General features: G+C 45.9%; 39 protein-coding genes, 2 pseudogenes and 2 other annotated features. Of the genes and pseudogenes, 8 read left to right on the top strand and 33 right to left on the bottom strand.

All coding sequences use genetic code 11. The annotated features are described in order from the left end of the window. Positions 1-31: 31 nt before the first annotated feature. The 5 genes from VQ00_RS17290 to VQ00_RS17270 all read right to left on the bottom strand — a co-directional run bounded on the left by VQ00_RS17290 (position 32) and on the right by VQ00_RS17270 (position 5,066). Positions 32-391 carry a replication termination protein gene (locus tag VQ00_RS17290; RefSeq protein WP_156154115.1) on the bottom strand — a complete coding sequence of 120 codons (360 nt, stop codon included), beginning with the start codon at positions 389-391 and terminating at the stop codon, positions 32-34. 110 nt (positions 392-501) lie between these two features. Then, entirely contained in the window at positions 502-1,941 is a 1,440-nt protein-coding gene (locus VQ00_RS17285; RefSeq protein WP_046181370.1) for a phospholipase D family protein, read from the bottom strand. 74 nt (positions 1,942-2,015) lie between these two features. Further along, the gene (locus VQ00_RS17280; protein WP_046181369.1) at positions 2,016-3,080 is read right to left on the bottom strand and encodes an acetyl-CoA C-acyltransferase; all 1,065 of its coding nucleotides are present in this window, start codon (positions 3,078-3,080) and stop codon (positions 2,016-2,018) included. Next, positions 3,077-4,480 carry an AMP-binding protein gene (locus tag VQ00_RS17275; protein ID WP_052728646.1) on the bottom strand — a complete coding sequence of 468 codons (1,404 nt, stop codon included), beginning with the start codon at positions 4,478-4,480 and terminating at the stop codon, positions 3,077-3,079. The genes VQ00_RS17280 and VQ00_RS17275 overlap by 4 nt, the downstream gene beginning before the upstream one ends. Positions 4,481-4,511: 31 nt before the next feature. Next, positions 4,512-5,066, bottom strand: a complete 555-nt coding sequence (locus VQ00_RS17270) for a biotin transporter BioY (RefSeq protein ID WP_046181368.1) — start codon at positions 5,064-5,066, stop codon at positions 4,512-4,514. A gap of 164 nt (positions 5,067-5,230) precedes the next feature. Between VQ00_RS17270 and VQ00_RS17265 the strand changes: the two genes are divergently transcribed. Together VQ00_RS17265 and VQ00_RS17260 are read left to right on the top strand one after the other, a co-directional pair. Next, positions 5,231-6,394, top strand: a complete 1,164-nt coding sequence (locus VQ00_RS17265) for an aminotransferase class I/II-fold pyridoxal phosphate-dependent enzyme (RefSeq protein WP_046181367.1) — start codon at positions 5,231-5,233, stop codon at positions 6,392-6,394. A gap of 25 nt (positions 6,395-6,419) precedes the next feature. Beyond that, positions 6,420-7,766: a TrkH family potassium uptake protein gene (locus VQ00_RS17260; protein WP_046181376.1), complete on the top strand. Its 1,347-nt coding sequence runs from the start codon at positions 6,420-6,422 to the stop codon at positions 7,764-7,766. Between the two features lie 17 nt (positions 7,767-7,783). On the opposite strand, the gene VQ00_RS17255 is transcribed toward VQ00_RS17260, so the two are convergent. From VQ00_RS17255 to bioB, 6 genes are all read right to left on the bottom strand, one after another. Continuing rightward, a complete protein-coding gene (locus VQ00_RS17255; RefSeq protein WP_046181366.1) occupies positions 7,784-8,623 on the bottom strand; it encodes a formate/nitrite transporter family protein in 840 nt (279 codons plus the stop codon). 194 nt (positions 8,624-8,817) lie between these two features. Next, positions 8,818-9,489 carry an LrgB family protein gene (locus VQ00_RS17250; protein WP_046181365.1) on the bottom strand — a complete coding sequence of 224 codons (672 nt, stop codon included), beginning with the start codon at positions 9,487-9,489 and terminating at the stop codon, positions 8,818-8,820. Next, entirely contained in the window at positions 9,486-9,854 is a 369-nt protein-coding gene (locus VQ00_RS17245) for a CidA/LrgA family protein (RefSeq protein ID WP_046181364.1), read from the bottom strand. The genes VQ00_RS17250 and VQ00_RS17245 overlap by 4 nt, the downstream gene beginning before the upstream one ends. A 5-nt stretch (positions 9,855-9,859) precedes the next feature. Next, the gene (locus VQ00_RS17240; protein WP_046181363.1) at positions 9,860-10,213 is read right to left on the bottom strand and encodes a MaoC family dehydratase; all 354 of its coding nucleotides are present in this window, start codon (positions 10,211-10,213) and stop codon (positions 9,860-9,862) included. Beyond that, on the bottom strand, positions 10,206-10,601 hold the full coding sequence (locus tag VQ00_RS17235; protein ID WP_052728644.1) for an FAS1-like dehydratase domain-containing protein: 396 nt from the start codon (positions 10,599-10,601) through the stop codon (positions 10,206-10,208). The genes VQ00_RS17240 and VQ00_RS17235 overlap by 8 nt, the downstream gene beginning before the upstream one ends. A gap of 74 nt (positions 10,602-10,675) precedes the next feature. After that, complete coding sequence (gene bioB / locus VQ00_RS17230; RefSeq protein ID WP_046181362.1) at positions 10,676-11,671, bottom strand: biotin synthase BioB; 996 nt, start codon at positions 11,669-11,671, stop codon at positions 10,676-10,678. 170 nt (positions 11,672-11,841) lie between these two features. On the opposite strand from bioB, the gene yidC reads away from it, so the two are divergent. The 3 genes from yidC to VQ00_RS17215 all read left to right on the top strand — a co-directional run bounded on the left by yidC (position 11,842) and on the right by VQ00_RS17215 (position 14,583). After that, positions 11,842-12,606 (top strand): membrane protein insertase YidC, encoded by a 765-nt coding sequence (gene yidC, locus VQ00_RS17225; protein WP_046181361.1) that lies wholly within the window; start codon positions 11,842-11,844, stop codon positions 12,604-12,606. Between the two features lie 149 nt (positions 12,607-12,755). Further along, positions 12,756-13,451, top strand: a complete 696-nt coding sequence (locus VQ00_RS17220; protein ID WP_046181360.1) for a 5-bromo-4-chloroindolyl phosphate hydrolysis family protein — start codon at positions 12,756-12,758, stop codon at positions 13,449-13,451. Continuing rightward, positions 13,399-14,583: a toxic anion resistance protein gene (locus VQ00_RS17215; RefSeq protein WP_046181359.1), complete on the top strand. Its 1,185-nt coding sequence runs from the start codon at positions 13,399-13,401 to the stop codon at positions 14,581-14,583. The genes VQ00_RS17220 and VQ00_RS17215 overlap by 53 nt, the downstream gene beginning before the upstream one ends. Positions 14,584-14,711: 128 nt before the next feature. Here the strand turns inward: VQ00_RS17215 and VQ00_RS17210 are convergent, their stop codons facing one another. The 6 genes from VQ00_RS17210 to VQ00_RS17185 form a co-directional block, all read right to left on the bottom strand. Next, a complete protein-coding gene (locus tag VQ00_RS17210) occupies positions 14,712-16,598 on the bottom strand; it encodes a VWA domain-containing protein (protein ID WP_046181358.1) in 1,887 nt (628 codons plus the stop codon). Position 16,599: 1 nt separating this feature from the next. Further along, positions 16,600-17,469 carry an ATP-binding protein gene (locus VQ00_RS17205; protein ID WP_245618147.1) on the bottom strand — a complete coding sequence of 290 codons (870 nt, stop codon included), beginning with the start codon at positions 17,467-17,469 and terminating at the stop codon, positions 16,600-16,602. Positions 17,470-17,564: 95 nt separating this feature from the next. Then, a complete protein-coding gene (locus VQ00_RS17200) occupies positions 17,565-17,978 on the bottom strand; it encodes a Rok-like winged helix domain-containing protein (protein ID WP_052728642.1) in 414 nt (137 codons plus the stop codon). Positions 17,979-18,008: 30 nt separating this feature from the next. Continuing rightward, positions 18,009-18,218: a DUF6501 family protein gene (locus tag VQ00_RS17195; protein WP_046181356.1), complete on the bottom strand. Its 210-nt coding sequence runs from the start codon at positions 18,216-18,218 to the stop codon at positions 18,009-18,011. After that, a complete protein-coding gene (locus VQ00_RS17190) occupies positions 18,215-19,033 on the bottom strand; it encodes an NAD(P)H-hydrate dehydratase (protein WP_046181355.1) in 819 nt (272 codons plus the stop codon). Before VQ00_RS17190 ends, VQ00_RS17195 begins: the two co-directional genes overlap by 4 nt. A 45-nt stretch (positions 19,034-19,078) precedes the next feature. Next, complete coding sequence (locus tag VQ00_RS17185) at positions 19,079-19,663, bottom strand: NAD(P)H-hydrate epimerase (protein WP_082091648.1); 585 nt, start codon at positions 19,661-19,663, stop codon at positions 19,079-19,081. A 192-nt stretch (positions 19,664-19,855) separates the two neighbouring features. Between VQ00_RS17185 and sda the strand changes: the two genes are divergently transcribed. Beyond that, positions 19,856-19,984: a sporulation histidine kinase inhibitor Sda gene (sda, locus tag VQ00_RS17180; RefSeq protein ID WP_256519779.1), complete on the top strand. Its 129-nt coding sequence runs from the start codon at positions 19,856-19,858 to the stop codon at positions 19,982-19,984. 36 nt (positions 19,985-20,020) lie between these two features. Here the strand turns inward: sda and odhB are convergent, their stop codons facing one another. Continuing rightward, complete coding sequence (gene odhB / locus VQ00_RS17175; RefSeq protein WP_046181352.1) at positions 20,021-21,280, bottom strand: 2-oxoglutarate dehydrogenase complex dihydrolipoyllysine-residue succinyltransferase; 1,260 nt, start codon at positions 21,278-21,280, stop codon at positions 20,021-20,023. Between the two features lie 82 nt (positions 21,281-21,362). Next, entirely contained in the window at positions 21,363-24,182 is a 2,820-nt protein-coding gene (locus tag VQ00_RS17170; protein WP_046181351.1) for a 2-oxoglutarate dehydrogenase E1 component, read from the bottom strand. Positions 24,183-24,831: 649 nt separating this feature from the next. On the opposite strand from VQ00_RS17170, the gene VQ00_RS17165 reads away from it, so the two are divergent. Next, on the top strand, positions 24,832-25,620 hold the full coding sequence (locus tag VQ00_RS17165) for an ABC transporter ATP-binding protein (RefSeq protein WP_046181350.1): 789 nt from the start codon (positions 24,832-24,834) through the stop codon (positions 25,618-25,620). A gap of 69 nt (positions 25,621-25,689) precedes the next feature. Here the strand turns inward: VQ00_RS17165 and trpA are convergent, their stop codons facing one another. The 14 genes and pseudogenes from trpA to VQ00_RS17100 all read right to left on the bottom strand — a co-directional run bounded on the left by trpA (position 25,690) and on the right by VQ00_RS17100 (position 40,142). After that, positions 25,690-26,454: a tryptophan synthase subunit alpha gene (gene trpA / locus VQ00_RS17160; RefSeq protein WP_046181349.1), complete on the bottom strand. Its 765-nt coding sequence runs from the start codon at positions 26,452-26,454 to the stop codon at positions 25,690-25,692. Further along, complete coding sequence (gene trpB / locus VQ00_RS17155; protein WP_046181348.1) at positions 26,451-27,662, bottom strand: tryptophan synthase subunit beta; 1,212 nt, start codon at positions 27,660-27,662, stop codon at positions 26,451-26,453. The genes trpA and trpB overlap by 4 nt, the downstream gene beginning before the upstream one ends. Beyond that, the gene (locus tag VQ00_RS17150; RefSeq protein WP_046181347.1) at positions 27,659-28,273 is read right to left on the bottom strand and encodes a phosphoribosylanthranilate isomerase; all 615 of its coding nucleotides are present in this window, start codon (positions 28,271-28,273) and stop codon (positions 27,659-27,661) included. The genes trpB and VQ00_RS17150 overlap by 4 nt, the downstream gene beginning before the upstream one ends. Beyond that, complete coding sequence (gene trpC / locus VQ00_RS17145) at positions 28,274-29,044, bottom strand: indole-3-glycerol phosphate synthase TrpC (protein WP_046181346.1); 771 nt, start codon at positions 29,042-29,044, stop codon at positions 28,274-28,276. Next, on the bottom strand, positions 29,041-30,072 hold the full coding sequence (gene trpD, locus VQ00_RS19280; RefSeq protein ID WP_046181373.1) for an anthranilate phosphoribosyltransferase: 1,032 nt from the start codon (positions 30,070-30,072) through the stop codon (positions 29,041-29,043). The genes trpC and trpD overlap by 4 nt, the downstream gene beginning before the upstream one ends. Positions 30,073-30,153: 81 nt before the next feature. Next, positions 30,154-30,654, bottom strand: a pseudogene (locus VQ00_RS19275) (anthranilate synthase component II); the annotation flags it as partial. Further along, a complete protein-coding gene (trpE, locus tag VQ00_RS17135) occupies positions 30,651-32,045 on the bottom strand; it encodes an anthranilate synthase component I (protein ID WP_046181372.1) in 1,395 nt (464 codons plus the stop codon). The gene trpE and the pseudogene VQ00_RS19275, both read right to left, overlap by 4 nt. A 51-nt stretch (positions 32,046-32,096) precedes the next feature. Continuing rightward, positions 32,097-32,304, bottom strand: a binding site (T-box leader). 26 nt (positions 32,305-32,330) lie between these two features. Continuing rightward, positions 32,331-32,563 (bottom strand) — a binding site (T-box leader). Positions 32,564-32,603: 40 nt separating this feature from the next. After that, positions 32,604-33,272 carry a GNAT family N-acetyltransferase gene (locus tag VQ00_RS17130; RefSeq protein ID WP_046181345.1) on the bottom strand — a complete coding sequence of 223 codons (669 nt, stop codon included), beginning with the start codon at positions 33,270-33,272 and terminating at the stop codon, positions 32,604-32,606. Continuing rightward, positions 33,269-34,138, bottom strand: a complete 870-nt coding sequence (locus tag VQ00_RS17125; protein WP_046181344.1) for a carbon-nitrogen hydrolase family protein — start codon at positions 34,136-34,138, stop codon at positions 33,269-33,271. Before VQ00_RS17125 ends, VQ00_RS17130 begins: the two co-directional genes overlap by 4 nt. Before the next feature lie 291 nt (positions 34,139-34,429). Beyond that, on the bottom strand, positions 34,430-35,320 hold the full coding sequence (gene thrB / locus VQ00_RS17120; RefSeq protein ID WP_046181343.1) for a homoserine kinase: 891 nt from the start codon (positions 35,318-35,320) through the stop codon (positions 34,430-34,432). After that, complete coding sequence (gene thrC / locus VQ00_RS17115) at positions 35,317-36,381, bottom strand: threonine synthase (protein ID WP_046181342.1); 1,065 nt, start codon at positions 36,379-36,381, stop codon at positions 35,317-35,319. Before thrC ends, thrB begins: the two co-directional genes overlap by 4 nt. Positions 36,382-36,383: 2 nt before the next feature. Then, positions 36,384-37,682, bottom strand: coding sequence for a homoserine dehydrogenase (locus VQ00_RS17110; RefSeq protein WP_046181341.1), 1,299 nt, complete (start codon positions 37,680-37,682; stop codon positions 36,384-36,386). A 177-nt stretch (positions 37,683-37,859) separates the two neighbouring features. Continuing rightward, positions 37,860-39,350, bottom strand: a complete 1,491-nt coding sequence (locus tag VQ00_RS17105; RefSeq protein WP_046181340.1) for a glycosyl hydrolase family 28-related protein — start codon at positions 39,348-39,350, stop codon at positions 37,860-37,862. A gap of 42 nt (positions 39,351-39,392) precedes the next feature. Next, complete coding sequence (locus VQ00_RS17100) at positions 39,393-40,142, bottom strand: NRDE family protein (RefSeq protein ID WP_046181339.1); 750 nt, start codon at positions 40,140-40,142, stop codon at positions 39,393-39,395. Between the two features lie 85 nt (positions 40,143-40,227). Here VQ00_RS17100 and VQ00_RS18325 point away from each other — a divergent pair. After that, positions 40,228-40,907, top strand: a pseudogene (locus tag VQ00_RS18325) (iron-containing alcohol dehydrogenase); the annotation flags it as partial.

Here is a 40,907-nt window from a genome sequence, read left to right as displayed (position 1 = left end):
CAGAAGCCTTTTTTGTGGGTCTAAAAAGAGCTCAATAAACGTCTTCCAGCGCTTTTCGCAATAGCGACATACTGCGGTCAAGATCTGTTTTCACTTGTTTCTTATAGAGTTTCGCTTTTTCATAGTCAGCGAATTGGTAAATAACAATTTCTTTATATTTTGCGCCTTCCTGCACTTTTTTCTGGCGCATTAAAATCCCATCATCAATTAATTCATGAAGTGACCGGTATATTTCAGAATGATTCGGCTCGTATCCGAAAGGTTTAAAGTTTGCTTTTAATTCGTCCATCGCCTGCATTCCATACATTTTATGTTCTTCAACAAAACGGATCATATAAAGCTTTAAAAAAGCACGCTGTTTAATTAAAAATTTCCCTTCACCTCTAGGCATTTTTTCCATCACTCCTTTCTTTTTAGTTTAATAGCTTGTTTTAAAATTGTCAAATTTGAATTTTGCACATATTGTATTTTAAAAAATAAAAACGGCCGAAGCCGTTTTCGTTAAAATGTTGTAAAATGAAATATTTTTTGGAATGCATAGATGATTCGTTTGCCAAGCGACATGTTGTCGTCGTGTTCCTCGTACGCATCTGTATAAATCGCTCCTTGGTTTTCCCACAACATTTGGAAATAGCCATCCACTTCACTTATAATTTCACTATCGTTGGCTGCTCTTATTTTGACGTCTGTTTCCGGGTTGTAGTTATTCAGATTTCGCGACGTATGATTGGCTGAACCGCTTATAATAACGGTCTCCTTTTTATGTTTCACATAGATCATTTTCGGATGGAATTGCTCCGGCGACTGAGCAAACCAGCGCACTTCTACTTTGTTGTCTGTGTCTTCCCGCAATTCAGCTGCCATTGGGATATTCGGCAAGCCTGTTTTTTTACGTCCGAATGAATTTTTGTTTGTATCAAGAATGAGCTTCACGTTCACCCCGCGATTTGCCGCATCAGTCAGTCCTTCAATAACAGTACGGTCGGCTAAATAAAACATTGCCAGCCAAATTTCATCTCCTTTTTTTGCTGCATCAATTTCATCGTGGACCGCTTCCTGAATTTTTCCTTCTGTTAGGAGCTGCACACGAACATCCCCTTCGTTTTGATGCGGATCAATGGAATCCGGAAAATTGATTTCACGCCGGGTGTCCGCAGCCGCTTTTTCACTTTTAAGCATGTCTCCAACGAGCGCTCCTTTTACTTCAAACGCCACGTTGGCAAAATAATAGCTTGCATCATGCGGATTTGCTGAACTGATCAGTGTCGTTTGTTCTGTCGTAATCGTTTTCCTGTGATTGGCTTTGACGTTAAAAAGTTTTAAATAGGAACGAATCGTCATATCCGGTGCCGTGTCGGAAAAAGCATTTGGCAGCCAGCCGTTTTGGCTGTCACCCCACCACGTAAACAGCATCCGATAAAATCCGCTGTAAATTGGGGTCGGATCACGAAAGGCATCCATGTTTGTTTCCACGACCTTGATGCCAGCCTTTTTCATTTGCACAAATTCCGGCACTGAATGAGAGCGGTATGATGAGTTTACTTCGTCTGTGACGAAAATGATAGGCATATCGGGGTTCGCTTCTTTTTTAGCGATTAGTGCATTTGTCATTCTCTGAACATTCGCTGGATATTCTTTCTTTTTTTCATGATAAGAATTGAATAAAAAATAATCAAGGACGATAAACTGTTCCGCTTCGTTTATAATTTCGAGCGTTCTTGTGAAAATTTCTTCCTTAAAAAATGTCTCGCTGTTTTTTTCACCAGATAAATTGTAGAAAAAATCGACATCTTCTTCATGTACTGTGTATTCTTTGCTTTTGTACGAAATATTGTCTGGCAGCGGCCGATAGACATTGTACATCATAATAATCACATATAAAGACAAAAAAAGAATGGCGAATAAGCGCCGCTTTCCCCATTTATCCAGCCTTATTTTCATAACGGCTCCCCCGTTCTCTCTGTTTCTTTTATCATACCCATGCCTGTACGGGGAAAAACCGGCTGAAAGATTTTTTAAACACGTTCAAACAGCATCGCAACACCAATTCCACCCGCACTTCCAACTGCGGCAACCCCATACGTTTCATTACGATGCTGCATGCCGTAAAAAAGCCGCAGTACAAGCATCGCTCCTGACGCCCCATACGGATGCCCAAGTACAAGCCCGCCTCCGTTCGGATTTAGTTTTTGGAGCGGAATGTCCAGTTTTCGAGCGGCATATACGAGTTTTACCGCAAAGGCTTCATTTATTTCCCACACGTCAATGTCTAAAACAGTTAAGCCTGTTTTTTGAAGCAGTTTTTCAATCGCCGGGACAGGTGTTGCAGCTGGAAAGTTTGGATCGGCACCAGCGACGGCACTTGCGATCACTTTTAAACCAGGTGCTCTCACAGACGTCATCGACACAGCACACGCCGCATCGTTAAAGGCAGATGCATTCAATGCCGTCACGGTGCCGCCTGATTTAAAAGCAGCTTTCGCCCGCGGCGCAATTTTTTCAACTGGGCGTTTTTTCATGGCGGCTTCATCTTGCTTATAGCCGCCAACCGGAACGATTTCTTCGCTAAACCGCTTTTTCTTTATCGATTCCTCATATCGCTTATAGCTTAAAATCGCATAGTCGTCCTGCTCTTTTCTAGAAATATGTTCCCGTTCAGCGAGCCATTCTGCCGCGATCCCCATTTCAGGATCGCCAATCGATGCAGGGGAAAAGACGGCTTTTTCCGGACGAGGTGATGTGCTGGAGCTTTCACATCCGCCCGCGATGATGAATTGTGCCCCGTCGGATTGAATAATGGCGGCACCGAGCCGGATCGCTTCTAAACCAGATGAACATTGCCGGTCAACCGTCAAGCCGGGTACGGTTTGGGGAAGCCCGGCCAAGAGCGAAGACAAGCGCGCAATGTTTCCACCTGGTCCGGTCACATTGCCAAGAATCACCTCGTCAGGTGGAACGTTCACTGATTTTGTTAAAGACGTGATAACAGGCGCAGCAAGCTCAGCCGCCCCAATGTGCGCAAAAATGCCGTCTTTTACGCCAACCGGTGTCCGTCGCGCATCCGTGATGTAAACCGTCATAGAAACGCCTCCCTTGCTTTCTTTTGCAAGTCTTTACGGGCGATTTTCCCGTTTGATGTAAGCGGCAACTCGTTCAGTTGAATCCAGCGTCTCGGCAGTTTTTGAACCGATAAGGCTTGTTTGGCAAACGCTCGGACCACGGTGGCAGCGGCTTGTCCTGTATAAAAGCAGATAATCCTTTCGCCTAGCCGCGGATCTGGAATGGAGGTTACGGCGGCCATCTCAACTCCCGGACATTTCACAATGATGCGTTCTATTTCTTCCGGATACACGTTGACCCCGCCGGTAATGATCATAAACTGTTCCCGGCCAACGATGTATAAATAGCCTTCTTCATCTAAATAGCCGGCGTCCCCAACTGTATAAAATCCGTCTTCTCTAACATCCAGCTGATAGGAGCCCTGCTCCACATAACCGCTGAACAGCATCGGGCTTTTCACAAAGACTGTGCCAATTTGATTAGCAGAAAGGCTTTTTCCATCCGATCGAATCTCAATCGTCACGCCTGTGCTTGGCTTTCCGGAAGAAGCAGGCCGCTCTTTGTAATCATCCGGCGTCATGTAAGAAACGAAGCTCAGCTCGGATGCGCCGTAAAACTCGTAAAGAGGCGCTTTTGGATACGAATTCATCCACTGCTGCTTTCTTTCAGCTGTCCAGCCGGCACCGGATAGGAAAACGAGCCCCGCAGAAGCAAGCCCTCCTTGCTGATCGATGGCTTCAAGCATCGTCGGCACCGCATAAAAAACGAACGATTCGGTTGTATTTAATGCTTCGATCACACTTTGCGGCAAAAATTTATCCATCAATACAATCGGCTGTCCGCTAAAAAGCGCAAAAGCCGTGCCATATAAAAAAAGAGAATGATGAATAGGACCGGCAATGACCGCCGTTTCCTGACCGGTCAATGGAAAATCAGCCAATCCCGCTTCAAAGCTTTTCAGCCAGGAAAACTGGTTTCGGGCAAATTGCTTTGGCGTGCCGCTTGACCCAGAAGTAAAGCCGGAATAAAACAACGCTTCGGAATCCGGATGGCAATAGGAAGAAGGCGCTGTTTTTTGAATAAGCCCGCCGATTTGACTTAGATCGTCTTCCCCAATAAACAGCGCCGGTTTTGCCAGGTGAAGCCGCTCGGCTCGTTCCGCATGGGTCATTCGTGGATCAAGCGGCATAAAAGTAAAACCGGCCCGGACTGCGCCGCAAAACAAAGCAAGTGTTTCCCACCGATTTTGTGCTGTTAGCGCAACGATATCGCCAGGCTGGCCCTGTAAAAGAAGCCACGCTGCTGCCCGCTTCGTTATGTCTTCCCATCTGCTGCATGTAAAAACCTCATTTTTTGTTTGTACACAAATAGACTCCGGGCACGTTTGTGCCCGGAGCGATTGTGTGGATGTCATGTTCATTATCGATCCCCCCACAGTACTATATCAAATTTTAGGCAGCGCGGCGAAAAGATGGCACGGCCTGCAGTGCTGTCCGCAGTTTCGGGACAAGAACAGCGGCAGCAGCCGACTTTAAAACGTCTCCCGGAATAAACGCCATGCTTGCAATCGTCACTTCTTTTAATCCAACACCTGTAACAAAGGATTGAACCGGTATGCCGATTGCGTATAGAACTGCGACACCGCCCACAAGATTGGCAGCGAACGTCCGGCGTGCTGTCAGCTTAGCGGCACGTTCGGTTAACAAGCCAATAACAAAAGCTCCTGCAATCCAAGAAATCAAAAAGCCGGCACTCGGTCCCGCAAACACAGCAAGACCGCCGCGCCCTCCGGCAAGAAGCGGTGCCCCTGCTGCGACTGTAAGGAGAAAGATAATTTGGCTGAGTGCCCCGAGACGCGCGCCGAGTACACCGCCGGCAATCATGACCCCAATCGTTTGAAAGGAAATCGGCACCGGTGTAAAAGAGAGCGGAATAGGCGGCAAGAAGCCTAAAACGCCCATAATAGCCGCAAACATGGCTGCCTGCATCCAGTGAATTGTTTTCATATATGTATTCCTCCAATAAATCGTTTTTTTTATTGTAAAGGTCTTTTCGCTTTATTGTCAACTGAATTTAATTTAAGTTAACAAATAACACAACATACTTTTTTCGGCCGGTATGGTAAAATAGTGCCCATACATATATATTTCCACGCAATGAGGTGCTTGTTTTGACGATTGAACCTTCTATAAAAATGGCTGCGTTCGATTCATCCATTTTTAGTGATTTAAAAACGTATACGGATGAAAAAAAACAAAAAGGAAAAACACTGATTGATTTAAGCCTCGGCAGTCCGGACTTGCCTCCGGACGAGCGAATCCGGGCTATATTAGCTAATGAAAGTGCGAAATCGGAAGCATACGGCTATACACTCGGTGGAACAGAACTTTTTTATAAATCCGTTGCCGACTACTATAAAAGACGTTCTGGAATAAACCTAAATCCAAAGACAGAAATCGTTCAGACGATGGGCTCTCAGGAAGGGCTCGTTCATCTTCCGCTTGCATTTTGCAACCCCGGTGATATTGTTCTGACGACCAATCCGGCTTACGTGGCTTATGAAGCGGGTATTACGCTTGCCGGAGTTGTCCCGTATTACATGCCGCTTCTGCCTGAAAATCGATTTTTGCCGGAGTTGTCCCTCATCCCGGACGATGTGGCGAAAAAAGCGAAATTGATGCTCTTAAATTTACCAGGCAATCCGGTACCAGCGATGCCGGATGACGCGTTTTTTGAACAGGTCATCGCATTCGCCAAAAAGCATCAAATTATTGTGCTTCACGATGCAGCGTATTCGGAATTTTATTTTACGGGTGAAAAGCCGTTTAGTTTTCTTGCTATCCCCGGGGCGATGGACGTCGGAATGGAAATAAACTCTCTATCGAAAAGTTTCAGCCTTGCTGGTGCACGAGTTGCCTACATCGCCGGGAATGCCGGCATGATCGCTGTTTTAAAACAATTGAAATCAAACCTCGACTATGGGGTATTTGACCCGATACAAAAAGCGGCGGCTTTTGCTCTTGATCAGGCGGAAGAAATTACAGACAAGCTTCGCGCTGAATTTCGTGCACGTGCCGAGGCCCTCTCGACAGGGCTTCAGAATATTGGCTGGCCTGTTGAGCGTCCAAACGGCGGGATGTTTTTATGGGCGAAAATTCCGCGCGGAGAAGATGATCGGGCGTTTGTGTTTCAAGCCATTGACGAGTCTGGTGTCGTGATGGTTCCCGGCAGTGCGTTTGGCACAGCGGGCAAAGGCTATGTGCGGATTGCGCTTGTTCAGCCTGTTCCCATACTAAAGCAAGCGGCAAAAGAGCTGAAAAAGGTGATTTCATGAATGGGATATGGCAATAATGGAGAAAATGAAATTAAAACGAACACTCCGGCTGTCTCCCTTTCAAGTTATCGTGCTTCTTTATTTGATAGGCGCTGTTTTTTCAAGCATTTTATTGCTGCTGCCAGTTGCCCATAAGCCAGGTGTTGAAATTGCGTTTATTGATGCAGTTTTTGTCGCTGTCAGTGCTCTTAGTGTCACTGGGCTCACCCCTGTCAGCACGGTTGACACCTTTAGCACGACCGGCTATTTTTTTATTTTGCTGATTTTGCAGGTCGGCGGTGTTGGTATTATGACATTTAGTTCGATGGTTTGGCTGCTGTTCGGCAAACGAATCGGCATGCGGGAACGGCAGCTCATTATGGCCGATCAAAATCGGACGGATTTAAATGGGCTTGTCAGGTTAATGCGTGAAATTTTCCTGCTTATATTGGCGATTGAAGCCGTCGGTGCCATTGTACTCGGCATTTATTTCACACAATATTATCCGACACTTGGCGAAGCATTTCTGCATGGCCTGTTTGCATCAGTCAGTGCGACCACTAATGGCGGGTTTGATATTACCGGTGCCTCGCTTATTCCATATGCGAACGATTATTTCGTCCAGTTTGTTCACATGGTGCTGATTATTCTTGGAGCAATCGGATTTCCTGTGCTGATTGAAGTAAAAGATTTTCTTACTTATCGCGGTTCACGCAAGTTTTCATTCAGCTTATTCACAAAATTAACGGTGACGATGTACGTTCTTTTAGCCGCAGTTGGTACAGCAGGGCTGCTTTTGTTTGAACGGCATAACTTTTTAATGGATAAAACGTGGCATGAATCGTTTTTTTATGCTGCTTTTCAGTCGATTGCATCCAGAAGCGGGGGGTTAACGACACTGGATTTAAATGATTTTTCATCGCCATCGCTTCTTCTGCTGTCGATGCTTATGTTTATCGGCGCTTCCCCGTCCAGTGTCGGGGGCGGCTTACGGACGACAACCGTTGCCATTGCGGCATTGAGTGTGTTTACATTTGCACGCGGAAAAAATACGATTAAAGTGTTTCAGCGGGAAGTGCACCCGATTGATGTACACCGGTCATTTGTCGTTGTCGCCACCGGGTCATTTATTTGGTGTATCTCGATTATGATGCTTTCTTATCTAGAGCCTGAGGTGGCACTGCTGCCGATCATTTATGAAGCATCTTCTGCATTTGGAACGACTGGATCTTCTTTGGGCATTACTAGCGTTATTGGGGCGCCGGCGAAAATCATTTTAATCGGGCTTATGTTTATCGGCCGTGTCGGCTTATTCTCCCTTTTGTTCCTTATTCGCGGCAAAGAAATAAAAGATTCCTACCATTACCCGAAAGAAAGAATTTTAATTGGCTAAAAAAGTAAAAGCCGTCTTTATCGACGGCTTTTACTCATCTCCAGTAATTTTATTGAAATTCTTTCTTTTGCTGCCCGCTCAGGTTTGGCGGCTGGTTTGGCCAAATACATGTAAACCATACCGACAAATACACTGCCGCCAATGATATTTCCAATTGTGACCGGAATTAAGTTATGGATCGCACTTGCAATAGAGATCGCTTCCGGATGCGGTACAACGAGCGTCAGGCTGAAAAGCACCATATTGGCAACGCTATGCTCAAAGCCGGCTACCACAAAGGTCATGACGAACAAAAGCATCGTCACAATTTTTTCCATATCGCCCTTCATCTGCATCGGAATCCAAACCGCGAGACAGACAATCCAGTTACATAAAATCGCTTTAAAAAATAATTCAGATGCCGGGTAATGCATTTTGTGTGAAACGACATCCATTAAATATTGAGAGTTGGCCGGATCGTTATAAATGCCGGCTGCGCCAATAAATAAAGCAAAGAATACCGCACCTAATAAATTTCCTGTATAGCAGACGGCTAACACAGCCAGCGAATCTTTCCATGTTGTTTTGCCGCTCATTGTACTCATCGTAAAATACATCGTATTGCCAGTAAACAGCTCTGCACTTCCGTATATAATCAAGACGAGTGCAATGCCAAAAAAGGCGCCAAGCATAAGCACTGTTGCAGGGGATCCCGCATCGAAAAAGGGTTCAGCAAGTTTAAAAGAAAGCATAATAGCAAAACCGATGAAAAAGCTGGCCAGCATCGCTTTGACGATGTACTGTATTGGATTGTTTTTTAAGATGGCTGATTTTTTAACCGCCCACGCATTTATTTCTTCGTACGCCTCTTTTTTCATTTTATTCACTCGCTCTTCTTGTTAGTTTGTGAAATAAATCACAATTTATTTACACTTTTATTATACGCCCTCTTTTCCCAAAGTCTACAGAAAAGTTGTCACAACTTTTTGTCCTTTTTTAAAGCGTTATCAATAATTTTCCCTAAAGAAAAAAGAGATGGTCTGAGTAAGCGCCATCTCTTTTTCAAAATCTTTTAAAGCAGCGGAAAAAACCACGGCAAAACGAGCGATGTAATAATCGAGGCGACCCCCATCGCTGCGCTTGAAACCGCACCTTGGACCGGTCCTTCGAGCACGGCCTGACTTGTGCCGATCCCGTGAGAAACGGTTCCGATGCCAAGTCCTCTCGAAAACGGATCTTTTATGTGAAAGACATTCAGCAAAAACGGTCCGAATACGGCACCAAATATGCCTGCTGTCATGACAAACGCTGCAGCGAGCGACGGGTCGCCGCCAATAATAAGCGCGGCTTCAATCGCGACAGGCGTGGTTACTGCTTTCACCGCGGCGGTTGCTTGAATTGTTTCCGACAAGCCGAATGCAGCCGACAGCCCGACAGCAGACGCAATTGTAGACATTGTTCCGACCACAAGGCCTACTACAGCAGGCACAAGCCGTTCTAGAAGAACTTCCCGATTATGATAAAGCGGCACAGCAAGCGCGACCGTTGCGGGACCAAGCAAAAATGTCATCATGTCTTTTGCCGGTGTATAGGCTTCGTAGGAAACATTAAACGCAAGAAGAATGGCAATCACAACCGCCGTTGACGTAAAAACGGGTGTTGTAAAGGGAGACGGAAACCGCATTGAAATAACTCTGGCTCCCAAGTAAACCGCAACGGTCAACGCAATATAAAGGATCGTCACTGTTTTGACCTCCTTTTAGCCGATAAGATCATTGACAGCCCGGCCGTTATCAAAAGCCCAATGATTGAACTGCCTGCAATCATAAGGAAAAGAGCCAGCCCGTCTGACCGGATTAAGTCTCCATACGCCATTAAACCAACTGCGATTGGAATAAAAAAGAACGCTAAATGCTTGTTTAAAAACGCCGCACCTGACCCAATAAAGCGGTCCGGCACGACCCCCGTTAACAGTAACAAAAGTAAAGTGAGCATACCGAATACACTTGCCGGGATGGGAATGTGGAGCACAGAAACAGTCCAAACCGATAGCTGGTAAAGAGCGGTTAAGCATGCAATTTGAATAAAGAAAAGGATCAATTTTTTCATTGGGCCTACCGCTTAACCGTAAAGAAACCTTTCATTTTCACTTCACCGGCTTCATTTTCGATTGTTACACTGCCTTTTCCCGCTTCTTCATCTATCCAGCTTCCTTTTATAGCAAGAGGCTCATCAGGGTATGTCATCGCCTGGAATCGGGCGTCATAGGACGTGAGCGGCTCGGCACACCATTCATCGATCGCCCGGCTGCCGAGCGCCATAACAAGCATGCCGTGTGCAATACAGCCCGGCAGCCCGGCTTTTTTAGCATATTCGGCATCGGTATGAATCGGATTATGATCTCCTGATGCGTGTGCATAGGATTCTATGTCTTCTTGTTTGATCGTCCATTGAATCAGATTAAACATGACGGTCTCCTTTCTGCTCGATAAGGACAGAACGGGAAATAATAGCTGTTTCATTCTCTTTTATGTAGGTTGTTTCAAGCTTCGCGAACGTCATGTTTTTTTTCATTGTTTTTCCGGTTATGTAAACAATGGCTTCAATTTGATCCCCAGGGTAAACAGGTTTTATGTATTCGTATGATTGGCTGCCATGCAGTACACAAGCGGGATCATACTGAAGCAGCTCAGTTAATTTATAAAATGACATGCCCCCCTGAAAATCCATGACTGTCGCAAAAGTTGGCGGGATCTCTTGAATGGAATCGCTTGCAAAAACAGCTTGTTTAAAAGCATTCACTTCTTTTTCTTCAATTTTGTAAACATAACGGTACAATTCTGTTTTCTCTTTCATTGTCTCACCCTTTCTTTTGATGATTTTACCATACAACCAACAAAAAAGGGCCCCTTAAAAAGAGACCGTTTTTGTTAACAAACAGGTTCCTGTTCGTGCGCGTGTTCCACAATAAATCCCATATCTTCAATCATTTTATGATCAGCTGTCGTTTCCTGGCCGGCTGTTGTTAAATAGTTGCCGAGAAAAATCGAATTGGCGGCGTATAAGCCGAGCGGCTGCACCGCACGCAAATTCACTTCCCGTCCGCCGGAAATACGGATTTCTTTCGATGGGTTAATAAACCGGAACAAAGCCAGTACCTTTAAGCAAAAAGAAGGTGTGAGCGGTTTTGCATGCTCAAGTTTCGTACCGGGAATCGCATGTAAAAAATTAACCGGGATCGAATCAGCATCCAGTTCGCGCAGGCTGAAGGCCATATTGACAATATCTTCATTTGTTTCGCCCATTCCGATAATGACACCGGAACATGGTGACATGCCGCTTTCTTTGACGCGCCCGACCGTTTCAGTCCGGTCATTGTATGTATGTGTCGTTGTAATTTCACTATGGTGCTCTTTTGACGTATTAATATTATGATTATACCGGTCCACCCCGGCTTCCTTCAGCTGTGCGGCTTGTTCTGGCTTTAAGATGCCAAGACACGCACAAATGCGCATTTGATATTTTTCTTTAATTTCTTTCACGGCACCTGTGACTGTTTCAATTTCTTTTTTAGACGGACCTCTTCCGCTTGCGACGATACAATATGTATTCGCTCCAAGCGAATGCGCTTTTTCGGCGCCTGCCACGATTTGTTCCCGGTCCATCATCCGGTATTTTTCGATTGGGGCAGTTGATTTAGATGATTGAGAGCAATAGCCGCAATCTTCGGGGCATAGCCCTGATTTTGTGTTGATGATCATATTAAGCTTCACTTTTTTGCCGTAATAATGGCGGCGGATCTGAAAAGCGCCATCGAGCAGCTGCAGCAAATCATCCTCCGGGCATTCTAGTATCTGGATGGCTTCCGCTTCCGATAGTTTGTATCCATTTAAAACCTGCCCAGCTAATTGAGTCCATGTTGACATAGGTCATCTCTCCTTTTTTCCAGATTAAAGGGTAACTAATTCTTTTGTCAACCTATTTTTATTTCAAGTTGACAATAATCCTCTCGTACATTCGTTGTTTTCATAGAGAAAAAGGAGTATACTTTTTGTGTCTAAAGGAACTAGCCTGCTAGCAGGCGCAGGAGGAACGAATGTTGAAAAAACAATTATTACTGGCGCTCACTTTATTATCCGCAGTCGTGCTTTCCGGCTGTCAGAGCGCCCAAACAGAAGGTCATTTTTTTCACGATTATTTGGTGAATCCGTTTGTTGAACTCATTCACTGGCTTGGGGAAATGCTTGGCAGCTATGGTCTTGCGATCATTGTGATCACGATTGCTGTCCGTCTTATCCTCATGCCCCTTATGCTTAATTCCATGAAAAAGCAGGCTGTCATGCGGCAGAAAATGGACGTTGTAAAGCCGCAGATGACGGATATTCAAGCTCGTTTAAAAGCGACGAAAAATCCGGAAGAGCAGCGGAAAATTCAAATGGAAATGATGAGTCTTTACAAAGAAAACGACATTAATCCAATGGCGATGGGCTGCCTGCCGATGCTTCTGCAAATGCCGGTCTGGATGGGGCTTTATTATGCCATTACCATTTCAGAAGACATTAAAACGCACGAATTTTTATGGTTCCAGCTTGGTCAGCCTGATATCGCGATGGCGATCATTGCCGGTATTATGTACTATGTTCAATTTAAACTGTCGATGCAGACGATGCCGCTGGAACAGCAGCAGCAAATGAAATTTGTCGGCCTGCTGTCGCCATTGATGATTTTGATTTTCTCCTTTAATGCACCGGCTGCTTTGCCGATATACTGGAGTGTCAGCGGACTCATTTTAATTTTCCAATCTTGGATCGGCCGCAAATATTATCAGAATCACCCGCCTGTAGAAGAAACAGTGAAGTGATTTATCCCCCCTTTTCAAAAAAAGGGGTTTTTTAATAGAAAAAAACGTAAACACTGTAAAATATGAAACTTTTTTGCCGGCTTGTCCGTATAAAGGAACATAATACGCTCACAATGAAGAGCGAAATGATAAAATGGAGTGGATGAACGATGCGATACTCTTTTTACTGGTTTCGTCGTCTTGCCGTTTCATTCGGAACGGCAGTTCTCGCAACGACTCTGTTTGACGGATTTTTGGCGTACGGGGCGTTTGCGGCCAGTTTTGCCGTGACATTTATGCTGTACACCAATTTCGGCAACAGACGGATCCAGAAAAAACACGGGTTAAATCGAAGGGAATATTACTATATACTGGATCAGCTGAAAGAAGCGAAAGCGAAGCTGTCCCGGCTGCAGCATTTATTTTTAAAAGTGCGGAGCCTGCGCTCCTTAAAGCAGATGATTGAGCTGAACAGCCTTGTGAAGCGGATTTATTCTGTCGTAAAGAAAGAGCCAAAGCGTTTTTATGAGATTGAGCCTTTTTTCTACTCGCACCTTGACTCGGTCGTGGAGCTTGCTGAAAAATCGTCCCTTCTCTCAAGCAAAAAAGTAAAAGACCCAGACATGAAAAAATCACTGCTTGAAACGACCGAAACGCTTGGCGACCTGTCGCAAACACTTGAAGCTGACTTACGCCAGGTACTCGCCCGTGATATTGAGCATTTAACGATTGAACTCGATGTCGCTAAACAGCGTGCCGGCCGGACTAACCAATTGTCTGAACCTGAACCTGCTAAGGAAGGAGATAAAAAAGATGAACAACGAATTACAGCCCCAACAGGCACCCGTTATGGGCGCAAAAAATGATGATTTATTAGATGACCTGCTTGCGGATCCATTTGGAGACATTCTTTCTTCACCAAGTACAGGGGCGACACCGTCCGCCCAGTCAAAGCGGCTTGTCGATATGCTGTCGGCTGAACATCGGCAAAAAGCGGAGCAGCTCGCTGCACAAATCGACGCTGGGAATCAACAGGCGGTTTTTTCATTCGGAACCGCTGCTCAAACAAAACTGTCTGATTTCTCCCACCATATGCTCGATCACGTCCAGCGTAAAGATATTGGGCCGATTGGCGATATTTTAAACGATTTAATGAAAAATTTAAAAAATGTCAATCCTGATGAGTTACGCGATGAAAAGCGAAATGTGTTTTCCCGCATGTTTGGAAAAGTGTCCGATTCCGTGCAGGAAGTGATGACACGCTACCAGAAAGTCGGCTCACAAATCGATCGGATCGGCGTAAAGCTTGAACATTCAAAACGCGGACTTGTAGAAGATATCCGGATGCTCGAGCAATTATATGAAAAAAATAAAGAATATTTCCAAGCGCTGAACATTTACATTGCTGCCGGAGAATTAAAACTCGAAGAAATTGAAACGAAGACGATTCCGGATCTGCGCCAAAAAGCGGAGCGAACCGGCGATCAAATGGATTTTCAAGATGTCAATGACATGATAGCATTCGCCGACCGGCTGGAGAAACGGCTGCACGACTTAAAACTGAGCCGCCAGATTACGATTCAAAGCGCCCCGCAAATACGCTTAATTCAAAATACAAACCAGGCGCTCGCTGAAAAAATCCAGTCGTCGATTTTAACAGCGGTGCCGCTTTGGAAAAACCAAATTGCAATCGCATTAACCCTTGTCCGCCAGCAAAAAGCGGTACAGGCCCAAAAAGAAGTATCGAAAACGACAAATGAACTGCTTTTGAAAAATTCAGAAATGCTGAAGGTCAACTCCATTGAAACCGCCCGTGAAAACGAGCGTGGGCTTGTCGACATTGAAACGTTAAAGAAAACGCAGGAAAACTTAATTACGACACTCGAAGAAACGATTCGCATCCAGCAAGACGGCCGAGTAAAACGAAAAGCGGCCGAAGATGAATTAATTGTAATGGAAGACGATTTAAAACAACGGCTGCTGCGGCTGAAACAATAATTAGAAAAAGGGCTGTCCAATTTAGAGGACAGCCCTTTTTCATGTTCATTTTATAGCTCTTCTGATCATAATCCACCTAAGGCCGCTTTCAAAAAACGGCACCCAGCCGATCCGATGAAAACTCCTTTCTAAATACTGTCAAACAGTAATTTTTTTAAGATGGGTGTCAAAACATGCGGGAGTTCAGATACATCCGGCGCCATAATAGAGCCATGCCCGTAAATTGTCTTCATCGTCTGCTGGCGTGCTTCGTCAAGCGCTTCATCCCCAATAAACAGATTAAACACCGTCATGCCTTTTTTGCGCGCTGCCATCACCGCTTCATGTGTATCGAGCACGCCGTTTTTATCGTAATCGGCGGCGGATGGCTCTCCATCAGAAAAGACGATAAGAAATTTTCGCTCTTCACTGCGGCGCTCCATTTTTTCAATCGCCAAACGAAGCGCAAATCCGTCGCGATTGTCTTCCTCCGGCCGAAGCTGCATAATCGCATAGCCCGTTTCTGCTTGATATGACGTGTTAAATGGCACAGCTGTCAAAAAATGATTCGGCTTTACGTCTTTGGAAAGAGACGACGTATCTTCCCAAAAGCCGGTAATTTCATGTGGTACACGAAGCGAAGCAAGTGTTTCATGAAACAGCACCGCACTTTTTTTCACGTCGTCCATTTTATCGTACATAGACGCAGAACTATCAATTAATAAATAAAAAGCGGCATTAATTTCACGAGACGGCTCCTGCTTTTTGTAAAAAAGGCGTGGATTATCGTCCGTAAAATACCGTGTCAGCTTCCGTCCGAGCCGGCCCGTTAATAAATCCGTCCGTGGACTTGTTTTTTTCTTTTCGATCGATTTTTCAATCATTCGTTTTAATGTATGAACAACCGGTGCTGTTTCGTCTTTTAAAAGGCGGTACTGTTCCCGTTCGCTGTCTTTCGCTGTACGCGGTTTTTCATAAATCGCCTTGGCCCCGATGTTTTCTTTTCCGTAGCGGGTTTCATCCGCTTGCGTGTCGGCATCGCGGCGCTCCGCTAATAGCCGGCTGTATTGTTCACGTGACGATTTTTTCGAGCGTCCCTGCACTGAGGCAAGCGCCGCATCCCCTTCGTCTCCTTCACGGGCGGTATTGCCCATCATTGGCGTTTTCGCTCCTTGATCAAGATCAAACTGCATAAATGTGCCGCGCGTTTCTTCGGATTCACGATGCCATGTGAAAAATTGTTCATCAAATTGTTCATGTTCGTCTGCATCCTGCTCATCATCATTCGCAAGCGGGTCTTGGCGTTTGCCTGGATCTACTGCTGCTTCTTCGATAGTTGGCTGTCGATAATCCGGCAGATGGCTATACGTATTCACCATTCCCCGCACATCTAATTCTTCGAGCACATCCGCTATGTCCGAAACGATTTTCACGACGTCTTTTGTCGTTCTCGCATCAAAAAGTGCCCGTGCCGTTCGGTCGATAAATGGAATGGCGCCGTTAATACCGGGATGAATGTCCGGCCAATCAAAAGGGGCATCTGCCTGCCAAAGCACAAACAGCGCATTGTAAACAGCATCTGTAAAAAATCCTTTTGATCGGTTAACCGATAGCTGCCCTTCATGATAGCCCCTCATCACTTGCTTCCGAATTCCAAACGCTTTTTTCGTCCCGGGGCGCAATTGAACGCAAAGCAGCTCAAGCCGGATGTCTTCTGCGACGGCAAGCAGCTGCCGGGCAAATCCATTTTTATAGCGGTGTATAAACGAGTGGACCGCTTCTTCGTCTGTCCACTGGGCGGTTCCGAGTGCACGCAAATAAATGTCTGTTTTCATTCCGGCTGTTTCTTCCTGACGGGAGCGGTGATGCCAAAAATGACTGACATACAAAACGGCCGGCTCTTTTTGAAAGTAAGCGAGCGGTCCAAATTCTACTTTTAAATTAGGATTTTGGGACAATGCCGCCGCGAGATCAGACAGCTCCATCCAAAAAGCGGAATTGACCGTTTCGTCGTTAAATTGAATGAACCGTTCCACGTTACGCGAACCACGTTTCCGCCGCGTTCAAAACAGCGGCTTTTTCGCGCTCATCATCGAGCTTGCCGGCAATTGCGCTTTCAATCGCACGCAGCGGTGGAATATATAGAGCCAGGTCACACGCGTCAACAAGGGCACGGATGGATGATGCTTCTTCCGGCAGACGGCCGCTTTCCACAAGGGTCGTTAAGTCGCTTGATAACGAAACGAATTGACTGAGCATTGTTTCATTTTGTAAGATGGACTGTTGCTTCAGCACTTTAAATAAGACATCCCCTGAAATATATGGAATGTCAAAGACGATAAACCGGTTTTTGAGTGCTTCATTCATCGGTGCGGTGCCAGCGTATCCTTCATTGACAGCAGCAATCACGCTAAATGTCGGCTGCGCTTTAACGACTTCCCCTGTAAACGGGTTGGTAATTTGGCGGCGATAGTCAAGCACACCATTTAAGATCGGCAATGTTTCCGGCTTTGCCATGTTAATTTCATCAATATATAAAAGGTGTCCGTTTTTCATCGCTTGAATGACGGGCCCTTCGACGAAGTCAATTTGCGTTTTTCCGTCCGTTTCAACAATCGTTTTAAAGCCAAGCATGGCTTCTGCATCGAGATCAACAGAGCAGTTGATGCTGTGAACCGGCTGGCCAAAATAAGCGGCGAGTGATTCAGACAATTTTGTTTTTCCGGAGCCAGTCGGCCCTTTCAGCAAAATGTTTTTACCAAGCGCCAAGGAAATAACCGTATCCGTCACTAACTCATTGTTTTGGGCAATATACGCAGTTGATTTCGTAACAGTATGCTGCTCAAATTGCGCTTTTCGTTTTTCTATAATGGAATTGATTTGTTCTGGCAGTGTTGTAATGTTCAAAAAAATCTTCCTTTCCAATCGCTTTTGCACATTTCATCATACACCTGTAAAGATATATAACGCAAAAAAAGCAGGCTGATTCGCCCGCATTTTGCTTACATGTCATATTCGTAAATGTAAAGGCCACGTCCAAGCTTGCGAACATGCGCATTTTCACGCTCAAGACTGTTCATAAACGTTGTCATATTCGCAATTTTTTTTCCGGATTGCTGTTCCACATATCGCTGCAGCTCAACGCCGCGAATCGGTGTGTTTTGTTCTTTTAAAATGCGGATCGTTGTATCTCGAAGCTCTGTTAATCCTTCACTTCGCCGGCCTCTGCGTACTTTTGGTGGCGCTCCGACTGTTGTAATGGCCGTTACCTCGACATGCCCTGCTTCCCCTTCATCTAATTCCTGAAGTCTGGAAAAGATCGTTTCCCGTTCTTTTTTAAATTCCTGCATCACACGAATTTCTGCATCCGCTAACTGATCCAGCCTGATTTTCAATGCCATTCGTTCATCAAACACTGTTTTCGCCCCCTGTAGCAACACGCTCATTTATCCATTCGTATCTTGAAAATAATCTTTATAAAAACCGGACACCCGGCCTTTGTTATCAACGACAAAATAAAATTCGTCTGTTTCATTTTTTACTTCGTATACGTGTCCTTTCGTCAGGACATTTTCCACCATATACTTTTCTGCATTTGTGTGAATACATGTGACTTGTTTTAGCGTTTTCGTTTCGTTCCAGTTTAAATGAATCATCGTCTTCTCTCCTTTACCATTTCATTTATCGCATCCGGAATCAAGTCGTGAATGCCAAATGGCCGCATCGCTTGAGCCGGGTACATTCGTTTCCAAATGTCAGCACACTTTCCGTGCAAATAAACAGCGTCTGCGACAGCTGTTTTTAAATGTGAATTGCGCATGACAAGCGCTAAAATGATACCCGTTAGCGTATCACCACTTCCGCCTTTTGACAACCCTTCGTTGCCCGTTTCGTTTATATAGCCGCTTCCGTCTGCAAACGCAATGACGGTATATTCGCCTTTTAATACGACAGTGACCTGGTGTTTCACCGCGTAAGCGGACGCTTCCTGCAAACGATTTTTTTGAATATGCTCGATCGATTTTCCTGTCATACGAGAAAACTCACCAGGATGCGGTGTTAAAATGACCGGACATTTAGCTTCTTGCCAGCTTCTTGAGTGTAACGCGCCGGCATCTAAAATAACCGGTTGGTTTTGCTGCAGCAGATGCTGAACGATCAATTCCATTTTATTATCTGCTGCCCGTCCACACCCGGCGGCGATCGCCTGAAACGTATGATCAACATCAATGCTCGTCCCAAAGTCGTACAGTGCTTCAGGGACATGGGAAGCGATCACCGGTACCGCTTCTTGTTCGGTTTGCACCGTTACTTTACCAGCACCGCATGATACTGCACCAAGCGCAGCAAGTGCAGCACTGCCGGGCATTAACCCCGTTCCCGCGATCAGGAGTCCATGGCCAAATATGCCTTTATGGGCATTATGGCCGCTGTAATAAAAAGAACAAGATGTCTGGGTAGGCTCATAAATGGTCCAATTAGACGTATGTGGGAGCCCGATATCAACAATATATGATTATCCGTAATAAGCCGCAGCAGGATACAAAAACCGGGAAGGTTTATACCCATGTACTATGTAGGTTTTGTCTGCTTGAATAACGGATTCATCACAATTCCCGCTATCGGAGGCTACACCGGTTGGCAAATCAATAGAAACGCGCTGCGCTTTTTGCGTATTGATCCAATCCGTGCATTGTTTTATGGCAGCAGATAATGGCAGCCTCGCTCCAACACCCAACAAGGCATCGATTACGACCGTGGCCGAAACGTCCGGCTGATCGGTTTCATATGAATAACCGAGTGTTTCATAATAGTGCAAGTGGCTTTTCGACGGCTCTGTTTCCGGCAGCCCGATCGGAAAATAGAGACAGCATTTCGCACCAGCCTGTTTTAAATAACGCGCCAGCACAATCCCGTCGCCCCCATTTTTTCCTTTTCCCGATACAATTAAAAACGAATGATCATTCACATCGTACGAGGCAGTAATATCCTTAAATAAACCGGCACCAGCACTCTCCATTAATGTGAAAGAAGGCATGCCATTTTCTTCGGCTTGTTGATCCGTTTTTTTTATTTCACTACTCTTATAAATATACAACATAATACCCCCTTTTTCATGATTTTATGTAATAATTTCTAAAAATAATCATATAATTTAGGAGTATTATAGCATTTTTATTTGTTTTCCTGTTATCGTTTGCCTTTTATGAGATAGCTAGTATAATTAGCAGAAAATAAAGAGAATTTCTCTTTATTTGAACACCAAATCAAAGGAGGTCATAAAGTGAAAATTATGAGTGACGAGATGCTGGTGGCGGCTTACAGGGATGCATTGAAGCATGACCAGAATAAGTCTGAAATTGAAACATTAAAAACAGAAGTGCACAAAAGAGGCCTTTCCCCAAAACTTGAAAAAGAGTAACAAAAATCCCGCAGCGTGTGCTGCGGGATTTTTTTATTATCCTTCGAGAAGAAGATCTTCCGGATTTTCAATTAATTCTTTCACCATTTTCAAGAACCCAACCGCTTCTTTTCCGTCAATGATCCGGTGGTCATATGAAAGTGCCACATACATCATCGGGCGAATTTCAACCGTATCACCGATCGCAACCGGGCGTTTTTGAATCGTATGCATGCCAAGGATCCCCACTTGCGAACCGTTTAAAATTGGTGTCGACAGCAATGAACCGAAAACACCACCGTTTGTAATCGTAAATGAGCCGCCTTGCAAATCTGCAAGCGCTAATTTGTTGTCGCGTGCTTTCAAAGCCATTTCCATAATGGATCCTTCGATTTCAGAGAAGTTTTTGCGGTCACAATCGCGAACGACTGGCACAACTAAACCGTCATCTGTTGATACTGCAACGCCGATATCATAAAACTTTTTCAATACCACTTCGTCGCCATCAATTTCTGCGTTTACATATGGATATTTTTTCAATCCGGCTACGACCGCTTTTGTGAAAAATGACATAAAGCCGAGACGCACATCATGATCATCAAAGAACTTATCTTTTTTCCGTTTACGGAGGTCCATGATGTTTGTCATATCAATTTCATTAAATGTTGTCAGCATCGCCGCGGTTTGCTGTACTTCAACAAGACGCTTTGCGATTGTTTGACGACGGCGGCTCATGCGCTCGCGTTCAACCGGTTTGCCATTATTCTGCGCTTTTGGTGCAGGTGCTGCTTTTTGTGGTGCCGCTTGCTGTGGTGCTTTTTGCGGCGGTGCAGTTGGTGTGTTTTGATGTGAGTCAACATCCTGAACACGGACACGGCCAAGTGGATCAGCTGTTTTCACTGCGTTCAAGTCAATGCCTTTTTCACGAGCAAGCTTGCGGGCTGCCGGTGAAGCGATTGTGCGGCTGCCAGCTTCTTTTTGCAGCTGTGCCGGTTCTGGCTGTACTTCTTTTTCTTCTGCTTTTGGCGCTGCCTGCGTTGGTGCTTCTTCTTTCGCTGCTGGTGTGGACGGTGAACCTGAACCGCCTGCTTCAACGAGCGCAATGACTTGGCCGACTTCAACAGTGTCGCCTTCTGCCGCCTGCAATTCCGTAATCGTTCCTGCTTCTTCTGAAATGATTTCCACGTTTACTTTATCCGTTTCAAGTTCAACGATATATTCGCCTTTTTCAACGTAGTCACCCGGCTGTTTCAGCCATTGTGCAATGGTGCCTTCTGTAATTGATTCTGCCAGTTCAGGAACTCTAATTTCAGCCACTGTTAAAATCCTCCTCGTTGTTTTCCGTTGTCATTTTCATTATGTACAGGCCTGCACCACTTGCAGGTGGTGCAGGCTTTTATTACTGTTCTTTCGTTAAAACTGTACGTAAAATACGAGCCTGCTCTTTTTTGTGTACAATTGCATCACCTTCTGAAGGACTTGAACGACGGCGGCGGCCGACATAGCGCACCGTTGCGCCTTCAGGAACCGTATCACGCAGTCTTGGGTCCATGTATGTCCATGCGCCCATGTTTTGCGGTTCTTCTTGAAGCCAAATAACATCTTTCACATTTGGCAAGCGTTCAAGAATAGCGGTAATTTCTTCTTTCGGGAATGGATACAATTCCTCAACCCGCAGTACATGCACCCAATCAAGATTGTCTTCTGATTTCTCAATTTGTTCTGCCAGATCAATGGAAACTTTTCCGCTGCAAAGCACAAGTCGTTCCACTTGCTTTGGTTTGCTGCCCGTTCTCGGCTCTTCAACAATCACGTTGAAATTTCCGTCTGAGAACTCAGATGCTTTTGATGCGGCCAACGGATGACGAAGCAGGCTTTTCGGCGTCATGATCACAAGCGGGCGAACTTCTTCTTTTTTCAAAATTGAGGCTTGCCGGCGTAAAATGTGGAAGTACTGCGACGTCGACGACAAGTTTGCGACCGTCCAGTTGTTTTCTGCTGCTGATTGCAGGAAACGCTCCATGCGTGCGCTTGAATGCTCTGGACCTTGGCCTTCATAGCCATGGGGCAAAAGCAGCACAAGACCTGATTTTTGCCCCCATTTCGCCCGGCCAGATGAAACAAACTGGTCAAACATCACTTGTGCCATGTTAGCGAAATCACCGAACTGTGCTTCCCATAAGACAAGTGTTTCCGGCGAGAAAACGTTATAGCCGTATTCAAAGCCAACTACGGCTGTTTCTGTCAGCGGCGAGTTAATGACGTCAAATGAAGCCGATACATTGCTTAAGCCGTGTAATGGATTATATTCTTTCCCATCACTTTCATCGTGCAAAACGATGTTTCGGTGTGCAAATGTTCCACGCTGCGAATCTTGACCGGTTAGTCTGATCGGTGTGCCTTCTTTTAGGATTGAGGCAAAGGCAAGCGTTTCAGCATGCCCCCAATCAATTTGACCGTCTTCTTCAAACAGCTGCTCGCGGCGTTTTAAAATTCGCTCCAGCTTTTTAAACGGCTGGAAGCCTTCTGGCCATTGAAGAAGCTCATGATTGATAATTTTTAAATCTTCTTCGCTTACGCCTGTTTTGTTACATGGAAGATCTTGCTCAACCACTTCAGGCGGATTCATGACGATATCTGGATTGTCGTCTTTTTTCGGAACTGTTTCGAACAGTTCTTTTAATTTTTGTTCGTTTTCTTTATATACGTCATCAGCAAAGCCTGCTTCAATAACACCGCGGTCCGCCAATTTTTCCGCATACAGCTCACGAACCGTTTTATGCTTATGAATCATGTTATACATGGTCGGATTGGTCGTCATCGGCTCGTCCATTTCATTATGGCCAAAACGGCGATACCCAATTAAGTCGATCACAAAGTCTTTGCCAAAGCGCGTCCGGTAGTTAACCGCCATAAAGGCTGCCGCTACACATGCTTCCGGATCGTCTGCATTCACGTGTACAATTGGCACTTCAAATCCTTTTGCAACGTCTGATGCATATCTCGTAGAACGGGAATCATAGCTTTCAGTCGTAAATCCGATCATGTTGTTCGAAATAATATGAATCGAACCGCCTGTTTTATAGCCGTTAATTTGGCTCATGTTGAACGTTTCCCCGACGATGCCCTGTCCAGGGAACGCTGCGTCACCGTGAATGATGATCGACATCGCTTTCGATACATCAAGTTCCGGCTTGCCTTTGTTCGTACGGTCTTCTTGGGCAGCACGCGTATAACCGGCTACAATTGGGCTGACGACTTCAAGATGACTCGGGTTGTTCGCAAGAGTAATGCGCGCTGTTTGCGTATCTTCTTCTTTGTAGCTGCGGTCTGCACCGAGGTGGTATTTCACATCCCCTGTCCAGCCATGGTAGTTCATTTTCATCGAACCAAGCGGCAGCATTTTTTTGTTTGGTGCATGTGCAAATTCCGCAAAAATCATCTCGTATGGCTTGCCAAGGATGTGAGCAAGCACGTTTAAGCGTCCGCGGTGGGCCATACCAATGTTGATCGATTGCGAACCTTTAACCGCTGAATGGTGAACGAGCTCATCTAAAAGTGGCACCATCGCATCCAAGCCTTCAATAGAGAAGCGCTTTTGGCCAACGAATGTTTTGTGAATGAACTTTTCGAATCCTTCTACTTGTGTAAGGCGTTTCAACAGCTTTTTCTTGTCGCTGTCTGAAAACGTCGGATAATAATCCGTTGATTCGATTTGCTGGCGAAGCCATTGTTTTTCTTCAAGATCGTGCACTTGTGCAAATTCAAATGCTACTTTATCCGTGTATACTTTTTTCAAGTGCATGATCGCGTCATAACCGTTTTGCACGTGCATTGGCGCGCCCGGGCAAATGTACTCCACCGGAATTTGGCGTAGGTCCGCTTCCGTCAATTCGTACGTTTCAAGATCAATCCGGCGCGTGTCTTTTTTGCTGTCATCAAGCGGGTCGATGTCCGCTGCCAAATGACCGTAAATGCGAATGCTGTCTGCGAGCTTAACCGCACGAAACAGCTTATCAAGGTCGCCTGCTGATGCCTTGTGCTGTGATGCATTTCCTGTTAATGATTCAGGGGGTCCCCACTGATCAAATAACTGACGCAGTTCCTGATCGACTGCATCCGGGTCGGTCAAGTACTGTTCGTACACTTCCATTACATACCCAAGGTTCGGTCCCGAAAAGTTTTTCCACGGGTTCCCTTGGCCACTTTGCATGTTCATTCTGAAAAACCTCCACCTGTTGCCATTTGATTTCCGTGTATACGTTCGCTGTTAACAAAATATGTACAAATAAATCTAAAAACGCTTTCAGAACAAGTTTACCACTCTGATTGCAGATTAAACAAAAAAGGCGGTTTCCGATTTGGAAGTTCCAGTCATTTGGATGGTGCCTTTTCAAGTACAATGTTACTACTGTTCTTTGTAAAAACCAATGCTTTTTTGCAAATTTCCGCAATAAATTTTCACTTTTGTTGAAAACGCTCTAATCAGCGCCGTTATGCGGTTTGTTTTAACCAAAATCAATAAAAAAGTGTTATAGGATCACCTCTTCTCATTAGTAAAATGTTATGTTAAAAAGGTTCCATCTCCGGCATTGTATTCATGCCAAAAAGGCATCTCAGTTTGTTTGTCAAATGTCTTTTTGCGATTATAGCAATTAAATAAACAAGTTAATAGTGGCTTATTCCGCTTTACCAAAATACGAAGCAACATCGTCGATAATAATTATTTTTTACCATAAAATTGTCTTATTATACATTTAAGGGTATTTAAGTAAATACAATAGCCAGTTTTTCCCTTTTAACAAAATAATCCAATTGTATTTTAACTCTTTCTTTTTCTGTTAAAATGAGGGAGGGAGTGATGAGTAATGAGTAAGATAATTTCGTATGAAAATGTGCAGTTTATTCGGGAAAAGAGTGTGATTTTAGACGATGTAAACTGGACGGTGAATCCTGGGGAGCATTGGGCGGTTCTCGGGTTGAATGGCTCAGGCAAATCAACTATGCTGAATATGATGGGCGGCTATGAATTCCCGACAAGTGGTACAATCCGCGTGTTTGGACACGAATATGGGCGTTACAACTGGGAATATGTGAAAAAACGGCTTGGCTTTGTCGGCAATACACTCAATCGTTTTTTAGAAACGCTCAATATGGAAACCGCACGGGAAATTGTTGTGAGCGGCCGGTTTAATTCAATCGGTATCTATGAACAGACGGATAAAACGGACTGGGAAAAAGCTGATGAACTGCTTGCTTCGTTTCGCCTATCGTATTTAGCGGACAAGCCGTACCGGTTTATGTCTCAAGGAGAGCAGCGGCGTGTGCTGATTGTGCGGGCGTTTATGGCGGAACCAGACGCGATGATTTTAGATGAGCCTTGTTCTGGACTAGACGTGCGGGCACGGGAAGAATTATTGGAATCGCTTGAGGTTCAAGCGTCAAAACACAGCACTTCTCTTTTATATGTGACCCATCATATTGAAGAAATTTTCCCTGCAATCACGCATGTGGCTGTGTTGAAAGATGGAAAAATGATAGCAGCCGGTGAGAAAAAAAGGGTGCTGACGAACAAGATATTGTCAGATGCATTTGGCCTTTCGGTTGAAGTAGAGTGGCGGGACCGGCGAAGTTGGCTGAAAGTAGTGTCGAACTAAAAAAGGACCCGATTTGCTTTCATGCAAATCGGGCTTTTTTATGGAGCATTTTATTAAATTTTTTTCTACTCACGGAATCAACTGTTTAATTTCATTGCCTTTTCCTTCATTTAACAGCTGGACGATTTTGCTGCCGACGATAACGCCTCCGCACGCAGCGCCGAGTGTTTCCGCCTGTTCTTTTGACGAAACCCCAAATCCGGCCAGGACCGGCACCGGGCTTTGTTTAGCAATATGGGACAAATGTGCGCTCAAATCGCCGGCGAACCCGGCACGCGCGCCGGTAATGCCGTTAACCGTTACTGCATAAACAAATCCTTCTGCGTCTTTCACTGTTTCGGCAATCCGTTCGTCCGAGCTTGTCAGTGTCACAAATCGGATCATCGCAATGTCACGCGCAGTAAGCGGCTCTTTAAATTCTGCTTCTTCTTCCATTGGCACATCCGGAATAATAACACCGGAAACGCCGGCTTTTTCGCATAAATCCGCAAAATGTTCTGCACCGATTTTAAAGACCGGGTTGGCATACGTCATAATGACGATCGGCACGCTGATTTCGTCTTTAAAGGAGGCAAGCTCTTTTAAAATTTGTGTCAGTGTCACTTTTTCTTTTAAGGCACGCTTGCCGGCTTCCTGAATGACAGGACCATCTGCAACCGGATCGGAGAACGGGATGCCGAGTTCAATCACCGTCACACCGGATTGTTCAAGCAGTAAAATTGTATCTTTTAATGTATGAAGGCCGCCGTCGCCCGCCATAATGTAAGCGGTAAACGCTTTTTTGCCCGCTTGTTCCACTTGTTGAAACGCGTCGGCCATTTTAAATTTCGTCATGCCTGCTTGCCCTCTCTCTCAAACCGTTCTTTAATCTGCGCCACATCTTTGTCGCCACGGCCGGATAAGCAGATAGCAATGATTTCGTCCTTGTTCATTTTTGGCGCAAGCTTCAATGCGTACGCAATTGCATGCGAGCTTTCAAGTGCCGGAATAATGCCTTCTGTTTTCGTCAGCGCTTTAAAGCCTTCAAGCGCCTCTTCATCCGTAATATGTTCATAAATCACACGTCCGGAATCTTTTAAAAAGCTATGTTCCGGTCCAACACCAGGGTAATCAAGACCTGCTGAAATCGAATGTGCTTCTTGAATTTGGCCGGCCTCATCCTGAAGTAAATACATTTTGCTGCCGTGAAGGACGCCGACGCTGCCCATCGTCATTGACGCCGCATGTTTATCTGTCTCAACGCCGCTTCCCGATGCTTCTACTCCATACATTTTAACGGTTTCATCCTCAATGAACGGGTAAAACATGCCCATTGCGTTGCTGCCGCCGCCGATGCAGGCAATAACCGCATCAGGCAGACGGCCTTCTTTTTCCTGCAGCTGTTTTTTCGTTTCCAAGCCGATGACCGCCTGGAAATCGCGGACAATTTGCGGGAATGGATGTGGACCGAGTACCGAGCCCATAATGTAATGGGTATCTTCAACGTTTGTGACCCAGTAGCGCAATGCCTCGTTCACCGCATCTTTTAATGTGCCGCTTCCTTGTGAAACACTTTCAACACGAGCGCCTAGAAGCTCCATCCGGAACACATTTAATTCCTGGCGGCGAATATCTTCTTCGCCCATAAAAATGACGCAATCCAAATTTAGAAGCGCACACACAGTCGCTGTTGCGACGCCGTGCTGGCCGGCGCCTGTTTCTGCGACAACTTTTTTCTTGCCCATGCGCACGGCAAGGAGCGCTTGTCCAATCGTGTTGTTAATTTTATGGGCGCCTGTATGGTTTAAATCTTCCCGTTTTAAGTAAATTTTTGCGCCGCCGGCTGCTTTTGTTAAGTTTTCCGCAAAATAAAGCGGGTTTTCACGGCCGACATAATCGGTTAAATAATGATTTAGCTCTGACAGAAATGCTTCATCTTTCATCGCTGACTGATAAGCTTCTTCCAGCTCTTTTACTGCACGCATTAATGATTCCGGTACGTAGCGGCCGCCGTATTGACCATAGTGCCCTTTTTCATCTGGCTGATTGTATACATTGCTCACGCTTTATTAGCCCCTTTCGCACGCTGTACAAATTGAAATATTTTCACTTCATCTTTTCGCCCATCTGTTTCGACGCCGCTTGAAATATCAACCGCAAACGGACCGACAGATTGGACGGCTTCTTTTATATTATCAGGATTCAAGCCCCCTGCCAAAATTAATCGGCTTTTGTCCACATCCGGATCATCAAGCACGGACCAGTCAAATACCTGGCCGCTGCCGCCCCGGTACTGCGCGGGCGGACTGTCGATTAAAATATAGTCTGCCGGAAACGCGAACATTTCTTTAAAGGACAAACCATCTTTCACTGAAAAAGCTTTAATAACCGGTACTGGCATTTTCCCCGCAAAATCAGCTGTTTCATCACCGTGCAGCTGAATGTAGTCAAGGCCGACTTCCGCTGCAATCGATCGAATCGCCTCTTCTGTTTCATTGACAAATACGCCGACTTTTTTCACATGTGGGCCAACCGCTTCTGCCAGCTGCCGGGCAAATTCAGCGGGGATTTTCCGGCTGCTTTGTGCGAAAACGAAGCCAATCATATCCGCTCCGGCTTCCCGTGCCCAGCTTGCCGCTTCAAAGGACATAATGCCGCAAATTTTTACGTTCATTTATAATTCCACTTTCAGCGAACGGACCGCGTCTGCGACATTACCCGCTCTCATTAATGTTTCACCGACAAGAAGTGCTCTAGCCCCTGCTTCTTTTAAGCGAATGGCGTCTTCCTGCGACTGAATGCCGCTTTCAGACACGAAAAAGGCGTTTTCTTTGCCGTAAGAACGAAGCAGCCGTTCTGTGACAGAAAGATTTGTTTCAAATGTTTTTAAGTTGCGGTTGTTGATGCCAATAATGTTCGCTTCAAGTTGGAGCGCCCGTTCCATTTCCGCCTCGTCGTGTACTTCCACGAGCACATCAAGGTCTTTTTCTTTTGCATGCGCATATAAACGCTTCATTTCATCATCATTCAGTGCTGCCGCGATCAATAAAATCATGTCACCGCCTGAAGCAAATGCCCGGTCAATTTGGATCGAATCAATGATAAAATCTTTGTTTAACACCGGGATGTCGATGTTCGCTTTCACCGCTTTTAGATCGTCCATCGTTCCTTTGAAAAATGGCGTATCCGTTAAGACGGAAACAGCGTCCGCTCCGTTTTCTGCATAAATCGATGCCTGCTCGACCGGATTCACGCCGAGGTTAATGTCCCCTTTTGACGGGGATGCCCGCTTTACTTCTGCAATAAGCGCCATCGTTTTAGATGCAGCGATCCGGTCGTAAAAAGACACCGGTTTCCGGTCAGCCTTATACGACAGGCCGGACTTTTTCAGCATAGCCACTTCTTCTTTTTTCTTCTCAATAATTTTATCTAAAATGGTTGTCATCCAAGCACCTCTTCTTTCTTTCTGGATTTCGAGTAGTCAACGAGGTAATTCAGCTTAGACAGCGCCGCACCGGAATCGATGCTTTCCTGCGCCATCTCTACGCCTTCTTTCACCGTCTTCGCCTTGCCATTTGCAAATAATCCAATCCCGGCATTTAACACGACGGTATCGCGGCATGCCCCGAGTTCGCCTTCTAAAATACGTTTTAAAATTTCAGCGTTTTCAATCGCTTCGCCGCCTTTAATTTCATCAAGTGAATATTCTGGCAAGCCAACCGATTCGGCCGTTACAATCATTTTTTCCACTGTGCCGTTCTCTAGCACAACGAGGTGGTTTTCACCGGCAAGTGACGCTTCATCCATGTAACCGGCCCCGTTCAGCACGACCGCACGCTTGCGTCCGAGCCGGTTTAAAACGTCTGCCATCATGTCCAGCATATCACGCCGATAAATGCCTAATAGCTGCGTATCAAGCTGGACTGGATTTGTAAGCGGCCCGATTAAGTTGAAAATCGTTGGGATTTTCAGATCGCGGCGTACTTTCATAATTCGTTTTAATTTCGGGTGAACGTGCGGCGCAAATAAAAACGTAATACCGTTTTCATCAAGCAATTTATCTGTTTCGTCAGCGAGGAAGTCCAGCGACACCCCTAAATGCTCAAGCACATCAGCGCTGCCTGTTTTACTTGACACACTCCGATTGCCGTGTTTTGCCACTTTCACACCCGCTCCTGCCAATACAAACGCGGACGTGGTGGAAATGTTAAAGCTTTGCGAGCCATCGCCGCCCGTGCCGCAATTGTCCATCACATTTTTCCATACGGTCCGTGTGGAGATAGCATTTTGACGCAGGACGTGAACGAGTGCCGCAATTTCATCAACGGTTTCGCCTTTTGCTTTCAGCGCCATTAAAAACGCAGCGATCTCACTGTCGGAAACGTCTTCCTGCAAAATTTCCGTTACCGCGTCTTCCATTTCAGCAAATGGTAACGATTCACCGGCAGACAATGTCAACAAATGCTTTTTCATGTTTTTTTCTTTCCGGTACGAGCGGAAAAATTCAGCAATCAACTCATCGCCAATTTTTGTACCAATTGATTCCGGGTGAAATTGTAGGCCAAACACCGGATATTCTTTATGGCGAAGCGCCATAATTTCATTATCGTCTGTTGATTCCGCGATCACTTCAAGCTTCGGGCTAAGTGTTTCGGGGTCTGCCACTAGTGAGTGGTAACGCATGACCGGCACCGGCCCTTGCACACCAGCAAACAAGCCTTTTCCTTCGTGACGCACCATCGACAGCTTGCCGTGTTTAATCGTTTTCGCTTGAATAATATCTGTACCGAACGCCGCCGCAATCGCTTGATGGCCCAGGCAAATGCCTAAAATCGGGATGCGGTGGTAAAACGCGTGCACCACTTCAATGGAAACACCTGCTTCTTCCGGTGTTCCCGGTCCTGGTGAAATGACAATCGCTTCCGGCTCTAACGCTTCAATTTCATCAATCGTGATTTCATCGTTGCGGACGACACGGACGTTTTTGCCGAGTCCACTGATTTGCTGATACAAGTTATATGTGAAAGAATCATAGTTATCAATTAATAAAATCATTTTTGCACCTCCAGTAATGCTTTTGCTTTATGCATCGTTTCATCAAATTCCGTTTCCGGCACCGAATCATACACAATCCCGGCGCCCGCTTGCACGTGCGCGCTGCCATCTTTAATGACCATCGTGCGGATGGCCAGCGCAAAGTCCATGCTTCCGGTTGCCGATAAATACCCAACCGCACCGGAATAAACGCCGCGCTTCACCGGCTCCAGGTCGTTAATAATTTGCATCGCGCGAATTTTCGGCGCGCCCGATACAGTTCCCGCCGGCAAGCAGGCTGTAAGTGCATCAAGTGGATGGTAGTCTTCTTTTAACTCGCCGGAAACCTCGGACACAATGTGCATGACATGTTTGTATTTTTCAATCGTCATGTATTTATCCAATGTCACCGAGCCAATTTCGGAAATTTTGCCGACGTCGTTGCGGCCAAGGTCAACGAGCATCCGATGCTCGGCAATTTCCTTTTCATCAGCCAGCAATTCTTCTGATAAACGTGCATCTTCTTCCGGTGACTTACCGCGTGGGCGCGTTCCGGCGATCGGGTTCGTCGTCACCGTCCGTCCGCTTATCTTCACAAGGCTTTCAGGTGACGTTCCAAGCACCGTGTAGCCATCAAAATCGATATAAAACATGTATGGCGACGGATTCGATGTCCTCAGACGGCGATAGAGCGTGAACGGGTCGCCTTCAAATGGAGATGAAAGACGCTGAGACAAAACCACTTGGAATATGTCACCTCGAACAATATGTTCCTTCGCTTTTTCGACCATTTGGCAAAAGGCGTTCCGTTCAAGCTTTGAGCTGAAAGCCAGCACATTCGTTTCATTTACGGCATATGGTTTTTGCTCCGCATGAATGTCGTCATATATTTTTTGAATCGCCGACTCCATCTCCGCTTCAGTTCGTCCGCCAAATAAGTCAACAGCCGCAATGGTGACGCGCTGTGTTAAATGATCGTACACAACGAACGTATCGTAAAACATCATGTGCACATCCGGCATGCCAAGCTCGTCTGTAAGCGGCTCGCCAATTTTTTCTTCAAAAAAGACTGTATCATATCCGATGTAGCCTGCCGCACCACCGAAAAACGGGAATGGATAGTCCTGTTCTTTGTGAGCAGGCATGATTTCTTTTAGCTTGCCCATAAATTTGCCCGTGCCATTTTCAGTTTTTCCGTCTTTTTTCGCCAGTGTATAGCCGCTTGCATCCGCTGTAAATTCAGCAATCGGATCGATGGCAATAAACGAATAACGTCCGCTTTCTTCATGTTTGGCCGACGATTCAAACAGCATTTTTTTCGAGCCGGTAAGCAAACGATAGATGGAAATCGGCGTGATCATATCGCCTTCCATTTCTCTTAGTTTGTATGAAATATTTTTTTGTAAATTCATTTTAAGTTCCCCTTTCAGTGCATAAAAAAACTCCATAGATGATCATCATCTATGGAGGACGGTTTCCCGCGGTGCCACCTCTCGTTGAAGCAAATGCTTCCCCTTAAAATCTGGATAACGGCCAAATGCCGGGCGCTCTACTTCACGTTCAAGCGGCCACTCACGGACCCATTCAAGCTGCTGCAACGTGCCGGCTTCCACTATCCCGGCTCTCTTTAACGCGCGTTTCAGCCCTACTTTTTCCGATCAACGTATTTTTTGTATACAAAAAGGCCCCCTCATCAACAAAAGGACGGGGAGCCGTGGTACCACCTTTATTGGCCGCAAAATCGCAGCCCACTTTAACAGCAGAATAATCTGCCTGTCTTTTGTAACGTAAGACGTACGCCGGAGCCTACTAAAAACGGTTCGGTCCGGAGCTCGGAAGCCCATTCACAATGTTTCCTGCACCGGCTCGCACCAAACGCCGGCTCTCTTTAGCATTCTACACTGCTACTTTTCTTCTTCAACGCATGTTTATTTGACTGATTATTATCATAATACAATCAATTTAAAATTTCAAGTGTTTTTAAAAGGATTTTTCCATTCCATTAATGCCGCGCAGTTAAGGGATTCGGCATCCTTTAAATAGTTGCCCATCACATCAACCGGCACACGGCCGCAACGCATGAGAAATGTGATAACTGGGTCGTTTAGTTCGCCTTCTGTCACTTTTTGAATATATTGCTCTGGTGTCAGCTTATTTGCATACTTATGGTAACCTGGCATGCGTCCGCCGCCAAGCAGCCGGTCAAGATTCAGGTGAACGACTGTTTCATACATGGCCTGCATCATTTTTTTGGCGATGCCAAGCTTCCGGTACGCCGGTTTCACACTAATATCGACAACGTACAACGTGTTGCCGCTTGAATTGTGATTACGAATGCAGCCATTGTCGGTCATTTCTTCCCATGAATGGGTATCACCCTGTTTATAATCGACAATGAGCGCCGTCATAGAGCCAACGATGTCTTTATTTATTTCGATGCAAAATGCTCCTTCCGGAAACAACTGGACATGGTTTGCAAGCTGTTCTTTATCCCACCAAAGTTCTTCCGGAAATGGGGGCGGGAAGCATTCTTTCTGCACGCCGATTAAAGCATCGAAATCTTTCTCCGTATAATTTCGGATAATCGCTTTCACCGGTTTTTCATCTTTAAAAGCGAAATATTCCTGATAATAGGTCATTCGTGCTCCCACCAATCGGGATACAAGTCTGTACGTCGGTCGCGCCACGTTGTGACGGACCCTTTTTTACGCACTTCATATAAGAGCGATAGATCAAGGTCTGCTGTAATAATCATGTCGTCATTCATAATGCCTTCTGCTACGATTCCCGCCGGTGGAAACGGAATATCGTTCGGTGAAATGACAACCGCCTGTCCAATATTGGCCCGCATTAAATCAACTGTTGGCAGCGAGCCGACTGTTCCGGCGCCGACCACATAAATTTGGTTCTCAACGGCACGTGCATGACTCGTATAACGGACGCGGTGGAAGCCGTGCCGGTCGTCTGTACACGACGGGCAAAAAACAACGTCGGCTCCTTTTGCTTTCGCCATCCGGACCACTTCTGGAAATTCAATGTCGTAGCACGTGAGGATCGCAATCGTGCCTTTTTCGGTTTCGAAAATACGGAACGTTTCCCCTTGCTGCATATTCCAGCCTTCCACTTCGGCTGGTGTAATATGCAGCTTCGACTGCATTTGATATGAGCCGTCCGGATAAAACAAATACGCCGTATTTTGAATGCCGCCTTTCCATTCCGTTACGTGTGTACCACCGATAATGTGTACGTCATACTCTTTGGCAAAATCGGAAAACAACCGTTCATACCTTTCTGTAAACAACGGCAGGTCGGTGATCTTTAACGCTTCGCCTGTTTTTTCATCGCCGATCGAAAGAAGCTGGGTTGTGAAAAATTCCGGGAATAAAATAAATTCTGCTTCAAATTCCATTGCTGTTTTTATATAATGCTCACATTGCTTTGCGAACTCATCAAATGAACTAATGGTGTGCAAATGGTATTGCACTGCTGATACTCTCATTCTCAACTCAATCGCCCCTTTCATCTTTTCTAAAGTAGTGGAAATTCGTCTTTTTTGCAAGGAAAAAAGACGGCTTAAAAGCCGCCTAAAGTCAAATGTTCAATTCATACTCATAAGAGGGGGTTAATGAGAATGAATCTCAATTTCAATTATAGTTTTTTTCACAGAAATGTCAACCTGTTTGTGTGCGTTTTTTTAATTTGTGTCCACACATAGCCCATTGTGTCCACTCACTCTCATTTATGTCCATCCGTACAAAATAAAAAAACCGGCGGAATGATCCGCCGGCTGGTTTATCTATTGCCACACTGGGCCGTTTGATTCTACATTCAGCTGCAATACATCGCAATCGGTAAATTGATCGCGATAGGCAGCCGCAATAACCTTGCCTTTGCCGCGCGGCGCAAGGGTCAACACCGTTGGGCCTGCGCCGCTTATAACTGTTGCATATGCGCCGTGCGTATGCGCTAGTTCACGTGCCAGCAGGAATTCTTTAATGAGCGCGGCACGATATGGTTCATGGAACACATCGCGCTCCATCATGCGCCCAGCTGTCTCGTAGTCGTGCTGCATAAAAGCGGCGACGAGCATATTGGATACGGCACTGCCCAAAACAGCGTCTTTTCGGTCAAACGAATCCGGCAAGACCTTACGTGCATCTTCCGTTTTCAGCTCATACGGCGGAACGATGGCAATTAAATCGACTTCTGGCGTCGGCAGCGTCAACAATTCGGCCGTTTCACCTAATGAGACACCACATACCATGCCTCCAAACAAAGACGCACCGATATTATCCGGATGCCCTTCAAACTGGTCGCCAATGTTTAATTTTTCTTCGTCTGTCAGCTTCAAATCCGCAAACCGGTCCGCAATCTCAATGCCGGCTGCAATCGCCGCCGCACTGCTGCCAAGTCCGCGTGCGAGCGGAATGTCGCTTTTCAGCACCGCTTCGATCGGCGGCATCTCAATGCCGCGCAGCGAAGCGGTTTTTTTGGCAACAATCGCGATTAAATGGCGGTCATCTTCCGGAAGGCCGGCAAGCAGCGCAGACTCGTGGGAAAACGCCCACTCCTCCGCCCGCTTCACGTCAACCGTTAAATAAAGACTAAAGGCAAGGCCGATCGAGTCAAATCCTGGCCCTAAATTGGCCGTTGAAGCCGGCACTTTTAAAGAGCCGGCGTGTCTCATGCCTGAACCACTCCACGAATAAAGTCAAACACCGCTTCTTCGCTGTTTGGCAGAACCGTCGGCTTTTTCTCAATTTGGGCAATCGCCGTCTGTGGATCTTTTAATCCGTTTCCTGTCAGAACTGCGACGATGTTCGCGCCTTGCTCAATTTCGCCTGATTTTACGTGCTTGATAATGCCTGCGATAGATGCATTTGAAGCAGGCTCTGCGAAAATACCTTCTTCACGTGTCATCATTTCGTACGCTTCTAAAATTTCGGCATCTGTTACGAAGTCAATTTTACCGCCAGACTCATCACGAGCAGCTTCTGCAAATTTCCAGCTTGCCGGGTTGCCGATACGGATGGCTGTTGCCACTGTTTCAGGATCAGCGATTGGCGCTCCCTGCACGATTGCCGCAGCACCTTCTGCTTCAAAACCGTGCATGCGTGGAAGACCTGTGCCGAATTTTTCGTTATATTCTTTAAAGCCTTTCCAGTACGCCGTAATGTTGCCGGCATTTCCTACTGGAATCGCTAAAATGTCTGGTGCTTGTCCAAGTTGGTCGCATACTTCAAACGCTGCTGTTTTTTGACCTTCAATACGATATGGATTTACCGAGTTTACAAGTGTAATCGGTGATTTTTCACTGATGTTGCGTACCATTGTTAAGGCTTCATCAAAGTTGCCTTCGATTGCAACGATTTCTGCTCCGTACATCATTGCCTGTGCAAGCTTGCCAAGCGCGATTTTGCCATCAGGGATAACAACGATTGTTTTCATGCCGGCACGTGAAGCGTACGCTGCTGCTGCTGCTGATGTATTTCCTGTTGACGCACAAATGACCGTGTTGCTGCCTTCTTCTTTCGCCTTCGCAACTGCCATAACCATGCCGCGGTCTTTAAAGGAGCCGGTCGGATTGGCTCCTTCCACTTTTACGTGAATGTTGACGCCAAGTTTTTTCGAAATGTTCACAAGCGGAATAAGCGGTGTGTTTCCTTCCATTAATGAAAGCGCCGGCGTGTTTTCGTTAACCGGTAAAAATTCTTTGTATTGGTGTAATAAACCTTCCCATTTAGCCATTGTTATGCTCCTTCTCCTTCAACGCGGTAGAAACTTTCGATTGAACGAACGACCGCCAGATCTTTAATTTGTTCTTGCATTTGTGTGTAGTTTTTCATCGATGCTTTATGAGTGACAATGACAATTTCGGCCACACCGTCTGCTTCAAGCGGCAGCTGAAGAATTTTTTCGAAGCTGATGCCGTTGGATGAAAACAGCTTCGTCAGTTCAGAAAATGCCCCAACTTCATCACGGACGTGCAGACGAATAAAATGTTTCGCGAATTTTTCTTCTGGTGTTTTTAGCAGCTTTTCAAATTGTGGCACAGTGATGCTTTTGCCGTTCACGCCGAGGCGCATGTTTGTAATAACAGCAACAAGATCGCTGACAATTGATGTAGCTGTTGGCAGACCGCCGGCACCTGGGCCGTAAAACATCGTTTCACCGACTGCTTCACCATATACATATACCGCATTGTATTCGTCATTAACAGACGCAAGCGGGTGATTATTCGATAAAAATGTCGGCTGCACGCTGACTTCAGCACCGCCGTCTTGCTTATCCGCATATCCAATCAACTTCATTGTATAGCCGAGTGTCTGGCCGTGCTTCAAGTCGCTGTCGGACACGTTCGAAATGCCACTTACATCGACGTCTTCAAGTTCGATGTCCATTGAAAAAGCAAGACGGGCCAAAATTGCCATTTTACGCGCGGCATCCAGTCCTTCCACGTCAGACGTTGGGTCTGCTTCCGCAAAGCCAAGGTCCTGCGCTTCTTTCAGCGCCGTTTCGTAAGACATGCCTTCTTTGTTCATTTTTGTGAGGATAAAGTTCGTTGTCCCGTTGACAATCCCCATCATTTTTTTAATTTTATCGGATGCAAGTCCATCCGCCAAGCCGCGGATAATCGGAATGCCGCCGGCCACACTTGCTTCATAATAAAAGTCACAGCCGTTTTCAGACGCTGCTTTTAACAGTTCCGAACCATACAGCGCGACAAGGTCTTTATTTGCTGTCACAACATGTTTTTTCTGATGAAGCGCGTCAAGCAGCAATTTTTTCGTTTCATCAATGCCGCCCATCACTTCTACTATTACGTCGACGTCCGGATCGTTAATCACATCATATGGATCTAGTGTAAGTGCTTCTTTCGGCAGCTCCACTTCTCGTTTTTTATCTACGTTTTTTACAAGCACCTTCGTCACGTCAACTGAACAGCCGACACGGTGGGCAAGCTGTTCCTGATGATCTTGAATCATCTTGACAACACCTGTTCCGACTGTTCCGAGACCGAGTAATCCTACTTTTACGTTGTCCTTCATCTAAACGTCACCTCAACTATGTATTTTTCTGATGTACATTTGTTTTTATATAGTAGACATTATATCGGTCTTTCGTGCGGAATACAACCATATCTTTTGTAAAAGAATGTAGAATCATTTTTTTACAAAAACAATATTTTCATACAATTCCTATAATAAAGAAAACAACCGCTTCTTTCAAGCGGTTGTCGTATTTTCTGATGAAGCCCCTTTAACGTCTTTTGCGATGAAAAGTGGTTTTTTTCCGCAGTTGGCAAAATGCGCATTTTTTATGCTCACGTCCTCCGGCTTATTTGCTCCGCCGAATACTTTCAAGGCAGTACCCGCTGTCACAAAATCACGCATGACGACGTCTTGAATGTGAACGTGTTTCGCTTTATATTGAATACCGGCTACAGGCAGTTCCTTGTAATTATAGCCTGGATCACCGATTGCGCGCAGCCCGTTTATCACGACGTGCCGGTAAGCGGATACCGTTAGCGCGCGTGGTTTTGATCCGGCGTACAAGTCTGTGTATACCGGACGGAGGGACACGATGCGTGTGGCGGTCAAAAAACGGGCCGTTTTGGATTCCGGATCGCTCGCCGAATGGTGGCCGATATGACGGAAATTGAACGACCGATTGTCGTTTTCGGAAAGATGGCCGATGATATGAACATTGGCTGCCGCTGAGCTCGTTGCGTGCGCTTTTATTTCAATGCCGCCGAAACAACGCGCTGATGCATTATGCACGAGCCAGACTGAACGAGAGCCATCATCCACTTCAAAGCCGTTTGAATTGGAAAAACCCGTTTTATGGCTTCGGCCGGACGGATCATGCATAAAGCAATTAGAAACAAAAATGTAGTCACTATGATGCGTTGTGACGCCGTCATCGCCAAAACCGGAACCGGTGCAGCCGTCAATCCAGACAAAACGGCTTCCTCCCGGCGCACGGTGTCCATCGCCTGAGTAATCATATAAGGTAGATGAAACGTCATAACAATGGAGACCTGGGTTGATCGCGTCACACTCTTTCACCCAGCCGTACGTAACATTTGCGAACGTTAAACAGCTTGAGCGGTTATTGCCGCTTGACGATTTTTCGTCGGGACGGAGCCGTTCAAGTGACCAATCTAACGTTATTCCTTCTATTGATACATGATGATTGCCTTTTACATGATTTTCATTCGTCACGACAAAGCTTCGTTTCGGTGCCGTATCCCGCAATTTCAATATTGTCTTGCCCGGTCCTGCTCCTTTGACGATCGTATTGGATGGCACATGCAGCTCATCGACAATATAAGTTCCTTCGGCTAACTGAACGGTTTTCCTGCCGCCGGACAGCGCCTTCTGCAGGTCGTCGCCAGATTTTACATAAACAACGGCGGCTGCATTTTTTTGCAGTATGCCATACTCACGGTCCAATACCGGCTTCCAGTCAGGATAAGCCGTTCCCTTCTTAACGAGTGTTTGATGAAGCTTGATCGGCTCTTCTTTTTTTGTCCAAAGCGCCTTCAATTTATCGAAAATGCTTTTTTTTGAACTCACTGGCTTCCAATCTGCAGCTGATGCCAAAAAAAGCTGGTTTGTTTCAGCTACAGCGTCAGACAGTGGATTGCTGTCATTGAAATAGGCTTCAATCAGAGCGGCATTTTTTCCTGGGTTATGACCTTTGTTTAAATACATGTACTTTTTCCTTTCTTTTTTTGAATTTTGCACATAATGTTTTTAGTTTATTTTAAAGGAAAAAGTCTGTTCTTTTACTGGTTTAGTTGACTCGACTGTTCTCTCTGTCCAAACAGCTGAATGGTTTTTGCTTATTTCGAGTATAGTCGAGCTTCTCGTTCCATATGTTTCGCTTTTAATAAAAATGGGCGAAAGCAGCCGTTCCCATTCAATCGACACCCCTGTGTCCGGCAGTTCGCTGTCATCGGCGGCTGTGTAATCGCACAGCATGTCAAACAGCTCTTCTCTGCTGTTCAGCGCTGCTGCCATTTTTTCTTTTGCCCGTACGGTTTTAGGCCACGGAGTATTTATAAAAGCGTTGCTGACGACATGAATGCCCGGCGGAAGGAGAAATGGTTTTTCACCGGAACGGCTCCCGTACGCATACAATTCATCTTTCGTGCCGGCCACGAGATTAAAACCCGGGTAGCGGTCCTTTTCCCTGTCTAATTCGTTCAAAAACACTTCAGCCGTCAAATGACTTTCTAAAAAAGCCCGGACGATGTGGCCTCGTGATTCTTTTCCGGCTGATTGTTCGTTCGGATCACGGTAATTGGTCAGCGCACAAAATCGGCCGTTTTTGGACACACCCATCCACGTGCCTCCTTTTTCCAAATCGCGCCCGGCCAAAATTGGCACATTATCCCACCAATGGGACACTTCAGTTGGGCGATGATAAAATTCATCCCGGTTTGCCGCCACAATCAGCGGCTTATCGGTGTGCTGCCTAAAAGCGATGGCGATTAAACACATGATAGATTCCTACTTTCTTTTTCTTCAATTATACGCAGGAATGGTACAATGGAACAAATGACAGAACGATAGGTTGGTGGAACTTATGTATAAGTTTGTAATGCCAGAAGTGATTTTTGGAAGCGGCGGCGGGAGAATGCTGTGAGCGGCTGGGCGCCCGTCATGTGCTCGTTGTAACAGATCGCGGCGTAATGGAAGCCGGCTGGACGGAGCCTGTGTTAGAAAGCTGCCGGGAAGCCGGTCTTACTGCTGCTTTGTTTGACCAGGTGTCGGTGAATCCGACAGATGATGAAGCAGATGCCTGTGCCCGTGTCTATAAAAAAATGGCTGCGATGCGATTATTTCCGTCGGCGGCGGCAGCGCCATCGATATCGGGAAAGCAGCCGCTGCGCTTGTGACCAATGGTGGTCACATTCGAGATTACGAAGGGGTTGACCGGATTCTGCACCCTCTTCCCCCGCTGGTTATGATCCCTACAACGGCCGGTTCCGGTTCAGAAGTGTCTCAGTTTTCAGTGATCGTAGACAGCTCCCGGCAGAAAAAAATGACCATTGTCTCGAAATCACTCGTTCCGGACATTGCCGTTATTGATCCGGACGTGCTGGCGACAAAAAGCGCCCGCCTGACCGCAACGACGGGCCTTGATGTGATTACGCATGCAATTGAAGCATTTGTCAGCATCGCGGCGACACCGATGACGGATGTGCAGGCAAAAAATGCGCTCGCGATGGCAAGCTTGCAGGCCGGTCTTGCGTTTTCAAACCT

This window comes from Domibacillus tundrae, assembly GCF_000970675.1.
Classification (GTDB): Bacteria; Bacillota; Bacilli; order Bacillales; family Domibacillaceae; genus Domibacillus; species Domibacillus tundrae.
This window is presented reverse-complemented; position numbering and strand designations above follow the sequence as displayed.

Excerpts from the sequence above, each read along its gene's own strand:
- thrB (WP_046181343.1), bottom strand. The coding sequence starts at position 35,320 with ATGAGACACGCCGGCTCTTTAAAAGTGCCGGCTTCAACGGCCAATTTA.
- VQ00_RS17170 (WP_046181351.1), bottom strand. The coding sequence starts at position 24,182 with ATGAACATGCAAAGTGGCCAAGGGAACCCGTGGAAAAACTTTTCGGGA.
- trpE (WP_046181372.1), bottom strand. The coding sequence starts at position 32,045 with ATGAATTTACAAAAAAATATTTCATACAAACTAAGAGAAATGGAAGGC.
- VQ00_RS17130 (WP_046181345.1), bottom strand. The coding sequence starts at position 33,272 with ATGACCTATTATCAGGAATATTTCGCTTTTAAAGATGAAAAACCGGTG.
- trpC (WP_046181346.1), bottom strand. The coding sequence starts at position 29,044 with ATGACAACCATTTTAGATAAAATTATTGAGAAGAAAAAAGAAGAAGTG.
- VQ00_RS17150 (WP_046181347.1), bottom strand. The coding sequence starts at position 28,273 with ATGAACGTAAAAATTTGCGGCATTATGTCCTTTGAAGCGGCAAGCTGG.
- VQ00_RS17110 (WP_046181341.1), bottom strand. The coding sequence starts at position 37,682 with ATGAAGGACAACGTAAAAGTAGGATTACTCGGTCTCGGAACAGTCGGA.
- thrC (WP_046181342.1), bottom strand. The coding sequence starts at position 36,381 with ATGGCTAAATGGGAAGGTTTATTACACCAATACAAAGAATTTTTACCG.
- VQ00_RS17255 (WP_046181366.1), bottom strand. The coding sequence starts at position 8,623 with ATGAAAAAAGAGGCGTACGAAGAAATAAATGCGTGGGCGGTTAAAAAA.
- VQ00_RS17215 (WP_046181359.1), top strand. The coding sequence starts at position 13,399 with ATGAACAACGAATTACAGCCCCAACAGGCACCCGTTATGGGCGCAAAA.
- VQ00_RS17165 (WP_046181350.1), top strand. The coding sequence starts at position 24,832 with ATGAGTAAGATAATTTCGTATGAAAATGTGCAGTTTATTCGGGAAAAG.
- yidC (WP_046181361.1), top strand. The coding sequence starts at position 11,842 with ATGTTGAAAAAACAATTATTACTGGCGCTCACTTTATTATCCGCAGTC.
- VQ00_RS17240 (WP_046181363.1), bottom strand. The coding sequence starts at position 10,213 with ATGTTTAATCTGATTCAATGGACGATCAAACAAGAAGACATAGAATCC.
- VQ00_RS17260 (WP_046181376.1), top strand. The coding sequence starts at position 6,420 with ATGAAATTAAAACGAACACTCCGGCTGTCTCCCTTTCAAGTTATCGTG.
- VQ00_RS17245 (WP_046181364.1), bottom strand. The coding sequence starts at position 9,854 with ATGAAAAAATTGATCCTTTTCTTTATTCAAATTGCATGCTTAACCGCT.
- VQ00_RS17270 (WP_046181368.1), bottom strand. The coding sequence starts at position 5,066 with ATGAAAACAATTCACTGGATGCAGGCAGCCATGTTTGCGGCTATTATG.
- VQ00_RS17285 (WP_046181370.1), bottom strand. The coding sequence starts at position 1,941 with ATGAAAATAAGGCTGGATAAATGGGGAAAGCGGCGCTTATTCGCCATT.
- trpD (WP_046181373.1), bottom strand. The coding sequence starts at position 30,072 with ATGAAAAAGCATTTGTTGACATTGTCTGCCGGTGAATCGTTACCATTT.
- VQ00_RS17100 (WP_046181339.1), bottom strand. The coding sequence starts at position 40,142 with ATGTGTTTAATCGCCATCGCTTTTAGGCAGCACACCGATAAGCCGCTG.
- bioB (WP_046181362.1), bottom strand. The coding sequence starts at position 11,671 with ATGTCAACATGGACTCAATTAGCTGGGCAGGTTTTAAATGGATACAAA.
- VQ00_RS17185 (WP_082091648.1), bottom strand. The coding sequence starts at position 19,663 with ATGTTGTATATTTATAAGAGTAGTGAAATAAAAAAAACGGATCAACAA.
- VQ00_RS17290 (WP_156154115.1), bottom strand. The coding sequence starts at position 391 with ATGCCTAGAGGTGAAGGGAAATTTTTAATTAAACAGCGTGCTTTTTTA.
- VQ00_RS17195 (WP_046181356.1), bottom strand. The coding sequence starts at position 18,218 with ATGATTCATTTAAACTGGAACGAAACGAAAACGCTAAAACAAGTCACA.
- VQ00_RS17280 (WP_046181369.1), bottom strand. The coding sequence starts at position 3,080 with ATGACGGTTTACATCACGGATGCGCGACGGACACCGGTTGGCGTAAAA.
- sda (WP_256519779.1), top strand. The coding sequence starts at position 19,856 with ATGAGTGACGAGATGCTGGTGGCGGCTTACAGGGATGCATTGAAGCAT.
- trpA (WP_046181349.1), bottom strand. The coding sequence starts at position 26,454 with ATGACGAAATTTAAAATGGCCGACGCGTTTCAACAAGTGGAACAAGCG.
- VQ00_RS17220 (WP_046181360.1), top strand. The coding sequence starts at position 12,756 with ATGCGATACTCTTTTTACTGGTTTCGTCGTCTTGCCGTTTCATTCGGA.
- VQ00_RS17105 (WP_046181340.1), bottom strand. The coding sequence starts at position 39,350 with ATGTATTTAAACAAAGGTCATAACCCAGGAAAAAATGCCGCTCTGATT.
- VQ00_RS17275 (WP_052728646.1), bottom strand. The coding sequence starts at position 4,480 with ATGAACATGACATCCACACAATCGCTCCGGGCACAAACGTGCCCGGAG.
- VQ00_RS17235 (WP_052728644.1), bottom strand. The coding sequence starts at position 10,601 with ATGAAAGAGAAAACAGAATTGTACCGTTATGTTTACAAAATTGAAGAA.